Below are 57,671 nucleotides of genomic sequence, written 5' to 3'. Positions count from 1 at the left end.
ACCTTTGATTAACCAATTTCAACTTGAAAGCCTGTAATGGTTATGAGATATTTATCACAGTTAAGTGATATAAATATTGATCACTGTATTTAAAGCTCGCTTATGCGAGCTTTAATTTTTAGCCCAGTTTAAGCATTTCTCACTTAATGAGCTGGCTGCATAAAAAATAATTTGAGAATTTGGCACTCACTCAAAGGCGAATTGAAGAAAGCGAATGAAAATTCTACCTTCATCTGAATATGATCAAATTCTAAAATACAGTGTTTATTGGCTCGTCATATCCATTGTGATTGGAGTCGTCGCGGGGCTGGCATCGACCTCAATTTTTGTGGCTTTTGATATTTCAAATAAAGTCAGAAGTTTGCATCATTGGCTCATCTACTTTTTGCCTTTTGTGGGTTTTGGTATTGGTTATCTCATTAAAAAATATGGATCGCCCATTGAACGCGGAACACATTTACTCATAGATGAGATTCATCAACCTAAGTCGTTTATTCCAAAACGAATGAGCCCCATCATTTTTATTACATCAATTTTAACGCAGTTATTTGGTGGTTCCGCAGGGCGTGAGGCACCAGCGGTACAGCTTTCGGGTGCTTTAATTGACCACTTAAGCCATATTTTAAAAATCTCGGAAGACAATCGCAAAATCTGTTTAATCGCCAGTATTGGTGCTGGTTTTGCTGGCGTGTTTGGTTTGCCTATGGCTGGTGCAATTTATGGTTTAGAAATTACCGCTTTAGGTAATTTAAGATACTCAGCTATTTTTCCATGTTTTGTGTCTGCTCTGATTGCTTCGACCATTCCTGAGCTATTCGATATAGTTCATCCACATGTTTTTTACGTCATAAGTGAGTTTCCAGCTATTCATTTTGGCGTGCTCATGAGCTTGATTGCGGCAGGGTTAGTCTTTGGTTTAGCTGCGCGTTTCTTTATTGCTGCTATTCATTTCGCGAGTGATGTCTTTTATAAATACATTCGCTATTTGCCATTAAGAACCATGGTCGGTGGTATTGTCATTATGCTACTTACGCTGTTTACTGCACATCAGCAATACAACGGTTTGGGTACAGATAAAATCATTGCATCTTTTTATGTGCCGATTGAGTTTTACGACTTTTTTAACAAGACTGTTTTTACTGCCATTACTTTAGGGTCGGGTTTTAAAGGTGGCGAAATTACACCACTGTTTTATGTGGGGGCGACATTAGGTAATGCTTTAGGGGCGGTTTTAAATCTACCAATTTCATTGCTTGCAGGCTTAGGGTTAGTCAGTTTGTTTTCTGGGGCAAGTAAGGCGCCTTTAACATCTATTATTTTAGCGATTGAACTATTTGGAATGAATGTTGCCACTTACGCCATTATTACTTGTTTATTGGCAGCGTTATTTTCAGGAGATTGTGGGTTGTATCGCCGTAAAAAGTTGATGGATTGATTAAGCCTTTCTAAGGAGTTGACTAGATTAAGTTAAACCAAGAAATTTTCTATTTTCACTAGAAAGAGAACTTAAATTAATATTTAAACCACCAACTCCGTATATTCTATGGAGAACTTTCTGATGTAAATCAATCATGTGGTTTTCAAGCTCAGTATAGTTAGTAATACAATCTGAGTATGCGGCTTTATAGCCCGATATACGTGACTCAATAGCAACCCCAAGATTAGCTAGCTTAATATTACTATCCAGTAATTGTTTGATTGAGCCTAATTGTAGTAATTCAGTACGGATCATATGCAATTGTTCACTTGTCAAAATAAGCTCATAGTCAGCATTACATTTTTTCTTACTTAAACCTAATCCTAAAAACTCAACTGTTTCGTCTGGGTTGTAAATTACTGTCTTTGAATTTAATTCACTAAGTAGGGGGATATCTAAATCTAATTTTTTTAAAGATGTACGGCAAAAACTATCAATTTGTTCACATTCATGCTTACTCTTAGCAAAGAAAATTAAATCATCAGCATATCTTACAGCGCTAAAACCATTAGCTTTAATTTCACTATCAAAAGTTCCTAAAAATAAATTTGCAAAAAAAGGAGACAAAGGCATTCCTTGGCGGACACCATGTCCTCTTCTAATTCCAAGTTTTTTAATCCGTGATGCTTGAGAATTTGAAGTGATTCGTACTTCACGATTTATTATCGAAAATAATAGAGGATGTAGAGAACGATGTTTAACTAAAGATTTAATCTTTTCCTTAAGTTTTTCACGGTCTACATTATCGAAGAATGCAGTGATATCAGTTTTATAAACCCAATTATGCTTCTTGCGAAGTTCACAGGCTTTCTTCGCCGCATCTTTGACTGTTTTTTTAGTGATAAAACCATAGCTTATACCATTATCAAGTTGATTATGATAATAATTGTTCAGTACATTTAGTAAAGCTCGCTGTACTATACGGTCTTCAATAGTCGGTACACAAATTAACCTATATTTACCATTCGATTTAGGAACTAAAAACGGATGGAGATCAGTAAATCCATAAGATCTATCTAACAACTTTTTTGAAATTTTTTTTAATAGTTGTTTTTTATTATGATTAAAATCATTGAGACTCATATTATTTAAATCTAATGAGTTTTTAGATTGTTTTTTTGAATTTTTCCAAATATGGTCCCAAGCTTCTTCAAGATTAGCAAGGCTTGCAACCTGAACTAATGCAGTTTTTACTTTTTTTGTCATCGTAATTCTTGCCGCAAATGTCTAACCCTAGGTTTGCGTTAAAGAGGTGGAATCTTGACTACTCAGCCCGTCATGGGCGAATGAATAGTCCAGAGACACGCCAGTGACCCATGACCAACTAGTGACCGTGGTATCAGTATGCCGCTTGGATACGTGCAGCGCAACTCGCAAAGAGATGCAAACCGTGAACCGCGCAACCGCCGCCGAGCAAATGAGAATGAGACGCAATAACAAAGTATTTAACTCACTCAAATCCAAATCCTCCCAATAACAAATGTGTAAATGACTTAATAGGGCGCAAATACCGTATGAAAGCCAATCGAAAACACAGCCAGAGTGAGGTGACGACTTACGCGCTTCCCCATCCGTGCTCATGGGCTGCCCCACACGCTCTTTACCCGCCTTCCCGACATTACCTAGGGAAGAAGACGGGTCCAAGCTAGAAATCTCATGACTACTCAGCCCGTCATGGGCGAATGAATAGTCCAGAGACACGCCAGTGACCCATGACCAACTAGTGACCGTGGTATCACAATGCCGCTTGGATACGTGCAGCGCAACTCGCAAAGATGAAAATTAGAAGCTACGTTCTAACAATAATGAGGATAATGGTTTATTTTTCAAGAACAAAATCAAATTATTTATAAAAAATTAAATCTACTGGTTTTTTATCTAGGTATTTAGTCGATTGTCCATTTAGTTATATTTTTCTTATATCTTCGACCGCTCTACTTTAATACAATTGTCATTTCCTACGCTTGACGATAACAAAAGCGAATACTATCCTTTGCGGGCTGGCCTACATTGCCAGTTGGTTTTAGCAGACCATCAGCCAAAGTACACGAAAAAGTCTAACTTTTTTGTGGAAATCCCTGCGTGCCCCCTCTACGGCGGAACGGGAGGGGGACACCTTCGGGTGTGCTGGATTCTTTGGCTCCAGTCTGCTAACCCTCTTTCGTTTCGCCACCATTATTTAGCAGTAATGCGGTGAAACTTCTTTTATAGCCAAAGGAGTTCGTTCATGCGTACAAATTCTTCTCAATTTTTGGCCTTTGCCAAAATCTCTCTATTTATACCATTTAAATACTCTCGAAATCGGTTTAATCGACTCTAGGTTTTCTGCACCTTAAGAATCGTTTCGACCCAAAAATCATAGCAACAATAAACCCGAGATAGGCGAGCACACCTTTATTGTGCCGCTTTTGCATGCCTGTTTTTAGCACTCAATTTAAGAGTGACGGCATTTCTATCTCTTTTACATACAACAAAAAATTATTTTAAACGGTACAGATATGTCACTTTTAGTACTTTCTACACGTGCTTTAAAAGTTGTGAATAAAGCAATTGATTTATTTCACCATCACGGATTCCATTTAGTAGGTGTCGATAGAATTATCAAAGAGTCTGAAATTACAAAAATGACTTTTTATCATCACTTCCAGTCCAAAGCGCGGTTTATTGAAATCTGCTTACTCGTGCAAAAAGAACGGCTACAAGACAAAGTCATTGCAACGGTTGAATATGACCAAGACTCAAATGTGAGAGACAAACTCAAAACACTGTATGACTTACATACAGACTTAGAAGGAATGTATTACCTGCTATTGAAAACCATTTTTGAAACTAAAAATAATTACCCAAACGCTTATCAAACTGCAGTGAGATATAGAATGTGGCTAACCAATGAACTTTATAGCCAGCTTAGAACATTAAAAGCGGATGCTTCATTTCACGATGCCAAACTACTTTTACATATAATTGAAGGAACCATTATTCAAAGGCTCAGCGATAACCATATAGATGAGCGGGATAAACAATTCACATATTTTATAGCGATGTTTTCGTAGAAATCTTCAAAAAATAAAAGCCCGTAATAGGGCTTTTATTTGATAGGACGAGTTAAAACTTAAGTTTTTTAAGACCACGGCTCACGCCATTTTCTAAAGCAGCTTTAATAATCGGGCCAATAAAAGGAACGCGACCTTTAAAGCTGATGGTGTAATTCAAACGAGTTCGGTTATTTCCCAAGTCAGTAAATTGCATCACACCGCGATGCGCCTTAATTGGACTAATGCCGCTTGTGATCGCGTACTCGATCAGTTCATTTTCTTTGTAAACTAAATTTGTTTCAACAAATGAAGGTGTAAACGGAATAGACATCTTGCGGGCAGAGCCAACACCGTTACGTGCATCCTTGCCATTACTAATGCGAGTGACTTTAGCAGGGGCAAAAAGTTTGCTTAGGTTTTCGTGTTCACTCAAGACTGCAAAGACTTTGTCTATAGGTGTATCAAATTCTTGTACGATGTTGATTTTTTGAGTTTTTAACATCTTGTTCCCTCTAAAGTAAATTTGACATGAGTAATTGTCAGAATTTGGATATTAGCACGCTTTTCACTAGGGTGGAATTCTAGTTCGTCGGCGTGATTTCATCTCTATATTGCACATTTTAGGGCAGAGCGAGGGCTTCATTTATTTGTATTTGAGTAATATGCCTTACGTGAAAAATAACAATCGTTGCAAACGGTAAAGAAAGCCTCCTCATAATCAAATGACATGAAAGGAAATAGAGGAATAACAATATGCGTGCTCTTACTTACCACGGTGCCGAAGACGTTCGAGTTGAAACGGTTGCAGACCCTATTATTCAAGAACCGGATGACATTATTTTACGTGTAACCGCCACAGCGATATGTGGCTCTGACTTGCATTTATATCGAGGCAAAATCCCAAAGACTGAACATGGCGATATCTTTGGGCATGAATTTATGGGTATTGTTGAAGAAGTAGGCCCCGCAGTCACTCACGTGAAAAAAGGCGACCGTGTCATTGTGCCTTTTGTGATTGCTTGTGGTGAATGTTTCTTTTGCCAACTTGACCTGACCGCTGCCTGTGAAACCACCAATACAGGGCGTGGTGCAATTATTAATAAAAAGCAAATTCCACCTGGTGCAGCTTTATTTGGTTATAGCCATTTATATGGCGGAGTACCGGGCGGCCAAGCAGAATATGTTCGTGTCCCAAAAGCCAACAAAGGACCTTTTAAAGTGCCTGGTTCATTGTCAGATGAAAAAGTACTTTTCTTGACCGATATTTTACCTACCGCTTGGCAGGCGGTGACCAACGCTCAAGTGACTCGTGGCTCAACCGTTGCAATTTATGGTGCAGGGCCAGTCGGACTATTAAGCGCCGCTTGTGCCAAGATGCTTGGCGCTGAAAAGATATTTATGGTCGATCACAATGAATATCGATTGACCTATGCGGCGGCAACCTACGGTGCCATTCCAGTTAATTTTGATGAAGTCGATGCGGCCGAATTTATTATTCAAAATACCGACAATTATCGTGGCGTCGATGCGGTGATTGATGCCATTGGTTTCGAGGCAAAAGGCAGTGTCATTGAAACAGTGCTCACCAATTTAAAGCTTGAAGGTTCAAGTGGCGCAGCGCTTCGTCAATGTATAGCCGCGGTTCGTCGTGGTGGTGTGGTGAGTGTACCGGGGGTATATGCAGGCCCAATTCATGGCTTCTTATTTGGCGATGCTTTTGATAAAGGCTTAACTTTTAAAATGGGCCAAACCCATGTGCATCAATATTTACCGCTTTTACTAGAATTTATTGAGCGTGGTGACTTGTCACCTGAAACGATTATTACCCACCGAATGAAATTAGAAGATGCCGCAGAGGGTTATCGCATTTTTAATGAAAGAGAACAGGACTGTCGCAAGGTAATTCTACTTCCTTAATACGCTCTCTTATAATTCATTCTTAAGCCTCTTCGTGCAAGGGGCTTTTTTATTTTGAAATGCACAATTTTAAGTGCAGGTTTTTATTTTTGAACTTAAATCGCACCTAAACAGCCCAAGATTAGTATTACTTTTAATCAAAACCGTAATACTAAGCTGGCATGTCCTTTGCATAGTCATAACTAATTAAAAGTGATCTAGGGTTCCGATACTTTACGTATGACTGGACCGAGAGTTCACGGTTCCTAGCGAACTACACGGAGGGATAAAAGCCCGGGAGGAAGTCTAAAACTATCCGACAGGAGTAGCTATGAACACTGCAAGTTATCATAACAATCAGGCGATTTGGACCGAACTTTTACCCGGAGGACATCACTGGTCGGGTCGTATTCAAAAAGGAACTATTCTTAGATTTACATCGCTTGGCGCTCAGGCAAATGTTTCTTTGTTTTGTGTAAATGCTGCCGATGTGCTTGAACGATTCAATATGCCCGACAGTTTAAAAGGGCAACACACTGCCTATTTAAAAGCTTCCAACGTATTGTACTCAGACCTTGGCCGAGTCATGGCTTCCATTGTTCATGATGATCATGGCTGGAATGATGCACTTTGTGGCCCAAGTCGACCTGAACAAATTGAAAAGCAATTTGGAACGCGCACATTTCAAGATGCCCGCAATGATATGTACCAAAACGGCTTAGACAGCTTACTCATTGAAATGTGTAAATACGGGCTTGCCAGCCAAGACCTGAGTGCCGCGGTTAACCTATTTTCTAAAGTTGTGCCTGATGAAAACGGCGCCTTGTCATATGTCAGTTCTGACAATACTGATCAAAGCATTGAACTGCGTTTTGAAATGGACTGCCTGCTATTTTTATCTGCTGCACCGCATGGTTTAGACACCAGCCCAATCTATCAACCTGCTGATATTCAACTCAGTTTATTTAAAGCCAATTCACTAACAGACAGCGATATTTGTCGTGATGCATGTTCGCAAAATCAGCGTGCCTTTCAAAACACAGCCCGCTACTACGCGCTTAGCAATATTTAAATCAGGAGAAGCATCATGACAGTTTTACAATCATTTGAAAAAGCAGTTTTAAATGAAGTTTGTCCTGCGGGTGAAGCGTGGATGTGCGAGGTTAAAAAAGGCCAATATTTTCGAATTATTGATCTGGAGGGTAACCAAGCGGTCGATACTTTGTTTATGAGCGCCGAAAACCCAACTGAGCGTTATAGCGCAATGGATACTTTGGCCATCAATCAACAGATTTATTTAGAAAAAGGCACCAAGCTCTATAGTAACTTTGGCCGTCCAATTGCCGTCATTCATGATGATAACTGTGGTCGCCATGACACCATTGGCGGGGCTTGTTCTTGTGAAAGTAATACGGTTCGTTATGCACATGAAACGTACCCAATGCATAGTTGCCGTAACAACTTTATGTATGCCTTGGCAAAACACCCGATTGCAAAAAAGCATGGCTTAAATGTCCGTCACATCGGCCCAAACATTAACTTTTTTATGAATGTGCCTGTGACACCAGACGGACAGCTTAAATTTGATGATGGAATTTCAGGGCCGGGGAAATATGTAGAAGTTCGGGCAGAAATGGATCTGATTGTTTTAATTTCCAACTGTCCACAGCTCAATAACCCATGTAACGCCTATAACCCAACCAAAATTCAACTGGTTGTCCGTGAAGCGGAAGGGGTGTAAGCATGTTTAAAAAAGTTCTAATTGCCAACCGCGGTGCAATTGCCTGTCGTGTAATTCGTACCCTTAAAAAACTCGGGATCGCTTCGGTTGCAGTTTATTCCGAAGCCGACCGTGACTCGTTACATGTGACTTTGGCCGATGAAGCTTTCTTGATTGGTCCTGCACCTGCCCATCAAAGCTATTTAAATATTGAAAAAATCCTTGAAGTAGCAAAACAGTCGGGAGCAGAAGCCATTCACCCCGGTTATGGTTTTTTGTCTGAAAATGCCGAGTTTTGTGATTTATGCGAAAGCCAAGGAATTGCCTTTATTGGGCCAACTTCAAGCCAAATGCTCGATTTTGGTTTAAAACATACTGCACGTGAACTCGCTATTAAAAGCAATGTGCCTTTACTTCCGGGCAGTTCATTACTTGCTGATGAAGCTGAAGCCCTAACTGAGGCAGCCCGTATTGGTTATCCAGTCATGCTGAAAAGTACCGCGGGTGGCGGTGGTATTGGTATGCGTCTGGTCTGGAATGAAACTGAATTAAAAGATGCCTACCAAACCGTATCTTATTTGGCGCAGGTGAATTTTAAAGATGCAGGTTTGTATTTAGAGAAATTTGTACAACACGCACGCCATATCGAAGTACAAATTTTTGGTGATGGGCAAGGACAAGTTTTAGCGTTGGGTGAGCGTGATTGTTCGGTGCAACGTCGTAATCAAAAGGTGATTGAAGAAACACCTGCGCCACACTTAAATGAACAGCAACGCGACTATCTTCAAAAAGTTGCAATTCAACTCATGCAGTCGGTGAACTACCGTTCGGCAGGCACAGTTGAGTTTGTCATGGATACCGAAACTCAAGAATTTTATTTCTTAGAGGTCAATACACGTTTGCAAGTCGAGCACGGCGTGACTGAGCAAGTGTTTGGTGTCGACTTAGTTGAGTGGATGGTTACTTTGGCAAGCGGTGACTGGTCAGCACCGACTGAAAAGTTAGAGCCAACAGGACATTCCATTCAGGTTCGTCTTTATGCCGAAGACCCAATTAAACAGTTCCAGCCGAGTGCAGGCTTACTCACACATGTTAAATTTGACCCGCAAGCACGAGTCGAAACATGGGTAGAAACAGGTTCAACGGTGTCATCTTTTTATGACCCAATGATTGCCAAAATCATTGTGACTGCTGCAACACGGGACCAAGCCATACAGGCAATGAGTTTTAGTCTTGCCAACACACAAGTGGCAGGGATTGAAACCAATCTTGAATATTTACAAAACATTATTGCTTGTGATGTGTTTGCTTTAGGTACTCAAACCACTCGATTTTTAAATACGTTTGAATGGAAAACTCAAAAAATTGAGGTGTTGCAAGCTGGTATTCAAACTGCCATTCAAGATGTAACAGGTCGGTTAGGTTATTGGGATGTTGGTGTACCACCATCAGGTGCCATAGACCCACTCAGTTTAACTGTGGCAAACCAGCTTTTGGCCAATGAACCAAATACCGCAGGGCTTGAATGTACCTTGCAAGGGCCAACTTTAAAGTTTCACTGCGATAGCCAAATTGTCATTACGGGCGGTGATATGCCTTCAAAACTTGATGGCGAACTTGTGCCGATGTGGCAAACCGTCAATGTAAAAAAAGGCCAAGTTTTAAAATGTGGACTTATCCGTTCAGGTTGCCGTAGCTATATAGGTGTGAAAGGTGGTTTTGATGTTCCTGACTATTTAGGGTCACAGGCAACTTTCACTTTAGGGCAGTTTGGTGGGCATGCAGGCCGTAATTTATTAGTTGGTGATATGCTGCCGATTACTGAATATTCCGCTCAATCGACCACGGCTTTAGCTCAAGCACAAATTCCAAGCTTTACCCAAAACTGGGAAATTGCTGTCATGTATGGGCCACATGGCGCGCCAGATTTTTTCACCAAACAAGATATTGATACCTTCTTTGCCAATGAGTTTGAAATTCACTATAACTCAAGCCGTACAGGCATTCGTTTAATTGGGCCAAAACCTGAGTGGGCACGTGAAGACGGTGGTGAGGCAGGCTTACATCCTTCCAATATTCACGACAATGCTTATGCCATTGGTGCAATTGATTTTACGGGCGATATGCCAATTATTTTGGGGCCGGATGGTCCAAGCTTAGGTGGCTTTGTTTGCCCTGCGGTAGTGATTCATTCTGAGCTTTGGAAAATCGGGCAGCTGAAAGCCGGCGATAATGTCAAATTTGTGCCTGTGAGTTACGCGCAAGCAAAAGCACTCGACCAAAAATATCATCAAAGCTTAACCACGGCTGATACGACTCAGATCGATTTTAATCCAATCATTCAAGCAGAACCCGACACTTTAAAAGATGCCGTTTTAGCCACTTTAGACAGTGAAGATGATTTACCAAGCGTGACCTATCGACCAGCAGGAAATAGCTATTTACTGGTGGAATATGGCGAGTTAGTACTCGATTTAAATTTACGCTTCCGTATTCATGCGCTTATGCAATGGGTCAAAGATCAAAACATTCAGGGCATTATCGACTTAACACCGGGTATCCGTTCACTGCAAATTCATTTTGATTCAATTCAACTCGATCAACTGGAGCTTTTAGAGAAACTTCAACAAGCAGAAGCCGAGTTACCTGATATTCAAAATATGCAGGTGCCTTCACGGACGGTCTATTTGCCTTTGGCTTGGGAAGATTCACAAACCCAACTTGCAACTGAGCGCTACACACAAATTGTTCGACCAGATGCGCCATGGTGCCCAGATAACGTCGAGTTTATTCGCCGTATTAACGGCTTAGCTTCCAAGCAAGCAGTTAAAGATGTGGTTTATAGCGCAAACTATTTGGTGATGGGTTTAGGTGATGTGTATTTAGGTGCACCCGTTGCCACACCACTGGACCCACGCCAACGTTTAGTCACCACAAAATATAACCCTGCGCGAACTTGGACACCTGAAAATGCGGTCGGCATTGGCGGTGCTTATATGTGTGTATACGGCATGGAAGGGCCGGGTGGCTACCAGTTTGTTGGTCGTACCACTCAAATGTGGAGTCGTTACCGTAAAAATGCCGACTTCGAAGAAGGTAAACCGTGGTTATTACGCTTTTTTGACCAAGTGAAGTTTTATGAAGTTTCTGAGGCTGAACTTTTACAAATGCGTGAAGACTTTAAGGCGGGCCGACTAAAACTTCGCATTGAAGAGGGCGTGCTCAACCTAAAAGAATACAACGAGTTTTTAAAGACGCATCAAGACAGCATTCAAGCCTTTAAAGATATGCAACAAGCTAACTTTGAGGCTGAGCGCCGCCGTTGGCACGAAGCGGGCTTGCAAGAATATATTTCTGAAAGTCTAGATGCTGTTGATGAAGGTGAAACCGTGATGATCCCTGAAGGGGGCTGTGCAGTCGAATCACACATGCCGGGCTCAATATGGAAAATCGAATGTGCATCGGGAGATATAGTTGAAGAAGGTGCGACCCTTGCAGTAATTGAGGCAATGAAAATTGAAATTCCAATTATTGCGCCTGAACGCATGAAGGTAGAAACCATTACCATTGAAAAAGGTCAAACCGTAAAAACAGGACAAGTATTATTTACCTTGGCACCTGTGGCCTAAATTAAAAAGAGAGCATCGATATTGATGCTCTCTTTTTCTTATGCTTCGGTCAAATGCTTTAATACTTCAAGACCATGTTCAACCGCTTTTAACTTAATTTCAGACTCTGAATGACCTGATAACGGAGAAACTTCGTAAAGCAAGAATGTGCTGCTTAACTGCATTTGCGTATATTGAATTGAATATTGAACCGCTTTTAAAAAGCTATCAATTAAGTTTTCTCGTTCATTTACCATATCTGCTTCTTTTTGCCCGACTGTCATACTAATAATGACTTTTTTATCTTTTAATTTGTCGCCTTGAGAGCCATAAGCAAACTGATAAGTAAAAACTTCATCAAACCATAACTTCAAAATTGCCGGCATATTAAACCAGAACATTGGATATTGCAGAATGATCGTGTCGTGGCGTAACAACGCTTCTTGTTCAGCGCTGACGTCAATTTTATAGTCTGGATAAAGCTGAAAAATATCTCGGACTTCAAGGTCCGGATAGGTTTTTATAAGTTCATTCACTATCGTTTTATTTGCAATTGATTGAGTGTAGTAGGGATGGGCCAAAATAAGTAAAGCCATAATAATGCCTTGTAGCTATAAAAATCATAGTCACTATAATTTTTATAGTTTGGGTGTACAATAACTATCAAAGTTGATAGGTGGCGTTAAAAATGGCAAATACTGAAAATAAATGTGAAATCAGCATGAATGGAATAACGTATCCATGTCATATCAGTATGGCTATGGATTTGGTGGGTGGAAAATGGAAAGGCGTTATTTTGTATTACTTAAAAGATGGGCCAAAACGTTTTAATGAAATCAATCAATTAATGCCCACTATTACAGAAATGACCTTAAGCCTTCAACTTAAGCAATTAGAGCAAAGTGGCTTAATATCTCGAACCGTTTATGGTGAAAAAGCACCGATTAAAGTGGTCTATGAAATGACGGAATTAGGCCAGTCTTTTAAACCTGTTCTAGAGTCTTTATCGCTATGGGCACATACGATGATTAATCAGGCATAAGAATAAAAATATTAAATTATTGAATAGATTAGACTATTTTAGTGATATTTAATATTATTCTTCATGAATAAAAAAAGGAAATTATTATGAAGAGAATATTATTACTATCACTTATTTTTTTTCATTTACTTACTCCGGCTTACGCTCAAGAAGTAAAATATAAAAATATTGTAGTTAATTTAAAAGATCACTGGGATATTAGCAAAGGTCAAAATGGAGAACTTATTGCAATAAAACAGGAGAGTAAACAGGCAATTATAATTTCAATATATTATCCCAAAGGTATAGAAGAAGGTATGCAATATCTGGTTGCTTCTTTACAAATTCCGAAACAAGGACTAGTAAAAATGAAAGGGGTAAGATTGGTTAATGAGGATATTAATATTCCATTGAGTAGTGGTATGAATTATCAAGCTAATGTTTTTACAACCAACTTTAATAAACGTTTTCTTATCAGTGCTTCATCAGGTACTAATGCTGGAGTTGTCTTAGTGACATATGAGGGAGAAGGTAACGATACAAATAAAGCAATTAATGATTTTAAAACTCTAATAAATAATATAAAGATAGAGGCACCTAAAGATGGATTCCTTTTTAATCAGAATGATTTATTGAAACATAACTAAGGATTAAAAGAGATAGCCCCATCCCTGTGCATGGGGCTTTTTTTTGCCCAAAAAACACTCATAAATTCCTACCAAGCCTATCAAAACCACGCTTTAAAACTGGCACATTTTCTGCATCTCTTATTAGTAATACAAAAACTGAATTTGGTAATACCAAGCTAGAGGTGCGATATGAACGATGTAAAACCTGTGGTTCAACCAAAGCCAACTTTAAAAGCCTTTTTAGTCGAATTGCTTAGTGTACGTGCAGGCGTATATATCAAGCAAAACAATCAGCTGCCTAAAACAAAAGGATAAGACTGTGGCAAAACAAAAGTTGGCTCGAATCAGTATTACCGTACCTGAAACGACCCTCAATGCTCTCGATCAAAAAATTGTCGAGCAGAACTATGAAAGCCGCTCGCAAGCGATTGTCGACATGATTAATAAACACCTGATTGCAGAGCAGGCGCAGGCTAATGAAGTCATGGTGGGCACATTAACGCTACTTTATGACGCGAGCCAAATGACCTTGCGTAATCAATTGGTCGATTTACAACAACAGTTTTTAGCGCAGGTGATTAGTTCACTTCATATTCAACTTGACCAACAAAAGATATTGCAAGTCATGTTAATGCAGGGCGCGAGTTCTGAGCTTAGACAAATTAGCCAGCAATTTATTGTGCTGAAAGGGGTGATTAAAGGGCATTTAGAACTGATGGATGCCGTGATGCCGCCGATACAGCAAAATGATTAAATGAGGAGTAGCGTGTTGAAAAATTTATGGACTATTCAAGACTGGAAAACAGCATATCAAAATGGGCAAATCCATCTTGAAGATCTGATTAGTTACGTTGCAGAAATTAAAAATGATGATCATGCATGGATTGAAATTGCATCGAACGAGCAGATTCAGGCTCAAATTGATGTTTTAAAAGATCAGAATATTGCTGACTTACCTCTATACGGTGTGCCGTTTGCAGTCAAAGACAATATTGATGTCGCTGGCTTTCATACCACTGCTGCTTGTAAAGAAGTTCAATATTTAGCCACACAAGATGCTGCTGTAGTTGCCAAGCTGAAAAAAGCTGGGGCGATTGTCGTCGGTAAAACCAACCTCGATCAGTTTGCGACTGGGTTGGTTGGCGTTCGCTCTCCATACGGTGCAGTAAAAAATAGTTTTAACCCTGAATATATTAGTGGTGGTTCAAGCTCAGGTTCTTCGGTGGTGGTTGCCAACGGTATTGTACCTTTTAGTTTAGGGACAGACACGGCAGGGTCAGGGCGTGTTCCTGCGGGTCATAACAATATTGTGGGCCTTAAGCCGACAAAGGGCTGGTTTTCTACCACAGGTTTAATTCCTGCCTGTCGAACTATTGATGTCATTTCTATTTTTGCGCCGCATATTGATGATGCTTGGACAGTTGCCAGTTTAATGCAGGGTTACGATGAAACAGATGAATATTCACGAGTACATCCAGCCAATGTACCGACTCAATTTTCTAAAAGAAAAATTGCCATTCCAGCTCAGCTTGAGTTTTATGGAGATCTGGAATCTGAAAAAGCCTTTTTAGTTGCAGTCGAGCGCTTAAAAAAACTAGGCTATGACGTTGATAGTATTGATTTCAGTGCGTTTAATGAGCTTGCTGCTGCACTGTATAACGATGCTTGGGTAGCGGAAAGAACAGTCGCCGTTGAACGCATGACAACACGTGAAAAGGCTCATCCAGTCATTGCTCAAATTATTGCACAGGCAGATAAATTCAAGGCAACAGATGCACTTCAAGCAGAATATAACCGCGCCGTTCTGGCTCGAAAAATTAATTTGGCTTTACAACCTTTTGATGCCTTGATGGTTCCGACGGCGCCAACCATTTACACCATTGCCGAAGTTGAAGCCGACCCGTTGACTAAAAATGCGCACATGGGGGCCTATACCAACTTTGTAAATTTTACTGATCTTTCGGCTTTAGCCTTACCCAATGTACTCCGTGAAGACGGCCTACCAAACGGGGTAACCTTTATTGCACCAGCTTGGCACGATCAGGCACTCGCTAATTTTGCGCAGCTTTGGCAAATCGAAACATCTCTGAGCTTGGGTAAATCAACTCAACACTATCAAAAAAGTATAAACATCCACTCGAATCATTCAGTGCAGCTTGCTGTAGTGGGAGCACACTTAACAGGCATGCCACTTAATTTTCAGCTCACTAGCCGCAATGCTACTTTGCTTAAGAAAACTCAGACTGCAGACACTTATAAACTCTTTGCCTTAAAAAATACTACGCCACCAAAGCCGGGGCTGCAATGTGATGCAGCAGGGACATCAATTGAAGTCGAAGTGTGGGATGTTCCTTTAGCAAATTTTGGAGCCATTGTAGCTGAAGTGCCCGCACCACTTGGCATTGGGAACCTCAAATTAAAAGATGGCATATGGGTCAAAGGCTTTATTTGTGAAGCGTATGCCATTCAAGATGCAACCGATATTAGCCATTTTGGAGGCTGGCGAGCCTATATACAGTCACTCAATCAAACCGCTCAAAGTGTTGTTAGTAAAAATGTTGGGGAAGTTTCTATATGATTAAAAAAGCGTTGTTATCCGTATCTATTTTATCGGCAGTTGTATTGGGTGGATGTGACAATACGGCTAAAGTGCCCGAGGCTAAACAAGATGCTCAGGCAGCCGCAAATACAAAACCAATTACCATCGGCTATAGTGATTGGCCGGGCTGGGTGGCTTGGCAAGTGGCTATTGAAAAAGGCTGGTTAAAAGAAGCAGGGTTAAATGTAGAGTTTAAATGGTTTGATTATTCCGCGTCGCTTTCGGCTTTTTCGGCAAATCAGCTCGACGCTGTGTTGGTCACCAATGGCGATAACTTGGTAACAGCTTCGGGTGGTACGCAAGGCATGATGATCATGGCAACGGATTATTCCGCGGGCAATGATGTCATTATTGCAAAAGAGGGCATTAATACCATTCAAGACTTAAAAGGAAAATCGATCGGTGTCGAAAAAGGCTTGGTTGACCATCTTTTATTAGCAACAGCTTTAACCGACCATAACATTAAAGCGAATGAGGTGAAGCTGGTAAATTCAGCAACGAACCAATTACCTCAAGTATTTAATAGCCCTGATATTTCCGCAATTGCTGTTTGGCAGCCTGTTGCAGGTCAGGCATTAAAAGCAGTGGCTGGTTCAAAAATTATTTATACCTCTAAAGATAAGCCGGGTTTAATTTATGATACCTTGACCGTCAACATGAGTCATTTAACGGCTCATCAAGAAGAATGGAAAAAAATCATTCAGGTGTGGGACAAAACAGTTAAATATATTAATAACCCTGCAACCCATGCCGATGCAGTTAAAATCATGGCAAATCGTTCAGGGGTCGACCCAAAACAATATGAGTTGATGGTCAGCGGTACGCATTTATTAGATATCAATGCCAATAAAAAAGTATTTGCTAAATCTCAAGGTTTTGACTCGATTTATGGCTCGACCTATCACGTCAATAAATTTAATGTCGAAAATGGGATTTATAAAACCGAACAAAATGTAGATGGGCTGATTTATCCGACACTCATAGAACAACTTAAATGAGCCAAATAAATAAAAAGCCCAAGTTCAACTTGGGCTTTTTAATGTCTTTCTTATTTTTCTGTACTGACCTGAGTCATACGTGGAATTTTTGGTAAGTCTTGTAAAGCTGGGTCAAGCTCATCTTCTTCGGCGTGAACTAAATAATCTACCCGTGTCCGAAGTTGTTTGAACTCAGGTGTACTCATTAAGTCGAGTGAGCGTGGACGCGGTAAATTAACTTCAATAATTTCCTTAATTTCACCTGGGTTGGCTTTGAGTGCCACAATTCGGTCTGCCAGTAAAATGGCTTCGTCCATATCATGGGTCACAAAAATAATCGTGATATCAATGTTTTGCCATAAATCCATCAAGTGCTTTTGCATTTTTTGACGGGTGTGTGGATCGAGTGCACCAAAAGGTTCGTCCATGAGCAAAATTTTAGGTTGATTAACCAAAGCTCTAGCAATCGCAACGCGCTGTTTCATGCCACCAGAAAGTTGGTGTGGATACTGATTTTCATATTTTTCTAAACCAATAATATTAATCCATTCACGTGCTTGAGCTTCGGCTGTCATTTGACTAGCGCCGCGCATTTGCGGACCAAACATCACGTTTTCTTTTACAGTTTTCCATGGAAAAAGGGTATAGCCCTGAAACACCATGCCGCGTTCAGGACATGGGCCTGTAATGCATTCGCCGTCTACTAAAACTTCTCCGCTATGGTACGGGTCTAAACCTGCAATAACACGGCTCAGTGTTGATTTGCCGCAGCCAGAGGGGCCAATCACACAAATAAATTCTCTTTTATGAATTTTTAAATCGAGCTTATTTAAAACAGTGCGTTCGCTTTGACCATGCTTAAACACTTGGCTCAGTTGTTTAGCTTCTAAAATCACAGGACGTTCATAAATTTTTTGAAAGTATTCATGCGCGTTAAATGTTGAATCGTTCATTATTTTGCTCCTACTTTCCAAGTGAACATCCGCTCACCTAACTTCATTAATAGCCAATCACAGACCAGACCAATCACCCCAATAATCAAAATAGCTGCATAGACATTGTCAAAGTTTTGATAGCGTGCCTGTTGGGTAATAAACCACGTAATACCTGAAGTCGTACCAATCAACTCTGAAACAATTAAATAGGTCCAAGCCCAGCCCAGTAACACACGTAAGTCACGGTAAATATCAGGTAAGGCAGCAGGAATCACCACATGAAATAAACTTTTGAGCTTATTGGTGCCAAGCGTATAGCCAGCTTCAATTAAGCTTCGATCTACCATTCGGGTGGTATTGGCAATAATTAGAATTTGTTGAAATAGCGTACCAATCACAATAATGGCAATTTTAGGTGCGTCATTAATCCCTAAAATTGCTACAGCAAGTGCGCCAAAGGCGGGAGCTGGTAAGTAACGAAAAAACTCAACAAAAGGTTCTGTTAACAGGGATATTCGCTTAGAAAAACCACACAAAATACCCAGTGGAATCCCAATCAGGGAAGAGATAAAAAAGGCTGAAAATACCAGTTTAATACTGTGCCATAAACTTTGGTGAAACCACGGCGAATCAGGTTGTTCTGGTGGCGAGGTAAAGGCGGTGACCAAAGCCTTAGCGACTTCATGGGGAGCTGGTAAATAAATCGGATTGACCAAAATACCTTGTGGTGGTGCAGAATTTCGATTGACTGCATTTTGTGCTTCGAGATAGAACACATTTTTATCAATGCGACTTCCTACTTGTAAGTAAGAAACACTTCCCGAACTCGTGATTTGTACTTGAGGATGCCAAACAAAAGGTAAGTAACTGATTGCGCACCAAAGACATATTGGAATAACGAAAGAACAAATACTGAGAATCAGCTTGTTCTTTCGCGTAAATTCCTTTGCAACATAACCCATATCGAGAGTTCCCCATTTTGATCAGTATTACGATTTTCATAAAACGTAATATTGTTAAGCAAAATAGGTGCCATCTTTAAGGTGCTTTAGATGAGTTAAGAAGATGAGGGAATTAAAGTTTCATGCAAATAAACCCAATAACACTTTTCACCTTCTACTTTAATGCAGGCCGTCGAAGTGCGTAATGTTTCGGTTTCATCAGTATGCTGATGTTCCTGATATTGCACCCAACAATAATTTTCAAATTCGTATAAAGCTGTACTCTTAATAATGTCAATTTTTAATGAAGGTTTGTTCCCGATATTTTGACTGAATAAGTTTTTAACTTCGGCTAAGCGAATGCTGTGACCTTGAACCGTTACCATCTTAAAATTTTGATCAAAGCTATTTAAAAGCGGACTCAGACTTTGCTCTGCATTTTTTCCTGTAAATAAATTTTCTATTAAAACATGTAGGTCAATGACACTTTGAATGGCTTGATCCATTTGTTTAGACATGGGTTTTCTCCTTTAAAACGGGAATGAGTGAAAGTAAACAGAGTAAAGCTGCAATTAAAAAAGTATGTTGATAGCGAAGTAGATCGCTTGAGCCAGACATCAAGTTATATATCGAAATGAGAACGACAGTACCGACACTAAATGAAACTTGTCGATTAATATTCCAGAGCACACTTCCTTGTAATAAATCTTGGCCTGAAAAATCAATCAGTGAGCTAATTTGGGCAATATTGGCACTTAGACCGCCACCCATACCCATTAATAAATAAGCAATCACTAAAAAGCTCAAAGGGCTAGTGTTTGAAATACAAAACAAAAGAAATATGCCAAGGCTATGTAGGGTTATTCCAATAATAAGAAGAGACTTTTTTCCTAACCGTTGATAGAGCAGGCCACCACTAATCATGGCTGCAAGTGCCCCAGTTGCATAGAGCAACATGAATAAACCAGTTTGTTTTGCATTAAAGCCAAAGTTAAGTTGTAAATTAAAAATATTGAGTAAATTTACGCCTGTAAAAATACCTGGAACGGCATAATAGACAATAAATGCATGACGTAAATTTTTATTTTTTAATAACTCAAGATTAAGAACAGGACGGGAAATTTTCTTCGCATGTCGAATATAAAAAATAAGCATTCCGATCGAAAGTAGAAAACTCGTTAGAGCGAATGAGGCGTTATGGTAATCACTATAGAATGAAAAGGAGAGTAACAAACATAACAGGCTCATATTAAAAAAACCTAAGCCTTTTATGTCTGGTTTTTCACTCGACATATTCTCTGTTTTTTTAACCCATAACCATGCCAGAGCTGCCGCCAGTAAAGAAAAAGGAAGGTTAGATAAGAATACCCATCGCCAGCTAAATGAATCAATAATTACGCCACCAATGGCAGGTGAAAAAGCTGGCGCAATCAAAGCAATTGCCATAATCATGGTAGAAATGCGTTGGCGTTCTTGGTTCGGGAATAAAGCATATACGAGTGCTTGCCCGACTGGAATTAATAAGCCTCCAGCTACGCCTTGAATAAATCGCCAAAAAATTAAGCTATAAATCGATTCGCTAAAGCCAATAAAGCAGATGCTTATCGAAAATAACAGCATTGAATAACACAATAACTTTTGGTTCCCAAGTTTGGTGGCTAACCATAAACTCATGGGCATAATTAAAATGAGGCCGAGAATATAAGCATTTGTTACCCAAGCGACCATGGATTGGCTAACTGAAAATGACGATGCAATATTAGGTAATGCAATTGCAGACATAAAAATGTTGATGCAATCAATAAAGAACCCAAGTAAAAACACTGTCGCTATTTTATATCGATAAGACATACCTACCTCCGTGCAGGCAGGGTAAGATCCAGCTCTTTTATTGTCGATGCAAGCGAAGTAAAATCATTGTTTGATAATTTTAAACAATTGGCTTAATTGTGCAAAAAAACCTCAAGCAAATTACCAGTTTTTTACAAGTCGTTGATTCCGGCTCTTTTACCAAGGCGGCTGAAATTTTAGGCTTAAGCCGATCAATGGTGAGTATTGATATAAAACAATTAGAAAAGCAGCTCAATACAAGCCTATTAATTCGCAACACCCGTAATATTGCATTAACTGAAATTGGTCAGCATTTTTATGAGGATTTTAAGCAAATCCAACTTCAGATTGATGAGGCATTTGAACGAAGCCAACACTTAGGTACAAGCATTACAGGCACTTTACGGTTTTCATCTACTAATGAATTTGGCCAACGTTTCATTTTGCCTTTACTTCCTGAGTTTTGTCGGCTTTACCCAGATTTACGTTTACAGTATTCGTTTAATTCATCGCTTGATGATTTAGTGACTGAAAAATTAGATCTGGTTATTCGGCTAGGAAATTTAAAAAATTCATCTCTAAAAACTCGAAAAATCGGAGAATATCCAATTTATCTTGTGGCTACTCCACAGTTTATAAAAGACCATCCTATAGAAAATATATCTGATTTAGCGGATGTTCCTTGGATTGGCCACACTTTATTAAATTGGCAAGATTCACAATATATTTTGCAAAACAGTTTAGGGGAGCAATATTCATTACCTTTTATTCGAAGTCAGTATGAATCAAACTCGGTAACAGCTATTCATCAAATGGCTCTTTCATCTTTAGGTGTGGCAATTTGTCCTGCATGGTTAGTTGATGAAGATATTCAAAACAATCGCCTAATTCGGTTATTTCCAGATTTTTCGTTACCGTTACAAAGTATTCAGTTACTTTATCCTCACGCCTCTAGTTTGCCTGCCAAAACACGTGCCTTGATAGACTTTTTGGTGGCTCATCTTTCGTTTAAGTAAACTAAAATATGTAAGCTGCAGAAGATAAGTTATTTTAAATAAATAGACAATTCTGTCTTTTTTTATAAAATGTTTTCCATCGAAATGAAGCAATACTTAAAAGCTATTTCTTGTACCACTAGAATGTGCTTGTACTGACGTGGTATCCAAAAAGTTGTGCGGCATTCGACTAAAAAGATGCTTTAAATAAAGCAACGCAACGCTGACTTGATAATCAGTAAAAGAGTCTGAACGAAATGGAGGTTGAATAGACTTAAAAGTGTGAGAAGCATTCAAGAGTTTATTTTGAGATTTTTAACATATATTAATGCTTATTTAAAAATAAATCTCATAACGCGACTATCCTTAAGATTCAGTATCATTTACCAAGCATATTTTGACTAAAAATAAGTTGATCAGGATTGGAAAATCCAGAATAAATTAAGTTTTCATAAATATAGATTAATTTTATAAATTAAAATTTTAGACTATATAAAGTGCAAAATTTATCTTTAGTTAGAATAAATTTTTCTATCTCAATTTTGATATCAATAATAAAAAATGCATCAGAAAATTCTTTTATGTGATAGTGGGTTATGGTTTTTTTATTTTATAAAATAAGTAGACAGATTAGTCTTGACAACTTTAATTGTTTTATGTAATGGGCGGTGCTTTGTGACTCGATCTGATTTGTTACTAACCAAACAGAATTAACTTTAATGTCATTTAAGATTAAATATTTTTAAGAAAATGTTTCATATACAATAAGAAGCTAATAATTCAATAAATTTTAAATAATTTTTATATTGTAAAAAAATGATAAATATCAATTATTTATTTTTATTTACAAAAATAAACAATATTATTTTTTTGTTAGAAAAACTTTATTAAGCTATATTTTATAAGCATCTTAACTATTTGCTTTTAGTTTAAGTCGATATGATTTTTATATAAAATATGTTTGTTTATATGATAAACTGCGATCAAATTTTTTGAATATAAGGTTTAAACTTGATTTTTTAATATTTATAAAATGTTAATTTTTCAATAAAACCTTGATTAAATAAGAAGATAGAGGAATGAAAGTTGTGTTAAAGCAAAGTGTTTTGATACTTTTTTTAATTGGTAACTATGTTGGTTTATCTTGTGCACAAGCTGCAGAATTAGAGCCTATAAAACTAAAGAAAAGTTGTATTAAGAAAAATCCTATAATCGAGGGTCAAACTGATCCAGAGTTGTTAAGTCTTTTTAAACAAGTGTGTGATACAGATAATTCTACTCAAAAGAATGATTTATTAGCTAAAGCAGCTATGCGGTTTTATCAGACCAACCAACCAGTTAAAGCATTAAATTTAGCTAGTCAATTGCAGAGCCAAAACGTTCGTGGTTCATTATTAACAGATGTAATGTTTTTATCTGGTGTAAGTGTTGCAAATAACTCTTTGCAACAAATGCGTGGACAGGAAATGCGTTATTTAACAAATGACGTGACATATCCTCCAGCAAAGCAGTTAATTGAAAATATTCATACGGCAATGCCAGCACCTGATCCGTCAAGTTTTAAAAGTAGTTCGGAAGGTAGTTCGGCTGATAATGAAAAAAGAAGTTATAGAAAACAAAATGTAGTGCGTAATCGAGTTTCTAGTTCTCGATCAACAACTAAACATACAGTAACGCCAGTAAAAACACCTGCTGTTAAACCAAAAACTGCGCCTGCTGCGAGTGTTAGTAAATCAAAAAGTTCGCCTTTTGACCCTTTAACTAAATAATCTGGGATAGAACCTTATGGCTAAAAGAGAAAGCGTACAAAAGAAGCTTCAACGAATTCGACCTCCTCGTGTTCAGCTTACTTACGATGTTGAAATTGGTGATGCAAAAGAAGCGAAAGAACTCCCGTTTGTTGTTGGTGTGATGGGTGACTTTTCCGCAGCATCTGAGCTTGAACGTACAAAGTTAAAAGATAAAAAATTTATTAATGTAGATTTAGACAATATCGATGAAGTAATGGAGTCGTTGTCTCCAAGAGCTGCTTTTCAGGTAGATAATACGCTAACTGAAGAGGGTGGGCGAATGGCAGTTGATTTAACATTTAAGTCAATGGAAGATTTTCGTCCAGAAAATGTTGTTCAACAAGTTGATCCATTAAAGAAACTCGTTGAAGCGCGTGAACGTTTAACTGATTTAAGAAACAAAATTTCTAACAGTGAACGTTTAGAAGATTTGCTTGATGAAGTTCTTAAAAATACTGATCAAATTCGTAAATTAAGTGCGGAGGCTGATCATGAATAATACTCAATCAGCAGCGATGCCACTTGTTGAAAATGAAGAAGTTAATCTTTTAGATTCAATTGTTGAGCAAAGTCGTATTGCACGAAATGACGAAGAGCATACGCGTGCTAAAAGTCTAATTGGTGAACTTGCTAAAGAAGTAATGGCTGGAACCATTACTGTTTCTGAAAATATGACTTTATCAATTGATAAGCGTATTGCAGAAATCGATGCACTGATTTCAAGTCAGTTAAGTCAGATTATGCACAATGAACAATTTCAAAAAATTGAGTCAACGTGGCGTGGTCTTTATTACTTTTGCCAAGAAACTCCTTCAAATCCGCTCATTAAAATTCGTATGTTAAATACGACAAAGAAAGAGTTGGTAAAAGATTTTCAGGGTGCTACAGACTTTGATCAAAGCACTTTATTTAAGAAAATTTATGAAGAAGAGTATGGCTCTTTTGGTGGCGCACCATACTCAGCATTAATTGGTGATTTTGAGTTTGACCGTACACCATCTGATATGTATTTGCTTGAACAAATTTCTCATGTTGCAGCAGCAGCGCATGCGCCATTTGTTTCAGCGGCTAGCCCAAGTATTTTAGGCCTTGAGTCATTTACAGATATTGATCGTCCTAGAGATGTTTCAAAAATCTTTGAAACGGCTGAATATGTACAATGGCGTTCATTCCGTGACAGTGAAGATTCACGTTATGTTGCATTGACGTTACCGCATGTTTTAGGTCGTCTCCCATATCATCCAAAAGAAGGTACTGCGACAGAAGGCTTTAACTTTATTGAAGATGTTTCTGGTGAAAACCACAATGAATATTTGTGGATGAACGCAGCTTATGCTTTTGGTACTCGTTTAACAAATGCATTTGATATGCATGGTTGGTGTGCTGCTATTCGTGGTGTTGAAGGTGGTGGTTTGGTCGAAGGTTTACCAGTCCATACATTTAAAACACAAGATGGTGAAGTCGTATTTAAATGTCCAACTGAAATTGCAATCACAGATCGCCGTGAGAAAGAGCTAAGTGATCTAGGCTTTATTCCGTTAGTACATTGTAAAAATACAGATTACGCAGCTTTCTTTGGTGCGCAATCAACTCAAAAACCTAAAAAATATGACAATGATACTGCCAATGCAAACTCGGCTTTATCAAGTCAAATTCAGTACATCATGGCTGTTTCACGTATTGCACATTACTTAAAAGCAATGATGCGAGATAAAGTGGGTAGTTTTGCTTCTGCTGGCAATGTTGAAGCATTTTTAAATGAGTGGTTGTCACAGTATGTATTACTTGATGACGGTGCTTCTCAAGAAGCAAAAGCTCAATACCCATTACGTGAAGCGTCTGTAAAAGTTGTAGAAGATCCTGCTCAACCAGGTCACTACAAATCTGTGGTTTTCTTGCGACCACATTTCCAGCTGGATGAGTTGTCGGTTTCTTTACGACTTGTCACTGAGTTACCTCAGTCCTCAAATTAATCAAGGTCAGCTAAAGAATAACTTTAAATTAAAAATAGGAAAGTTCTAAATGAAAGATATATACGTTGAGTTTCGCGGTAAATACAAAGTTGATGGAGAATCTCGTGATTCTGAGCACAAAGGTTGGTTAGAAGTTAACTCTTGGTCTCATAACATTCGTCAACCTAAATCTGCTACTTCAAGTAGCGTAGGTGGCCACACTGCTGAACGTGTTGAACATTCTGACATGGTTTTCGTGAAAGACTTAGATGCTACTAGCCCGAAACTATGGGAAGCATGTTCAGCTGGTTATACATTTGATGAAGTACAAATCGACTTTTATCGTGCAAATGGCGATAAACGTATCAAGTACTTACAAATCAAATTGAAGCACGTTCTAGTTTCTAGTGTGACTCCAACTGTTAACGAAGAAGGCGTTCCTACAGAAGCATTTGGCTTGAAATATGCTGCTGTTGAATGGACTTATAACCAACAAGATATTAACGGTACTGCTAAAGGTGCTGTTACTAAGAAATGGTCACTTTCTAATAATACAGCTTCTTACGCAGCTTAATTATTTAAGTGAATATTTGGTGGAGGCTGACACAAAATAATTTACAGGCTCCAAAGTTAGCCTCTGCTGTCTCTAAATATGCTTTGTTGTGAACTCGAATGAACTTAGATCGGCTTTATCCATACGGATTTCGTTCAACTTTATTTGATCGCTTAATTCCAGAAAGTGAAGATTATGCAAAAGGTCTTTCTATTCAGCAATTAAGAGAATCAGTCGCAAACGATTTAGAAGACTTGCTCAATAGTCGGGTAGCAAAGTTAGATCATGTGGTTGATGACTATCCGCTTGTAAAAAAATCGATACTTCAGTTCGGGATTATTGATTTTGTTGGGCTTTCTACAGCCAATCCTCTGGATCGGGATAAAATCTGTCAATCCATTGAGCAATCAATAGCAGCTCATGAACCTCGGCTAAGACAAATACGGGTAGAGATGTTGTTAGGTGGACATAATATGGGCGCCTTATGTTTAAGTATTCAGGCTTATCTAAATATTCACCCTCTATATGAACCTGTTGTATTTGATGCATTGTTAAAACCAACAACGCAGCAGTATGTAATTTCAGCGAGAACTTAAGCGTAGTGGGTGTGTTGTGATAGAAGAGCTTTTACCGTTTTATGAAAAACAATTACAAGAATTTGGTCAGCAATCTCGAGAATTTGCCCAAAAATATCCAAAAATTGCTCAGCGCTTATCTTTAAATCAAGAGCAAATTGATGACCCGCATATTGAACGTCTGATACAGGCTTTTTCGCTGATTGCCGCTCGAATCGATAAAAAACTTACAGACAGTTATGATGTTTTTACTCGTTCTTTATTTGAGGTGATGTTTCCTCAATACTTGCGTCATTTTCCTGCTTGTTCAGTTGTTAGCTTTGAAGATATTAATAAAATTAAACAGCTTACAGAGCCTCATCTTGTACCTGACCATACCGTTTTGAAATCTCGTAGTTTCAAGGGAGTACAGTGTGAGTTTAATACAACTCAAGATGTTAAATTACTACCTATTCATTTAAGTGGTTTAGATTTTAAAACTACACCTAGTGCACATATGCATTTAAACCAAAATGCGACGTTGAACCTTAAATTTGAAATTTTCAATAGTGCTCATGCATGCTTAATTCATGAGAAGCTTCCTATTTATTTGGATGCTATCTCCAATTTTCCTTTACAAGTACTTGATAGTATTTTCAAAAAAGGGACCAGTTTTGCGGTTAAACATGGTCAAACGATTGTCGAGTTGGGTAAGAATCCATTCGAGTTAATAGGTTTTTCTGAACAAGAAAGTTTATTACCTCTCGATCAACATACGCATCATGCTTATCGCTTGTTGATGGAATATTTTTGTTTCCCAGAAAAGTTTAGCTATCTTAAACTCAATTTAGATTTTTTAAAGACTGTACCTCAGCAAGTATCTGAATTTGAGCTTTTAATTCATTTTAAATTAAATTTAAACGATCAAGCCGTTGTTAGAAACTATTCTGAATTAAATATTGCAAACTTTAAATTGTTTACTACCCCAGTAATCAACCTGTTTGAAAAATATGCGGAACCTCAAAAAATAGTTCATAAGCAACTCGAATATTCACTCGTTACAGACGCTCACCATCCTGAATTTTATCAAGTATATTCAATACTTGAGATGAATATGGTGCGTGAAAAAACAAATCAGGAAGAAAGCTATGTTCCTGTTTTACCATTTTTTGCGATGAGCCATTATCACAATGATACAGCTCGCTTTTTTTATTCAGTGAATTATCAAAAGTTACAGTCTAATTTTGTTGAAATGGGCTATTCCATTATTTCTAAAAATCTAAATCCATTTTCAACACGTTCAGATTTTATTAGCACCAAATTATTATGTTCAAACCGTGACTTGCCTCATGAAGCACTGGGACAGTCTAATAACGTATTAAATTTAAATGATAGTAGCTTGGCTAGACGTGCCATTGTTTTAAAACGGCCAACAAAGCCTTATAAGTTTGAACAAGGCCAAAGTGAGCAATGGCGTGTGATTTCGCATCTTTCATTAAATAGCTTAGCGCTTATGAAAGGGGATGCTGTTTCTCATGTTAAAGAGCTGTTGGCTTTATATAACTTACCGCAGTCAAAAGAAAATTATTTAATTATTGAGTCAGTTAAAAAATTAGAATTTTCACTTACCCATAAACTTGTAGATGGCAAACCATTTCCAATGTTTGTGAGAGGGGTAAAAGCTGAATTACAAATTGATTCATCAGTGTTTAGAGGGCATAGCTTATATATTTTTAGTCAACTATTAAGTCGTGTTTTTAATTTAAAGGTTCAAATTAATAGTTTTGTTGATTTGGTGGTTTAGGATTATTCATCTCAGCAGGAGTTATACCAATGCAGTCAGAACGTTGGTGGCAAGACTCTTCTATAACGGCTGAGTTATTTCAACGCCCTAAATCTTTTGAATTTATTCAAGCAACAAGGTTGTTGCGTCATAGCCCAGCTAATGATGCTTCTTCGTCGTGGACTGATCATTTTAAGTTTGAGACCTCATTTAACTTAAACTTTCCGGCCACTGAGATTGAAAGTTTAGAATTAGTAGAAGAGCGTGTTCATTTAACAAACTTGATCGTTGGTCTTACTGGTATACAAGGTGCGTTACCTTATACATATACAAATAAAATTAAGCAGGCTCCACGGCAGCAACGTGCTGAAACTAAAGAGTTTTTGAGTTTATTTAATCATAAGTTAACGAGTCAGTATGTAGAGTCAAGTATCACTTATCACTTGCCTGTGCGATATGAAATAGAAAATAAAAATGATTATTTAGATATTCTGCATGCTTTAACTGGTTATGTTAGATCACAACATCAACAACAAGATTTAGATGAATATTTTGCCGAATTTTCAGGCTTAATGCAGGGGCAAAATAATACTGTTCATGCTTTGAAGACTATGTTGAGTTGTATATTTAAGCATGAAATTACAATTAAAGAGTTCATGCAAGAATCATTTAAGTTGGCAAGTGATCAGTTAACAACTTTGGGCGGAAGCCAACCTAGCTTACTTGGTATAAATACGTTTTGTGGAGAAACGATTCAACAAATTGATGGAAAAATTGAGATTCAGATTGGTCCGCTTAAGCGTCAGCAATATTTAAAGTTTTTACCTCATCAAGAGCTTAGTTTAAAGCTCAAAAAAATTGTAGAAACATGGTGCAGTCCGACTCTATCAATCGATTTAAGATTGATACTGGATGAGTCGGAAATACAACCTGTTCGCCTAACTCAAAGCCAAGAAAGTGGCTTAGGGCAAGGTGCTTTTTTAATATCTCGCAAGCCTAGCACACATAGCCATGAAACATGTTATAGCCTTATTGGAGAGCAAATATGATTAAAAAAATATTACTCTCATTCATCGCTATTTTTACAATTGTTAGTGGATTGATTATTTTCTACTGGCGTGATGTTCAATATAACCCTGATAAAGGAGATTTTTTCCTTTATTTTCTTTTGTTACCGGCAATCATTACACTGGCGATTTTATCGCCTTGGCTGACTTATAGTGCTTATAAAAGCTATAAAGAAAAGAAAGAGAATGCTGAAAATCAAAGTCAAGATGATGATAGCCAAAAACAAACGACTACACCTGATCAGCCTTTAGAACAGCTAGATTTTCATATTTACTCTGCTTTCGCTATACATGCTTTAGGTGAGAATGAAACGATTATTGAAGAAATACAAGATTTCAAAAGCCCAGAACTTGATGATCAGTTGTTAAATTCTTATGGATTGCCTCTTCTATCTTATCGAATTAAAGATTTAGCTGAGTCGAGTGAAGAGGATTTTCAATACGCAGCTTCACCAAGACAAGTTCGTATTATGTCTTTAATAAGACAGCAACTAGAACAAAATATAGAGAATTTGTATCGCTTGGCTGAACATTTAAAGCGCTCAATTTTATTTTATGAATCTCATCAGATCCGTGAATATCACATGCATCCTGCATGGGTTGACCCAAATTCTGAATATGAAGATACAGAAACACCTGTAGTTGAAGTACATCGTTTAAATCGACTGAATTTACACATTCTTCTTCCAGAGGATTTATTGCATATATGGAATGATGAGCAAAGTAATGATTTGATTTTAGAATTCTTTACTGAAGTTGGCATTATTTCCCAAAAAGTTCATATCGAATATCACTTTTTGGGAGAGCGGGTGGCTTATCAAGAATTTATTCATTTATTAAAACGTATTCAAAAGAAAGAGCATGAAGTTTTTCTCGTGCTTGCTGTTGATTCAGAAATAGATCAAGACCTGATTGATGAAAAGTCTTGGATGGTTAAGGACTATATTCCAGCGGAGTTCGCGGCAAGCTGCCTTATTGCAGATCCCTCTTTAAAAATTGAAGAACTTGAACCCGCTAAAAATTTAAAAGTAGTAATTGGTCAAGAAAAAACAGCAAAAGTTCTTAATACTTTGAACTTAAATGAATTACCTCAGTACGCAGGGGAAGAGCCATATGTACTTATTCTTTCAGATCAGACAGATATAAAAGCAGCGAAGCATTTGCAGCAGCAATTTACACAAACTTCTGTTGAACCACATCACTTTATTTATGTGAAATCTTCATTGGGGCATACCCAGCATTTAGTTGATATTTATGGCTTTATGCTCAGTATGCATTTTCCTGAACATATCGTTCCTTTTGTCTCTGGAGAAAATACGGTGTCAGCACATACCTTTGTGCAGAGTGTCACTGAAAATTCAGAAGATGATGCGATGGTGTTGAATAGCTAATTTAAACTTTGAACTTAGAACGAGAATAGAATGCATACAATTTTAGGCTACTTGTGGCAGTACATCACGAATCCTAAAGCAATTATCGCCTTGTCATTGTTCGTGGCATTGATGTCTTCCTATACTTCAATTCCTCGCCATATATTTTGGGCTTTAGCATCTGCATATGCTTTAGGGCTCATTGTTTATGGAATTTATTGGCTAATTCAGCGCAAGAAGCATGCGGTTCAAGGTGAAGAGCTTGCTGAAGCAATTGAAAAAGATACTCAAGCAGAGTACGGCAAAAATAAAGATAAAGAAGAACTGCAACTTATCAGCCAACAAATGAAAGAATCTATTCAATTGATTCGTAAGTCAAAGTTAGGCGATAAGAAGGGTAATGCAGCATTATATGAATTGCCATGGTATATGGTTATTGGTAACCCAGCCGCTGGTAAAAGTTCTGCGATCTATAATTCTGGTTTAAAGTTCCCTTTTGAAGAAACCCATCAAAAAATGGTTTCGGCTGGTTTAAGTGGTACCCGTAATTGTGACTGGTTCTTTTCTACAGAGGGTATTTTATTAGATACGGCTGGTCGTTATTCGGTATATAGCGAAGATCATTCAGAGTGGTTAGGTTTTTTAAATATATTAAAGAAAAACCGTTCTAAAGCTCCAGTAAATGGCTTAATTCTTATTGTAAGTATTGCTGAACTGGTGAGCCAAAGCCCTGAACACTCATTGAAGCTCGCTAAAAATTTACGTGCTCGTATTCAAGATTTAACTGAGCGTTTAGAAGTTGTAGTGCCTGTTTATTTAGTCTTTTCAAAAATGGATTTGATTGCGGGTTTTACCGAATTTTTCGAATTCTATGAAGTCCAAGAATATAATCAGGCATGGGGTGCAACATTACCGTACGAGCAAAACTCTTCTCATAATGCGGTAGATCTTTTTGAGAAACATTACACTATTCTTTACGATGGTTTAAAAGGGGTGAGCTCGACTCATCTTAGCCGTCGACACTCTCAAAATATCTCACCGAGTGTGATGACTTTCCCATTAGAATTTAAAACATTAAAGCCTGCGTTAAAAACCTTTATTGCAACACTGTTTGAAGATAATCCTTACCAGTTCCAGCCAGTTTTCCGTGGTTTCTATTTCACAAGTGCCTTACAAGAAGGTGTAATAGAAAGTCCAATGACTGAGCAAATTGCACAAGAATTTCAGCTTTCTCAAATTGCTCAAAATGAAGTAAGAGATCAATTAAAAACAACACCTAACCATGGTTATTTCTTAAAAGGCTTATTTTCCGAAGTCATTTTAAAAGATAAAGATTTAGTTAAACAGCATGTTAATACAAGCAGAAAACGTCAACGCTACATTGCATTTATCGGTGCTTTAGCGGGTGTTTCAATTATTCTGGGTGTATGGGTTTGGTCGTATCGCAATAACCAACAGCTTATTTCTGAAGTTCAAGCTGATTTAAATAAAGTAGTTCAATTAGAGAAGGGTTCAAGCCAACAATTATCAACTCAATTGGAAGCCCTACTTATTTTACAAAGACGTCTACAACAATTAGATGAGTTTGATGAAAATAGACCTCTAAAATTTAGCTTTGGTTTATATCAAGGCAATGAGTTACGTGAAAAATTAAAAGCTGAATACTTAAAAGGCGTTAAACAAATTGTTTTAACACCTACTCAGCAAAATATTGCTCAGTATTTGCAACGTGTAAAAAATAACGAAGCGACTTTAAAAGCTAATCATACCAATGTAGAGATTAAGCAAACTGCTCAAACTCAGCAATATCTAGAGCCTTCAGATACCAATCCTCAAGATGCTTATAATGCATTAAAAGCATATTTAATGATGAGTAATCCACAGTATATGGATGCAAGTCATTTAAGTGATCAGGTAACGCGTTTCTGGCGTTCTTGGCTTGATGCCAATAAAGGGCAAATGCCACGTGCAGATATGATTCAGGAAGCTGAACAGATCTTGTCGTATGCAATGACATTAGCAAATGACAAACAATTCCCGATTTTGGATGCTGACTCTCAATTAGTTGATCAGACACGTCAAGTATTACTCTCTGTGATTAGAGGTATGCCAGCACGTGATCGTGTTTATAACGAAATTAAAATGCGTGCTGCTGTTCGCTTCCCAGCTTTGACAGTAAGTCAAATTGTTGGTGAGGCAAATAAAAATGTTGTATTGGGCAGCTATGCATTACCAGGTGTATTTACTCAAAAAGCTTGGAATGACTATGTAGAAAAAGCCATTGAGGAAGCAGCAGATAAGCCTACAGATAGTAAAGACTGGGTGCTTAATAGTCGTCAATCTGATGACTTAACTTTCTCGGGTAGCCCAGAGCAAATTAGAAAGCAGCTGACAGCACTTTATAAGCAAGAATATATTGCGGAATGGAGAAAATTCTTAAGTGGTATTCACTATGCAAAAGCAAATCAATTTGCTCAGCAAGTCAAAAATATTGATGTATTAGGTGAGCCACAAAATTCGCCAATTCGCACTCTTATTGAACGTGTAGCTATTGAAACAAATTGGGACAATCCAGTTGTTCAAGCGGAGTTAGCTGCTCCTCAAAAAGGATTTGTTGCATGGTTTAAACGTAAAGTCTTAAACCGTGATGATAAACAATTAGCAAATCAAGCAGTTGCTAATGCTCAAGGTGCTATTTCTCAAGAATATCAAATGTTCTATCAGTTGGTTCGTAAGCGTGATGATCAACAAGGTAAATCTTTACTTGATGAATATATGACGAATCTTGCTTTGGTACGTAGTAAGTTTAATGAACTTAAAAATGCGGGTGAGGTTGGACCAAGTGCAATGACATTGGTTAAGCAAACCCTAAATGAGCAGACATCGGTATTTAATCAGACTCAAAAAATTGTAGATGAAAAAATGGCGGTTGGTTTCAGTGAAATTGATCAGCAACTTTTACAAAAATTAGTGGTGAGTCCTCTTACACAAGCCTTTGAAAGTTTAATTACGCCTACACAAGATGAAATTAATAAACTTTGGGTTATGCAAGCGTACCAGCCATTTACTACAAATCTTGCTAAGAAATATCCATTTAACTCATCCGCTTCTTTACAAGCAACAAGTAGTGAAATTGGTCAAATTCTTGGTGAAAACGGTAGCATTTCCCGTTTTGTTAAAGAGAGCTTAGACCCATTTGTTATTCGTCGCGGCTATACCTTAACTTCAAAAACATGGAAAGATTTGGGTATTAGTTTAAACCCGCAATTTGTGATGAATTTCCAGCGCTATGTTGCACCTACAAATGGTATGGCAACTGGGGAATTAAATAGTCAAGCACCAGCGGCTCCAGCAACGAATCAGTCTAACTTCCAGTTCTACCCAATTCAAAACCCGCAATTGCTTTCATATACCGTTGATATTGATGGTCAGCGTATGACTTATGAAAATGGTGTACAGCAATGGGTTAACTTTATTTGGCCAAATCAAGGCAGTATTCCTGGTGCGCGTATTACGGCTGTAGATTTACAAGGTCAAACGCATACGATTTTTGATGAACCAGGTGAATATGGTATTAACCGCTTAATTGATAGTGCACAGCGTAAAGAGCAGAACGGTGGGTTCGAAATGCTTTGGCGCAGTAAGACGGATCCATCATTGTTTGTGAAAATGAACTTCCGTCTTATTAGTAGTAACTCAGGCAGTATTGGTTCAAGTCGCGGTTACTCTGGTATGCAATTGGTTGACAAAGTTACTGCTGATAAAGCTGCCCGTGTTGTATCGGCGCAGCAAGCACCAGCTCAGGCAGCTGCTCCTGCGAAACCTGCAAATCCAGTTGCTGCATTAACACAACCTGCTGCAACTCAACCAGCTGCGGGAGTTAAGCCATGACAGGGAAAATAACCTCAACATTAAAGGAGGAGGTCTAATGCATACATTAAAAACAACTCCTCTGTATTATGGGAAAAGTCCGGCACGCGGTGATTTCTTAAAAACAAAGGGTCAATATGCCTTAATACAGGTGCTTGACCAGTGGATTACAGAAGCGCTGGAATATGCAATGCAATCGACTACGTTCAAAGAGGCATATGGTACGTTGCCTCCATTGGACTTCTTCATTGCAAATCCACAAGAGAATATGTTTTTAGCTGCAAATTTACTGGCGAGCGAAGACAGTTCAGGTCGAGCTTTTCCAATGGTACTCAGTCATTTACTTGAGATTGATTTACCTTACGAAAATTTATTATATGCACCTTATAGTTATAAGCATGTTTTAGTCGATTTATTTCAAAATAATCGTGCTTTAAGAGGTATTAAAGATTCTGACTTATTATTTGGTAAGCTCAATCATTTACCAAATCAAATTCAAGTTTTATCTGAACGTGAATGTGTCGGTTTTTATGAAAACCATACAATGCATTCATTTGCTCAGTTAATGAAGCTGAATATTTATGAATTAGCTCAAAGTATGATTGGGCTAGGATTATTACTGCAGCCAATTTTACAAAATGGAACCAGTCGCTTAAATAAAGTGCTGATTTTGCCGATTAACAATCCTGCTTATTGTTATGAAATAGCCGCATTCTGGGTCAGTATCATTTGTCGTTTTTTAAGACAACATAATACTGAAGTCTTGATTGGATTGTTACATCGAGAGCAGCCAGTATTATTCTTTGGTTTTCAGGGTGCGGATATTTTAGCTCTTAGCGATATTTTTACTCAGAATATGGATAGTAAACATTGGGTTTCTTTAATAGAAGCTCAATGGATTGATACTTATTTGGAACAAAATGCTGGTTTAGCTACGCTAGAACAATCTTTATGCCAACGCCAATTAAGTTTAAATCAAGGTTTAAAACTATTTAGACAGACTTTTTTGGGTGAATAACAATGAATCAAAAATATCAAATTAAACTTTCACAATTAATAAAAGGCTGTTTTATTTATGCGATTGCAAATTATGCTTTAGCACAGCCAATTGTTGTTGAAGGTGTCGTGCCAAATGAAGCGAGTAAACAGGCCATTTTAATGAAAATGCAGTCTGTTTATGGTGCAGACCAAGTGGTAGATAAAATACAAGTTCGACCAGTAGCAGCTCCAAATGGCTGGAGTGATTCTGTAACAAGAGTGATTACACCAGATCTTAAAAAAGTTTCTCAGGGTAAATTAAGCGTTAACGGCACGCGATTTGAACTGACTGGAAAAATGCTAAATCCTACAGAAATACAACCAACTATTCAGATATTTCAAGGTTTAGTACAGCCACCATATCAATTATTTTCACAGCTTTCTGTAAATCAGGCAGAGCAGAAAGTCATTGATGATGCTTTAAAAAATCGAATTATTGAATTTGAATCTGGTAGTGCCGTGCTCACAGATGCTGGCCAAAAGATTCTTGATGAAATGGCGGTTGCTTTAAATAAAGTTGGTGGTAAAAAAGTCAAAATTGTAGGACATACCGATAGTTCTGGAGATGCGACTAAAAACTTAAAACTCAGTCAAGACCGTGCATTAGCAGTTAAAAACTATTTAGTGAGTAAAAACATTCCTGCCGATCATTTATCTGCAGAAGGATTGGGTTCTTCTAAACCTGTAGCGGATAATACCTCTCCAGAAGGAAGAAAGAAAAACCGTCGAATTGAGTTCACCGTTTTATAAACATAAGGAGAAGAATATGGCTAGCCCTTATATTACGATTGGTTGCCCAACCACAGGTGGAGGGCAAGTCATTTCTGGTAATAGTGCATTTTTAATAGATGGAATTGCAATTGCGTGCGTAGGTGATAAAGCAACTTGTCCGGTGCATAAAATGGTTTCTACGATTGTTTCTGGAGATCCAAATATGCAGGTCATGGGAAAATCAGCAGCAAGAGTAAATGATTCATTATCTTGTGGTTGTAAATTATTACCGAAACAAAGTTTGGTTAATCAAGGATAGCAGAGGATATATCTTTTCACTTAAACTTTTAACTTGAAAAGATATATGTACTAATTAAATGTTCTTAATGATATTAGATTTTTTATATAGAGATAAGAAATCGAACAAATCATATTAATGATTATGATGCTAGGTTGTTTGTCGGATAAAGCTAAATTTTGGTAATATACGGGCATTATGATTTTAAGTATTAAATTATTTAAAAATATTGAGAGTAATGATGAGTAGTTTAAAAATTTTAATTACAAAACTTTCTACAGTTGCGCGCACTGCTTTAGAAAAATCAGCTAATGCTTGTGTTCTTCAGCAAAACTACGAAATTGAAATTGAACATTTATTTTTAGAGCTACTTAATCAGCCTTTAGAAAACGATTTAAAAATTTTATTAAAAAAATATAAAATCTCAGCTGATGCTTTGGCAGATGATTTAAAAGAGACAATCTCTCAATTACCAAAAGGGAATACACGTACTCCAATTTTTGCCAAATCAATTGTGCGTTTATTTGAGCAAGCTTGGTTACTGGCTTCAGCAGAACAAAACCCTGTCATTCGTAGTGGTCATTTATTGGTTGCATTATTAACTGCACCAGATTTATATCAAATCGCAACAAGAGCTTCGAGTTTATTTGATCTTTTACCTATAGATTCAATGAAACATAAGTTTCTTGAGATTTGTGAAAAAAGCGTAGAACAACAAGAAGAATCTAAAACCTCTTCACAAGAAGAAGATGAGCTAGAACAAGTTGCTACTCCAACTGTAAAAACTCAAAAAACACCAGCTTTAGATCAATATACGATTAATTTAACTGAAAAAGCGAAGAATGGTGGAATTGATCCAGTTATTGGGCGTGAATTTGAAATTCGTTTAATGCTCGATATTTTAATGCGCAGACGCCAAAACAACCCGATCTTAACTGGCGAACCTGGTGTAGGTAAAACAGCTGTAGTTGAAGGGTTAGCTTTAAAAATTGCTCAAGGTTTAGTGCCAGAAGCTTTAAAAAATGTACATTTGCATGTTTTAGATATGGGCCTTTTACAAGCAGGTGCAAGTGTTAAAGGTGAATTTGAAAACCGTTTAAAACAAGTGATTCAAGAAGTTCAGGCTTCGGCTCACCCTATTATTTTATTTATTGATGAAGCACATACGCTTATTGGTGCAGGTGGCCAAGCAGGGCAAAATGATGCTGCTAACCTTTTAAAACCTGCTCTTGCACGTGGTGAGCTACGAACGATTGCTGCAACAACATGGGCTGAATATAAACAGTATTTTGAAAAAGATGCTGCCTTAAGCCGCCGTTTTCAGGTCGTAAAGGTTGAAGAGCCGACCGAAGAAGTTGCTGTTGATATGCTTCGTGCAATGATTCCAGTAATGCAGAATCACTTTAATTTACAAATTGATGATGAAGCAATTATCACAGCTGTACATGCTTCTCATCGCTATATCAGTGGTCGTCAACTCCCGGATAAAGCAGTGAGTGTTCTAGATACGGCGGCAGCACGTGTAGCGTTGACCCAAAATGCACAGCCAGTCAAACTTGATCAATTGAAGGCACAAGAACATAACTTAAAGCTTGAACAGCAAATTTTGGAAAATGAACATCGTCAGATTCCAATACATCATGAACGATTAGAGAACCTGAAAAATCATTTAGAGTCTTTACAAAATGAGATTCAAGAGACTCAGGAACAATGGCAAAAAGAATTAGAGCTAGTTCGTAAAATTCAGGAATTAGAAGCGCAGAGTCATTCTAATGAGTCTGAAGCCTACGATCAGATTAATTTAATGCGCAAAGACCTTGCTGATCTTCAAGGTCAACAGCCATTAGTTTTTGAGCGCGTAAATTCTCAAATTATTAATGAAATTATTTCTGATTGGACCGGTATTCCTGTTGGGAAAATGGTAAATGATGAAATTAAGCAAATTTTAACGCTTGAAGATAAATTGGGCGAGCGTGTAATGGGCCAAGATTATGCACTTACACAATTGGTTCAGGGTATTAAAACATCAAAGGCTAAATTAGAAGATCCAAATAAACCTCAAGGTGTATTCCTTTTAGTTGGCCCTAGCGGGGTGGGTAAGACTGAAACCGCAATTACCTTAGCAAATGAGCTATATGGCGGTGAGCAGCATTTAATCACGATTAATATGTCTGAATATCAAGAAGCGCATACGGTATCTTCGCTTAAAGGTGCACCTCCAGGATATGTGGGCTATGGTCAAGGCGGTGTGCTAACTGAAGCAGTACGCCGTAATCCATATAGTGTTGTACTACTCGACGAAATTGAAAAAGCACATAGTGATGTACAAGAACTGTTCTATCAAGTATTTGATAAAGGTACTTTAGAAGATGGTGAAGGTCGCGTTATTGATTTTAAAAACACGACCATTTTATTAACTTCAAATGCAGGTTCAAGTGCAATTATGCAGGCGTGTTTAAATCAGCCTGTTGAAGAATGGCCTACAGCAGAAGAATTAATCGAACACTTAAAACCAAGTTTATATAAACAATTTAAACCAGCCTTTTTAGGGCGTATGAGAGTTGTGCCATATTTCCCGTTGCATGACGATTTGTTGGTTCGAATTATTAAACACAAATTAGGCAAAATTACCGCCCGAATTGAAAAACAATATGGAACAGAAGTCCAATATTCAGATGACCTGGTCGAGTTGCTACTCAGCCGTTGTACTGAAGTGGATAGTGGCGCCCGTAATGTCGATAACATCTTAAATTCGACAGTTTTACCTGCTTTGGCAACTGAAATTTTGGTAGCGCTAGCAGATCAAAAATTGCCGAAAGTAATCATGATTGATGCGAAAGATGATGAAATCCAATATTTATTAGATCCAGTAGCAAAGCCTGCTAAAAAACGGACTAGTAAAAAGTTGAAATCAGAAGTTTAAAATTAATAGAGCCAAAATTAGATGAGTATTGACATTTCTGAACTACTTAAACCCATTAATGACAGCTTAGTTTGTGGAGAGGATTATTCATTTTCTAATGAATTTCACGAAATAAAGAAAGCAAGGACAGAGGACGATCTACTATTAGATCAGGGGGATTGGGTTGCTGAGCGGAAACAGGCAGACTGGGATTTTGTTGCAAAGAGCGTAAGCACTTTGCTTACAGAAAAAACCAAAGATATCCGTCTATTAACATGGTTAATAGAAGCCTGGACTCATCTACACGGCTTTGAAGGTATGGTAAAGGGTTTAACGTTAACCCATACCATGCTGAACCAGTACTGGCAGGATATTCATCCGATTATTGAAGATGATGATTTGGACCAACGTATTGGTTTATTACAAGGTTTAATTAATCAGTTGCCTGGTTTGTTGAAGAAAGTCTCTTTAACTAACACAGTGCCTTATTACAATTTGCTTGATTACGATAATTTTCTATATCACGAGAACATTCGTCGTAAGCAAACTGAAGATTACGACAGCCAATCAGGCCCATCTGAATTGGAACAATTTGATCAAGCGATCTTTAATACATCTAAAACCTTTCAATATTCAAATTATCAAGAATTTACTTCAGTTTTAACTGAATGGAATGTCTTAAAGCAGACGCTTGATCATTTAATGGGATTGGATGCACCAAGTTTTGCTTCAATTGATTCTGCATTTGAAACAATTCACAGCACTTTACGCAAGATTTATAAAGCAGAGGCTTTTGGTGCTGGGCTTACCCAAACCCAAGAACAGGCTGCTGTTATCACGACTCCTTCTATGGAAAATCAAGTGCCTGTACAAATCGTATCGGAGCAGCCTATGTTTCAGCCCCAAGCACAAACTCACTTGGCTAACCGTGAGCAAGCAATGAAAGTGCTACAAGAAATAGCCGATTATTTTCAGGCCAATGAGCCACATAGCCCTGTGAGTTATATGCTTCAAAAGACCATTAAATGGAGTCAAATGCCATTACATGAATGGTTGGCACAAGTCATTAAAGATGAAAATCCATTACAAATGGTTCAGGAAATGTTAGGTGTACAGCCTAAAAATGAATATGAATAAAGATTGGTAAAGACATATGTTTAAAGCTGAAAAAGTCCTGTGGGGCGAAGGTTTATTTTTAAGACCTCAACATTTCCAAATTCAAGATACGTATCATGAACAACGCTTAAATCACACCGTTCGCGCTGTTGTACCATTTTCATATGGTGTTCAAAAACTCAGTTTTGATGAAGCACAGCTTAGTACACATATTCTTGCGCTTGAGTCAGTAGAAATGATTTGGCAAGACGGTGAAATATACCAAGCACCGGCTTATGACTTATTACCTGAACCAATTTTGCTTGATGAGCTTAATTTACGTGGTGAGATGGTCATTTATTTGGCATTACCACTACTACAAGCCAATAAACAAAATTTAATCGATCAAAACCAGTCACAGAAGGGACGTTATCAATCGCATCTTGTAGAGACTCACGATCTTTTCACAAATGCGACAGAAGCAGATATCAGCTTGTTACGTCGTCGAGCTGTGTTTAAATTATTAGATGCAAACAGCAATCCTGATCATAATCTGGATGGTTTCCTCTATTTGCCAATAGGTAAAATTAAACGTCAGAGTTCAGGTGCTTTTGAAATTGATCGCAAATTTATTCCACCTATTTTGCATGTCGATGCATCTGAGACATTAGTTTCGAATTTAAAAAGAACATTGAATGTTATTAAGGCAAAAATTAAAACCATTCAAACCAACAACCGTGAAAATGAACAGAAATTAATTGAATTCCGTTCAGGTGATATTGTTTCGTTTTGGTTGGTCAATGCTTTAAATACTGCACATGCTGGTCTGAACCATTTCTTACAATATCCGCAAATTCATCCAGAACGATTGTTTTTTGAATTATTGCGTTTAGCAGGCTCATTATTAACTTTTTCGACAGCTTATGAAGTCGATCAGTTACCTGCATATAAACATCACAATTTACAAGAAAGCTTTACTCAGCTCGACACCATTTTGCGTGATTTATTAGACACCATTATTTCTAGTCGTTACATCAGTATTGCACTTAAAGAAATTCGACCTTCATATTGGGTGGGAAGTCTTGAGACAGATAAGATTACTCGTGACACTAGACTTTATATAGCCGTATCAAGTAGTGCAATGCAGACTCACGAGTTGATTCAGATTGTACCTCTACGATTTAAAATCGGTAGTACGCTGGATGTTGAGCAGCGTGTGGTTGCAGCATTGCCGGCTATTCCATTACACCACTTAATTCAAGTTCCAACGGCTATTCCGGTACGTTCTGGCGTGAGTTATTTCGAAATCGAACCGCATCATGAACTCTATCAGCGTATGTTAGATTCAGAGACGATTTGTATTTACGTTCCTGCGGGCTTCCAAGATATCAGTATTGAGCTGATTGCGGTCATGAACGCTTAAAGATAAAGGAGAGAAAAATGTCACAATCTACAGGTGCTCCTTCTTTATTTGATGACGGGCAAATCGGGACTGGAGGAAACAACAATAGTCAGTCCCAAGCAAAACTGCAGGCAATTAATCTGATTGATTTATTGCATGATGGTTTTTATTTAATCTTCTTGATTCGAAATCAGTATGTGCCAGCCGACCCACAACGGTTTCGTGAAAAGATTTTAGATTTGCTTAATCGTTTTGAACAACAAGCTAAAAAGTTGCAGTTTTCAGCAGATGATATTCATGATGCTAAATATGCATTTTGTGCATTGATTGATGAAACAATCGTGACCCAACAAGACCCAAGCTATTTTAATTTGCAAAATGCTTGGTTGATTAGTCCGTTGCAATTGAGCTTATTTGGTTCTCAATTGGCGGGTTATCAGTTCTTCGAAATATTAGAACTATTGCGAAGCCGTGGAAAAGACCGTTTAGCCGCTCTTGAAGTATTTCATTACTGTTTATTATTAGGTTTTCAGGGTAAATATCGAATTGAGTCTATTGAAAGCTTAAATCATTTGGTTGCACGAGTAGGCGACGAAATTGATTATTTAAAAGGTAAAAAAGTTGCTTTTTCGCCCTTCTCGGCAATTCCCGATCAAATACGAAATATTATTCATCGCGAATTACCTTTTTTCTGGATTTTGATTTTCTTGTTGATTTTTGCATTGCTTACCTTCGCGGGTCTAAGATTTATGCTCAATAATCAAAATGATAAAGCATTATCTAGCTATCAAAATGTGATTTCTGCCCCACAAGAGCAGGCACATATTACAATTTATTTACCTTGATGATGGAACGAAATGGCTCAGGAAAAACCAACTTCTATTCGAGTTTTGCAATCGAATAAAAAAAAGTCGAGATCACCAGTAATTTATATCATCATTGGTATTATTGCAGGGGTGTTTGTAAGCATCTCACTGTTCCTGTTCTTGTCTCAACCGTATTCGTCAGAACCTACAATTGTTGAGAATAAATCAACTCAAGATCAAGAACGTGATCCAGTATTAATGACGAACTCTTCTACACATGAGCAAGCTACAAATGGTCAGCAAGAACAAACTGATCCAATGAGCCATGATGGTTTTGAACAACCTAAAGAAAATGAACTGAGTAGTATTTTTAAACCAGCTCCTCATAAAAATGTGGCTCCAACAACACAGCAACGTGTTTCACCTTTTGATGCACAGTTAACAGGTGAACGGGTAGCACCTAAGCAACAAGTTGTGGCTAAACCAACTCAACCCATACAGCCAGCTCAGCAAAAATCTATCGCTCAACCTAAGGTAGTTCAAGCTAAACCTGCTGAAGCTAAGCAAGCTCCAGCTGAGCCAGAAGCTGAGGTGGAATCACCAAAAGCATCGGTTGATATCAAAGTGACTCGCAGTCCATTTGCGGTGAATTAGTAAATTCATGATGATTTTTCTAATTTTCTTTTGTTTTGCCTGCCTTGCTATAGGGCTGGCATTTTTAATGTCTTACGAACTCAGAAGTAAGGGTAGAACATTTATTCTATCTTTATTACCTCAAGGGCGCCGACAACTGAATCAAGTACGGCAATTTGCCCAAACCATGAATCAGGCAGCTGCACCTGAAAAATTACAATCTCATTGGCATTTGCAGCAATGATGGATTGTAATTGCAGGATTTTTCTTATTTGCCAGTATTTTAGTTTTTGCTTTTACTCGCCCAATTAGCTCAACTCGGATTGAAGCCGAATATTTGAAAAAAACTGATCCGCAAATTTATACGTTATTAAATGGAGAAATCTTATCACCACCGCCTGAAGTCGATGAAGGTCTGATTGAAGCGGCAATTGTTGAAGCGACGCAATTAGAACAACAATATGCTTCTCAAGACAGTGGTGCAATTAATTCTTCACCTATTGATAAAGCAAGTTTTGATGGTCGTGCAATTTTAGATACCAACATGGTCAATCGTAAGTGGGACAAAATGAACCCACGCTATAAGCAGCGATTACTCATGGTCTTTAAAATTATGAAAGAGCAATATGGTTATGAACTTGTTTTGCTTGAAGGTTATCGCAGCCCAGGCCGCCAAAATATGTTGGCAGGCAACCCGAATACCACCAAGGCAAAAGGGTATCAGAGTTACCATCAATTTGGTTTAGCGGCAGATGTAGCATTTAAACGAAATGGTAAAGTTGTTATTTCTGAACGTGATCCATGGGCTATGCAAGGGTATCGACTGTATGGGCAAGTTGCAGAGTCAGTTGGACTGACATGGGGTGGTCGCTGGAAATCTATACAAGACTATGGTCATACGGAGTATAGAATGCCTGGTTTGAGGAAAACTCAGGAAATGGCGGAAAAATTAATTGCTGAAAGCTTAAATGAAATAAGTTAAAAGCTTAAGAGCGTGATTCGAAACGATCGTGCAATAAAGTAGTCATCTTATCAGCAAGCTGGGAAATCAACCCAGCTTTTTCCCATGTGTAAATTGAAACTACCATAGGTGAAGCATCGCCTAATGACCTATATTTACGTACACCACGACCTATAGTGGTACTTACAGGGAGTAAAGATATTCCTAAACCCGTTTCAACACTCACTAAAACACTTTCTAAACTACTGCCTGTAAAAGCAATATACCAACGTCTTCGTTCACGTTCTAAGGTTTCAAACATTTCGTCTCGATAAAGTCCTCCTTGGGGGAAAGTCACTAAACGAATTGGATCGGACATTGGTGTGGTGGTATTTTCACTTTCAAACCACGCCATTTCTTCTGGAAAAGATGCATAACAATCAGCACTAGCGGCTGGTTCTTTTACAATAATAATATCCAGCTCACCATTTCGATAACGCTCTGTTAGGTTATGGCTTAGGCCAGAAGTAACATCTAAACGAATAGACCGATGGGCTTGTGCGAACATGCCGAAAATTTCTGCCATAGCGGTACTCATCATATCTTCTGGTAAGCCAATCCGAATAGGAATACTACCTGCTGGATCTTTTAGAACGGCTTCGGCTTCTTGTTGAAGTGTCAAAATCCTTTGAGCATAACCAATTAAATATTCACCTGAGGCAGTCAATTGTAAAGGTCGTGATGTGCGATCAATAAGTGAATGACCAACAGATTCTTCAAGACGTGCCAACTGCTGACTAATCGTTGATTGTGTCAGGTGTAACTTATCAGCAGCGGCGGTAAAACTGCCACTTTCGAAAATAGTCACGAATGCACGAAGAAGACGAGGGTCAAACATAAGAATTATCACCAACTAGGCAAAGAGCGGAACGCTTAAGTATTTATAATCTTAATACAATCGATTAAATAATTTAATTTCCAAATACTTTTAAGCACGCTTATTCTAGTTCCAAATTGTTCTACTCTTAAAGTTTACTTAGATCTTTTTATACTTAAGTTTCTTATATGAATCAATCTGCTCGTTGCTACAGCATGCTTGTTCAAGCGAATACCGTGAAATTGAAAAGTTACTTCTTTTAGCAGGTGCAAAGTAGTTGAGGATAACGGATGAAAGAAAATCAAATGTTTTTACGCCAAGCCATTGAACTTGCTTATCACAATATTGAAAAGGGGGGTAGACCATTTGGCGCAGTGATTGTAAAAGATGGTCAAGTGATTGCCACGGGTGTAAATCAAATTTTGACGACTAATGATCCAACGGCTCACGCTGAATTACTTGCAATTCGTGCAGCTAGTCAAGTTTTAGGATCTGCGAACTTAGAAGGCTGCTCGGTGTATGCAAGTGGACATCCATGCCCAATGTGTATGGCTGCAATGCGTTTAGCAGGTATCAAAGCAGTTCACTATGCATATTCTAATGAAGACGGAACACCCTTTGGTTTATCTACAGCTGAAATATATGCTGATCTTGCAAAACCATTTGCTGAGCAGACTATGAAAATTGAATATGTACCTGTTCGATTTGAAGGCCGTACTGACCTATATGCACTTTGGCAAAATTATCAAACCAATAAGTCAGGCCCAGAGTAATGAAGCAGTCTGGAGCTTCCTTGGCTAGGCCGATGCTCATCGTAACAGTTGCTTTGGTTGGACTTAATTTAAGACCTTTTATGACGAGTATTGGTCCATTAGTCTCCAATATTCGGGCAGGAACTGGATTAAGTCTACAAGGAATAGCTTTACTCACTTTATTACCGATGATGTTGATGGGCGTTATTGCCTTTGTTGGTCCAATTGTACAGAGCGTGGTTGGGGAACGTAGCGTTGTTTTGGGCTCCTTACTGACTATTTTTATTGGATGCGTACTAAGATTTTTATTTCCTACTGCTGAGGGTTTAATTACCAGTGCAGTCGTGATTGGTTTAGGCGTCGCGCTGATACAAGCAGCTTTTCCTGGCATTATCAAAAGAGAGTTCAGCCAATATATTGGTCCGATGATGGGCCTTTATTCAGCCATGCTTATGGGCGGCGGCGCATTAGGCGCATGGTTAGCGCCTGTGCTCTCCAATATAACGGGTTTATGGTCTGTTGGACTGGCTTTCTTTGCTATACCAGCTGTATTGGCATTAATCTCAACATTTATTTTTTTACCTTCTATCGTAAGTTCGAATACACCTCCAGCCCCTGTAAAGATGTTGCTTAAGAAACCAAGAACATGGTTATTAATGCTGTGCTTTGGGCTCGTTAATGGTGGCTATTCCTCGGTTGTTGCTTGGTTAGCACCTTCATTTCAAGATCATGGTTGGAGTAGTGGACAAAGTGGAAAATTGCTCGCTTTACTTGCTTTAAGCCAAGCAGCATCAGCATTAATTTTGCCTATTTTAGCTAGACAATATAAAGATCGCCGTCCATGGCTATGGTTTACTCTATTCATGCAATTTGCTGGGTTTTCTGGACTTGCATTTATGCCCGAGTTTGCAGCTATTTTATGGGCAATTTGTTTAGGCATTGGCTTGGGAGGCTGTTTTGCTCTAACACTTATTGTTGCACTTGACCATTTTAAAGAACCTAGCAATGCAGGAGCTTTATCTGCACTGATGCAAGGTGGAGGTTTTTTACTTGCGGCAATACCACCTTGGGTTTTAGCAGCATTGCATGACTTTACAGGCGCTTATAAAGCGGGATGGATTTTTCATTTATGTTGTGTGCTGCTCGTGATGGCTTTAGTGGTAAGGCTGGCACCTGAAAGTTATAGCAAAATTCACCTATAAAATATGGTGTGATTAGAGAATATTACATACCTAAAGAAATGCTATTTGGCTACAAATAAGGTTAAAGAAGAGTGTTAGGATAATACTGAAATTTTTAGATTTTAAATGAATACAACAATATTTGGTTTTTATGACATCTTCATTGAAAAAAATTGCCTTACTCAAACAAGGCTTAGGAAAAAATAGTCTATTTGAGACAGGCATAGCTGGAACTTTACAGGCGATTGAGCATTTAGGATATGTGCAGATTGATACCATCTCTGTCGTTGAACGTGCTCATCACCATATATTGTGGAGCCGCGTGCCTGAGTATGATTTAAGCCATTTAAACAGTTTGGTTCGTGAGCGTCAGATTTTTGAATATTGGTATCATGCGGCGTCTTATCTTCCTATGAAAGATTATCGATATGCTTTGCCTGCCATGATGTCGGTTAAGAATGGAGAAAGTCGTTATTTCAATAGAGGTGATCAACACCTGATGAATGAAATATTGGCGCGTGTTCGTGCCGAAGGTAAAATTCGACTACGTGATATTGACAAGAAAAATAAAAAGAGTTTAGGGAATTGGTGGGATACAGGTCCGGGTCGCCGTGCTTTTCAGCAGTTATATATGCAGGGCGATCTGATGATCTGTGAGCGTAACGGCATGGAAAAAGTCTATGATTTGAGTGAACGCTGCTTGCCTGAAAATATTGATTTAAGAATGCCTTCACTTTACGAATATGCGCAGTATTTATTTAATAATACGCTTCGAGCACATGGGGCATTTACATGGAAACAATTAGTTCATTTAAAGAAAAATGATTTAAAAGAGGCTATGCGTATTGTGCTCAAAGAGCAGGTTGATGCTGGTGTTGTATCAGCGGTTAAACTTGCTGACGGTCAAACCCTATATGTAGATGCAGCTGCAATAGAACAAAAAGTGGAGACTGATTTTGGTTTAAAAATACTTTCACCTTTTGATAACTCGCTTATTCATCGTGACCGCTTAACTTGTTTATTTGAGTTTGATTATCGGATCGAATGTTATGTACCAGTAGCCAAACGGGTATTTGGATATTTCTGTTTACCTATTCTTTACCAAGATGAGTTGGTCGGCCGAATCGACTGTAAAGCACATCGGAGTGTGAAAGAGTTAGAGGTAATTAGCTTACATTTAGAAAAAACAGTAAAAGATAAAGAGCATTTCTTTTTCGAGTTAGATCAAGAACTCAAACGCTTCGCAGCATTTAACCAATGTTTAACTGTGAATGACAAAGTAAGTCAGCTTATTCGCAGCAATAAGTAAATAAACACTATTTGGGATTTAAAAATAAAACACCAAAAGAATTATAGCTTTTGGTGTTTTTACTTTTTTAGGTTAAAGACATACGGTATTCAATAACACCGGGTTTTTGTGCAATCCAGTCATATAGTTTTTGAGCTGTATGATTGGTTTCTTGGGTATGCCAGTATAAACGGTCGCAGTTTTGTTCAATGGCTTGCTTCTGAACATATTCGATAAGTTGTTTACCAATATGTTGCCCACGGGCTTCAGGTGAAACATAGAGGTCTTCTAAATAGCAGTAATTATTCTCTGCCCATGTTGAGCGATGAATAACATAATGCACAATTCCTAAAACATGTTCGTCCTGTTTGGCAACGGCACAATACACAGGTTCTTTTTCATTAAAAAAACGATCCCAAGTTATTTTTGTGACCTGAAGAGGCAAACTAACTTGGTAAAAATTTTGATAGGCAAGCCAATATTTTTCCCACTGTGAATAGTCTTGTTGCTGAACAGGGACAATTTGAATATCTTGATTTTGCATAAAAAACACACTCTATTTTTAAAGTAATAAAAATTGACAACTGAAGTGTAGTTTTGAAAGTGGTATTTTTATAAGGTACACTTTTGATATTTTTTACAGTACCAGTTTTGTTATGGCTGCTTCAATTTCTGCGCCTTTTCCACATTTAATTTTGCCAAAGGGCCAGATTAAAGACGGACTATATTCAGCTCTACGTGATGCTATTTTAGATGGAAGGCTCACTGCCGGAACAAAATTACCCTCAAGTCGTGCTTTAGCAGACATGATGTCGATTTCACGAAATTCTGTATTAGCTGCACTTGAACGGTTACTCGATGAAGGATATTTATTTACTAAACCGAGTTCAGGGACTTACGTTGTCGAGGTTGTACCAGATCAACTCATACATATCCAAGAAATTTCAAAAAAAACGACAACAAGTAAGCCTCATACCTTAAATATTAATCCGAATATAGAAGCGTTATTGGCTTCATGGCGAGAGCAGTCGTCGTCAAGTCAAAAGAAAAAAATGTTCCATGTGGGAGTGGGCTGTGTTGACTTGTTTCCGCATCAGCTTTGGGGGAAGCTATTAACTCAAGCTTGGCGACAATCTTATTATCAATTGGGTCAATTTCATGACCCTCATGGTTATTTACCACTGCGTCAGGCGATTTGCGAATATGTGCGCTCAACCCGTGGGCTGAATTGTAATGAACAGCAAATTATAATTGTAAATGGAACACAGCAGGCCATTCATTTGACTGCCTATGCCTTACTTCAAACAAATGATGAGGTGTGCCTAGATGAGCCGGGTTATGATGCAGCCTTTAATATTTTTCGAAGTTTTGGGGCTAAGGTCAATTTAATCGAGAGTGATGAAGAGGGGATGCAAGTCTCTGACATTACAGATCATTATTTAAAAAGCAAACTTGTTTACACTGCGCCATCGCATCAGTTTCCTTTAGGTGGAACTTTAAGTTTGACTCGCCGTTTTGCATTATTAGATTGGGCGAATAAAGCAGAAAAATGGATTTTTGAAGATGACTATAATAGTGAATTCCGCTATGGCACTCACCCCATCCAAGCCCTACAAGGCTTAGATCAGCAGCAACGTGTTGTTTACTCTGGTACTTTTACCAAGATGATGTTTCCTGAGTTTCGCTTAGGTTTCATGGTCGTACCTGAGGCATTAATTGAAACCTTTAGTGCTGCTAAATATTATACTGACGTGCGAAGTTCATATTTAGAACAAGTTGCTTTAGCGCTATTTATACAACAAGGTCACTATGCTAGGCATGTGCGAAAAGTTCGAAAAGCGTGCTATGAACGCCAGCAGACACTAATTAAAGCAATTAATGAGTATCTTCCACACATACTTGATGTTCAGCCCACAGACTCAGGCATTCATCTTATATGCTGGTTAAAAGGCGCATGGACTGAGCAAGAATTTATTACTCATTGTTCGACTTTAGGTTTGGCGGTTCAGCCTCTATCTCGATATTGTCAACGAACACCGAAAAAGGCTGCTGTTTTATTAGGCTATGCTGCGCATCAACCTGAGGAAATTATAGAAAATATTAAGAAATTGGCTTTAACTTTAGACAAATAAAATAGCGAGTTTTTTAAACTATATATGAAAGATTGGTTAATTTTACTTTTTAATAAATAAAGTAAATTATTCAGTAAAATTTAATAATTTTATGAAATTTAACTAAATAGCGAAAATATTTTAAATTTAAAATAATATTAATCTTATTTTAAGCTAGCTTTATTATTCTAAAAACATCAAAGCTCATCTAAGTACACCTTTTAGCCACATTCTCCAGATGTGGCTCTTTTTATGGAAAATTTAAAAAGTTAACAAAATAAATAAACTAATAAGATTAAATATATAGAATAGTTTTAATCTTCTTCCATAGCATTACTATAAAACTTAACGCCTAATTTAATACGATCTCGGCCATTACTCATACGCCAGCGATTTGTATCGCGTAAAGAATATACACAACCACAATATTCTTGTTGGTAGAACTCTTCACGTTTGCTAATTTCGATCATGCGACTAGAGCCACCATTCTTTCGCCAGTTATAGTCCCAGTATTGAATTTCCGGATAGTGAGAAGCAGCACGAATCCCACAATCATTGATTTGCGTCATATTTTTCCATCTTGAAATCCCTAATGAGCTACTGATTAAGCTAAACCCATGTTCATAAGCATATAAAGCAGTACGTTCAAAACGCATATCAAAACACATGGTACATCGGATACCGCGTTCAGGTTCATTTTCCATACCTTTGGCACGCGCAAACCAGTTGTCTGTATCATAATCTGCATCAATAAATGGAATATTATGTTTTTCTGCAAATCTAATATTTTCTTCTTTACGAATAAGATATTCTTTTATTGGATGAATATTCGGATTGTAAAAGAATATAGAAAAATTTATTTCGGATTCAATTAATGCTTCCATTACTTCACCTGAGCAAGGCGCACAGCATGAATGAAGTAATAGTTTATTATGTCCTAATGGGAGCTCGATTTTTTGACGTTGAATGGTCATAATTTAAAAATTAACTTATGTTTCTATATATTTTAAGTTTTTTAAAATCATATTGTAATGATTTTTTTTCAATTTAAGATGAAAATTTTTATTTTTTATTTTGTAATATTAATTTGGATTAAATAAAATTCAACGCTATTAATATAATAAATATATTATATTAACCTAATATCAATGAGGTGATTTTTAATTTTATAGCAAGAAAAATTATGGGTCACTAGAAATGATGATAATTCTACATTGCTGTAACTATTTGTCTTTTAGGTATTTATTTTTCATATTTTGATTGGAAATTAGTGTGATGGGTGTCACAAATAAGTATTATTTTTTAAAATTCAATTATTTTTTAGATTTATGTTTTTAATAATTTTATAATATAACAGCTATTATGTTTTTCTAATTTGAGTATGTGATATTTTAAGATATGGACGATTGGCAATGTAAGTATTGTAATGGTTACATTATGGTTAATCATTCAAAGATAGGAGTAGGAGAAAAAGTTTACTTTTTGGTATATAAATTCGATGCAAAAAATGAAAGAAAAAAATTATATAAAAAAGGAATAGTGATTGCTCGTTGCGATAATATTTTACATATCGAATCAAGAAAAAAGACATATAAAATTGAAGAAGCTAAAGTCTATCCATTAGGTGCTCCTATGCCATTTGTTTACAACATGTTTTGGATATGTGGCTGTGAAAGAAGGCAATAGCATTTTATAAGGTCTAATAAAATTTAACTTCAAAACATTGTCTGTTTTTTATGAATTATTGAGTGCTAAATACTTTTACTAAATTTTAGTTGTTATAAACAATCCCATAAATGAATGATTAAAATTTATATTTCTCATTTGACAAAGTTTTCTCATGCTTTTATAAAACCTCAACTAAACTTGAGATTAATAAAAATGACTGAAACGAATCAGAGCCGTTTGTTGACTGTAGGTGAAGTTGCAAAGCGTAGTGGCGTTGCCGTTTCAACACTTCATTTTTATGAATCAAAAGGTTTAATTAAAAGTATTAGGACCAATGGAAATCAACGCCGTTTTACTTTAGTAGTTTTGCGTTACATAGCGATCATTAAAATTGCGCAAACTGTGGGTATTCCACTAGAGGAAATTAAACAAGCTTTAAGCTAGTACCCAATGGGATCTAAATTAACTGCACAGCAATGGAAAGAGTTATCTCTTGACTGGCGGAAAAATTTGGATGATCGTATTCAAAAGCTTACGCGGCTGCGAGATGAGATGGATTGGTGTATTGGCTGTGGATGCTTGTCATTAGAACAATGTCCTTTAAGAAACCCAGATGATGTATTGGGACAAGAAGGCGTTGGAGCACGTATTTTAGAAAGGTCGTAGCTCATACATCTGTTGCTTGATCTTATTCATCATAATTTACCGCTTGGAATAATTCATTATTTTGTAAGTTACTCTCTATGAAGGTTTTTTATTGTAAACAAGTCATATAAAACATGAGTTTTTTTGATATCTTTAGCTTTTTTAGTAAGAAGTAAAATTTATGAAAAAAACAATCTTTCTTGGATTAGCGCTTGTTTCGTTAACGGCTTGCTCAGCAGTACAACATAAAGAGTCAACTCCACCAAAAATTGGTTCACCAAACCCAGCAAGTAAATATTGTGTTGATCAAGGTGGAAAATTAGAAATTAGAAATGAAGCAAATGGTCAGGTTGGTTACTGTCATTTGCCAAATGGTCAAGTGGTCGAAGAGTGGAAATTATTCCGCGACAACCAAGCTAACTGTGTAGCTGAAGAAGCTCAAAAATTAGTAGGTCAGTCTGGCTTAACTGATGACCAAATCAAACAAACAACCAAGTCAGAAATTGTACGTAGAGTCGCTCCAGGTCAGCCAATGACAATGGATTATCGTACAAACCGTGTCACTGTTACCATTGATCCATCAACTAAAAAAATTACCAACGCGAACTGTGGTTAATTTTTAAATTAAAATTTGAACCAAGATCTAATGAACAAGCCTGTCAAAAGATGGGCTTTTATTATTTTTCAGCTATTCAAAAAAAAGCCCCTAGCGGACTAGAGGCAGAAAAACTTCAGATGCAAGAACAGGTGAATTATGCATCTGAGTTAAGTAGGTTGTATCAAACCATGTAAAGCACTTTACCAGTAAAAATGAGTAAAAATAGGGGCGTGCGACTAATGGCTAATATATGCTGTTTGTTATTTATACAAATTGATGTATTAAATTAATTTAAGAATCGTTTTAAACATCTACTAAAAAAAGAAGTCTTAAAATTTATGACTATGGACTCATGAGCTTAGGGTTCTTGTTCAACCGTTGTCTTTTTGTGCGACTACCCAAGAGTTATTCGTGATTTGTATTTGGCTTAATGATAATTTTAGAGCTATCCGCAAGGACACAATAATGACGAACATACGAATAATAATGAATCTAAGGTAGGACCCAGTGTTTATTAGTGTATTTGATCTTTTTAAAATTGGCATCGGCCCATCTAGCTCCCATACAGTTGGACCCATGCGAGCGGCATACAGTTTTGTAGATGATTTATTTAAACAAAACAATTTACAAGCAACGGTTAGAGTTCAGGTGAAGTTATACGGTTCGCTTGCAGCAACGGGTGTTGGTCATGCAACAGACAAGGCTGTTCTGTTAGGTTTAATGGGCTTTGACCCTGAACATATCGATACTCAATTGAGCACAAGCTTGATTGAAGATGTTATTGAAAATAAAGCCATCCAGCTTAATCAACAAAAGAGTATTTGTTTTGACTATAAGCATGATGTGCTTTTTTTAGATGAATCTTTGCCTTATCACCCCAATGCAATGGAACTGATTGCCTATAATGAAGCCGAAGAAACTTTGTACGCAGAAACTTATTATTCGGTTGGTGGTGGTTTTATTGTTAGTCAAAGGCAATTAACACAAACCCAGACTGAAACCAATGACGTTAAGGTTCCATATCCATTTCACAGTGCGGCTGAACTTTTAAGCTTATGTAAAACTCATCATTTATCAGTGAGTGAGTTAATGCTTGAAAATGAAAAAAGCTGGCGTAGTGAAGCTGAGATTCGTAGCAAGATTATGGAAATCTGGAAAGTGATGCAGCAGTGCATTCACAACGGATTAATTAATGAAGGCATATTACCGGGCGGATTAAACGTAAAACGTCGGGCTAAAAAAATTCACGATAAGTTATTAAATAAGAAAAACTCAAACCTGATTGTGACGACTTTCCATGCGATGGAATGGGTCAATTTATTTGCCTTAGCGGTAAATGAAGAAAATGCTGCTGGCGGTCGCGTGGTGACGGCACCTACAAATGGAGCAGCAGGGATTATTCCGGCGGTCTTATATTACTACGTGACTTTTTCTAAAGACTTTTCTGAAGATAAAGTGGTTCGCTTTTTTCTAAGTGCGGCAGCCGTCGGCATTTTATGTAAACTCAATGCTTCTATTTCTGGTGCAGAAGTAGGGTGTCAGGGAGAAGTTGGCTCAGCATGTGCGATGGCTTCGGCGGGTTTAGCCGAGATTTTAGGAGCATCTCCTGAGCAAGTGGAGCATGCGGCTGAAATTGGGCTTGAACATAACTTGGGTTTAACGTGTGACCCGATTGGTGGTTTGGTTCAGGTACCTTGTATTGAACGAAATGCGATTGCGGCTGTAAAAGCGATTAATGCAGCACAAATGGCACTTCATGATGAAGGTGAGCATTTTGTGACTTTAGATAAAGTTATTCAGACCATGAAGGAAACAGGCAAAGATATGTCTGAGAAATATAAAGAAACTTCAAAAGGTGGCCTCGCTGTTAACGCGATTGAGTGTTAAAAAAATGAGATGGGGACGAGGTGGCCCCATCTCATTTTAAACATTAAGCCTCGCGAGCAACTAAAGTTAAAATGTCGTAAGTTGCGACAAGTTCACCGCGTTGGTTTTTGACTTTAATATCCCATACCACAACCCCATGTGCAGGCTGAGATGGGTCTTTTTGTGGTTTAGGTGTTTTCTGTTTACATGTGAGTTCAACCTGTATTGAGTCTCCAATTTTAACCGGTTCAACAAAGCGTAAGTTGTCCATACCGTAGTTGGCAATCACAGGGCCTTGTGCTGCATCTACAAATAGACCTGCTGCGGCAGACACAATGAAATATCCATGTGCAACACGCTCACCAAAGAAAGACTCGGCAGCTGCAATTTTGTCGGTATGAGCATAGAAATAGTCACCGCTTAAACCAGCAAAGTTAACAATATCTGCTTCGCTTACGGTGCGACGCGCCGTTAATAAACGTTCACCAATGACCAGTTCATCAAATGACTTTTTAAATGGATGTACACGGTCTTCATTAACTTTTGAGCCAGCAGTCCATGAGTGAGTAATTTGCGTCAGGCTATTTGGAGAACCTTGAATTGCAGTACGCTGCATGTAGTGTTTAACGGCGCGAATACCACCTAACTCTTCACCGCCACCTGCACGGCCAGGTCCGCCGTGTACTAAATGTGGAAGTGGTGAACCATGTCCGGTACTTTCTTTTGCTGACTCTGCATCGAGTACATGCACACGGCCATGCCAAGGCGCAATTTTTTGAATAATTTGCTCAATATTTTCATCGTTATTTTTAACGACTGAAGCCACTAAGCTACCTTCGCCACGTGACACGAGGTCAGCCAACTCTTCAATGTTGTTGTATGGCATGAGTGTACATACTGGACCGAAAGCTTCTGTCGTATGAACATGTGCCGCTTGCAAAGGTTGTTCGCATAACAATAAAGTTGGAGCGAAAAAAGCACCTTTTTCAGGATGATCTGCATTAAATGTAAAGCTAGTGCTGTCACCAAAAACAATTTTTGCATCTTTGCTGAGTTCAGCAACTTTTTCTGCAACGTCATGTTTTTGTTTAATACTCGCTAAAGCGCCCATGGTGGTTTCTTCTTTTTGCGGGTCACCCACCACAACTTTAGCAAGTTTGGCAGTTAGCTTTTCTTGCACAGTCGCTAACAAGTTTTCAGGAACGAAAGCGCGACGAATGGCAGTACATTTTTGGCCTGCTTTTGTGGTCATTTCACGGAAGACTTCACGCACAAATAAATCAATCGTTTCTTCATTTGCATCAGGGCTTAAAATTGCACTGTTTACCGAGTCAGCTTCCATGCTAAATGGAATTGAATATTTATTGAGGTGAGGGTGGTTACGCAGTTTTTGGCCGGTGAAGGCAGAACCCGTAAACGTAACACAATCTTGTGGCCCTAAATGCTCTAACAGGTCATAAGTCTGTCCGCAAATTAGTTGTAGTGAGCCTTTTGGTAAGACATGTGCTTCTTCAATGGCTTTTACAACAGCTTGAGTTAATTGAGAGCCATCGGTTGCAGGTTTCACAATACATGGCACGCCTGCAAGAAGAGTTGGTGCAATCTTTTCAAGCATTCCCCAAATCGGGAAGTTAAAAGCATTAATGTGAACGGCAACACCTGCTTTAGGACTTAAAATGTGTTTAGCACCAAAAGTTCCATTTTTAGAGAGTTGAATCCAGCTATCTTCAGTAATAATTTTTTCATCATTGAGTTCACGACGAACCAGACTTGAATAAGCAAATAAGGTCTGGATTCCACCTTCAATATCAATCCATGCATCTTTACGAGTTGCACCTGTTGCATAAGCAAGCTTGTAGAACTCTTCCTTACGCTCAAGTAAATGTTGGGCAATTTGTTTTAACGCATTTGCACGTTGGTGGAATGTCCAGTTAGCCAGTTCTGAACCATTTTGTTTGGCATATTGAACAACACGTTTCATATCAATGCCATGACTACTTACGGCATAAATCGATTCACCTGTAATGGCATGGTAAACAGGGCGTAGCTCTTCGTCAGACGAATGCCATGTTCCATAGACATAAGAAGCAAGATGAGGCAGTTGATGCTCAGACTGCTGAAAATCTGTGTCAGTTGAGATTCCTTCTAGGTGTGCTTGTTCAAGCATGACCAAACTCCTTTTTTATTTGATACGTCAATTATAAAAATTGCAAAAATATGATTCATAATTTCAGATTAATTTGTTTAAAAGTCAACTT

General features: G+C 37.8%; 47 protein-coding genes, 3 pseudogenes and 1 riboswitch. Of the genes and pseudogenes, 39 read left to right on the top strand and 11 right to left on the bottom strand.

Going from position 1 to position 57,671, the window contains the following annotated elements:
• Positions 1-214 precede the first annotated feature (214 nt).
• Entirely contained in the window at positions 215-1,435 is a 1,221-nt protein-coding gene (locus F985_RS15560; protein ID WP_004702515.1) for a chloride channel protein, read from the top strand.
• A 27-nt stretch (positions 1,436-1,462) separates the two neighbouring features.
• Here the strand turns inward: F985_RS15560 and F985_RS15555 are convergent, their stop codons facing one another.
• Positions 1,463-2,683 carry a reverse transcriptase/maturase family protein gene (locus F985_RS15555; RefSeq protein ID WP_004702512.1) on the bottom strand — a complete coding sequence of 407 codons (1,221 nt, stop codon included), beginning with the start codon at positions 2,681-2,683 and terminating at the stop codon, positions 1,463-1,465.
• 1,292 nt (positions 2,684-3,975) lie between these two features.
• On the opposite strand from F985_RS15555, the gene F985_RS15550 reads away from it, so the two are divergent.
• A complete protein-coding gene (locus F985_RS15550; protein ID WP_004702510.1) occupies positions 3,976-4,530 on the top strand; it encodes a TetR/AcrR family transcriptional regulator in 555 nt (184 codons plus the stop codon).
• Positions 4,531-4,582: 52 nt separating this feature from the next.
• Here the strand turns inward: F985_RS15550 and F985_RS15545 are convergent, their stop codons facing one another.
• On the bottom strand, positions 4,583-5,014 hold the full coding sequence (locus F985_RS15545; RefSeq protein ID WP_004702509.1) for an SRPBCC family protein: 432 nt from the start codon (positions 5,012-5,014) through the stop codon (positions 4,583-4,585).
• Between the two features lie 251 nt (positions 5,015-5,265).
• On the opposite strand from F985_RS15545, the gene F985_RS15540 reads away from it, so the two are divergent.
• The 4 genes from F985_RS15540 to uca all read left to right on the top strand — a co-directional run bounded on the left by F985_RS15540 (position 5,266) and on the right by uca (position 11,757).
• Positions 5,266-6,429 (top strand): zinc-dependent alcohol dehydrogenase, encoded by a 1,164-nt coding sequence (locus F985_RS15540; protein ID WP_004702506.1) that lies wholly within the window; start codon positions 5,266-5,268, stop codon positions 6,427-6,429.
• A gap of 186 nt (positions 6,430-6,615) precedes the next feature.
• Positions 6,616-6,711, top strand: a riboswitch (guanidine-I (ykkC/yxkD leader).
• A 28-nt stretch (positions 6,712-6,739) separates the two neighbouring features.
• Positions 6,740-7,480, top strand: coding sequence for an urea amidolyase associated protein UAAP1 (locus F985_RS15535; RefSeq protein ID WP_004702505.1), 741 nt, complete (start codon positions 6,740-6,742; stop codon positions 7,478-7,480).
• Positions 7,481-7,495: 15 nt separating this feature from the next.
• Entirely contained in the window at positions 7,496-8,149 is a 654-nt protein-coding gene (locus tag F985_RS15530; RefSeq protein WP_000217380.1) for an urea amidolyase associated protein UAAP2, read from the top strand.
• Positions 8,150-8,151: 2 nt separating this feature from the next.
• Complete coding sequence (uca, locus tag F985_RS15525) at positions 8,152-11,757, top strand: urea carboxylase (protein WP_004702503.1); 3,606 nt, start codon at positions 8,152-8,154, stop codon at positions 11,755-11,757.
• Positions 11,758-11,795: 38 nt separating this feature from the next.
• On the opposite strand, the gene F985_RS15520 is transcribed toward uca, so the two are convergent.
• On the bottom strand, positions 11,796-12,332 hold the full coding sequence (locus tag F985_RS15520; RefSeq protein WP_004702501.1) for an NAD(P)H-dependent oxidoreductase: 537 nt from the start codon (positions 12,330-12,332) through the stop codon (positions 11,796-11,798).
• 92 nt (positions 12,333-12,424) lie between these two features.
• On the opposite strand from F985_RS15520, the gene F985_RS15515 reads away from it, so the two are divergent.
• From F985_RS15515 to F985_RS15490, 6 genes are all read left to right on the top strand, one after another.
• The gene (locus F985_RS15515) at positions 12,425-12,778 is read left to right on the top strand and encodes a winged helix-turn-helix transcriptional regulator (RefSeq protein ID WP_004702500.1); all 354 of its coding nucleotides are present in this window, start codon (positions 12,425-12,427) and stop codon (positions 12,776-12,778) included.
• Positions 12,779-12,864: 86 nt separating this feature from the next.
• Positions 12,865-13,404 (top strand): hypothetical protein, encoded by a 540-nt coding sequence (locus F985_RS15510; protein WP_004702497.1) that lies wholly within the window; start codon positions 12,865-12,867, stop codon positions 13,402-13,404.
• A gap of 171 nt (positions 13,405-13,575) precedes the next feature.
• A complete protein-coding gene (locus F985_RS15505) occupies positions 13,576-13,701 on the top strand; it encodes a hypothetical protein (protein WP_004702496.1) in 126 nt (41 codons plus the stop codon).
• A gap of 4 nt (positions 13,702-13,705) precedes the next feature.
• The gene (locus F985_RS15500; protein ID WP_001118705.1) at positions 13,706-14,140 is read left to right on the top strand and encodes a CopG family ribbon-helix-helix protein; all 435 of its coding nucleotides are present in this window, start codon (positions 13,706-13,708) and stop codon (positions 14,138-14,140) included.
• Positions 14,141-14,152: 12 nt separating this feature from the next.
• Entirely contained in the window at positions 14,153-15,964 is a 1,812-nt protein-coding gene (atzF, locus tag F985_RS15495; RefSeq protein ID WP_004702493.1) for an allophanate hydrolase, read from the top strand.
• Positions 15,961-16,983 carry an ABC transporter substrate-binding protein gene (locus F985_RS15490; protein WP_004702491.1) on the top strand — a complete coding sequence of 341 codons (1,023 nt, stop codon included), beginning with the start codon at positions 15,961-15,963 and terminating at the stop codon, positions 16,981-16,983. The genes atzF and F985_RS15490 overlap by 4 nt, the downstream gene beginning before the upstream one ends.
• Positions 16,984-17,033: 50 nt before the next feature.
• On the opposite strand, the gene F985_RS15485 is transcribed toward F985_RS15490, so the two are convergent.
• The 4 genes from F985_RS15485 to F985_RS15470 all read right to left on the bottom strand — a co-directional run bounded on the left by F985_RS15485 (position 17,034) and on the right by F985_RS15470 (position 20,689).
• Entirely contained in the window at positions 17,034-17,915 is an 882-nt protein-coding gene (locus F985_RS15485) for an ABC transporter ATP-binding protein (protein WP_004702483.1), read from the bottom strand.
• Positions 17,915-18,859, bottom strand: a complete 945-nt coding sequence (locus F985_RS15480) for an ABC transporter permease (protein WP_004702482.1) — start codon at positions 18,857-18,859, stop codon at positions 17,915-17,917. Before F985_RS15480 ends, F985_RS15485 begins: the two co-directional genes overlap by 1 nt.
• Positions 18,860-18,954: 95 nt before the next feature.
• Positions 18,955-19,356, bottom strand: a complete 402-nt coding sequence (locus tag F985_RS15475; protein WP_004702479.1) for a hypothetical protein — start codon at positions 19,354-19,356, stop codon at positions 18,955-18,957.
• Positions 19,349-20,689, bottom strand: a complete 1,341-nt coding sequence (locus tag F985_RS15470) for an MFS transporter (RefSeq protein WP_004702477.1) — start codon at positions 20,687-20,689, stop codon at positions 19,349-19,351. Before F985_RS15470 ends, F985_RS15475 begins: the two co-directional genes overlap by 8 nt.
• A gap of 98 nt (positions 20,690-20,787) precedes the next feature.
• On the opposite strand from F985_RS15470, the gene F985_RS15465 reads away from it, so the two are divergent.
• The 19 genes and pseudogenes from F985_RS15465 (at position 20,788) to F985_RS0104495 (ending at position 44,469) form a co-directional block, all read left to right on the top strand.
• Positions 20,788-21,684 carry a LysR family transcriptional regulator gene (locus F985_RS15465; protein ID WP_004702473.1) on the top strand — a complete coding sequence of 299 codons (897 nt, stop codon included), beginning with the start codon at positions 20,788-20,790 and terminating at the stop codon, positions 21,682-21,684.
• A gap of 1,058 nt (positions 21,685-22,742) precedes the next feature.
• Positions 22,743-23,432, top strand: coding sequence for a hypothetical protein (locus F985_RS15460; RefSeq protein WP_025469163.1), 690 nt, complete (start codon positions 22,743-22,745; stop codon positions 23,430-23,432).
• Between the two features lie 16 nt (positions 23,433-23,448).
• Positions 23,449-23,952: a type VI secretion system contractile sheath small subunit gene (tssB, locus tag F985_RS15455; RefSeq protein WP_004702470.1), complete on the top strand. Its 504-nt coding sequence runs from the start codon at positions 23,449-23,451 to the stop codon at positions 23,950-23,952.
• Positions 23,945-25,426 (top strand): type VI secretion system contractile sheath large subunit, encoded by a 1,482-nt coding sequence (tssC, locus tag F985_RS15450; RefSeq protein ID WP_004702469.1) that lies wholly within the window; start codon positions 23,945-23,947, stop codon positions 25,424-25,426. Before tssB ends, tssC begins: the two co-directional genes overlap by 8 nt.
• A gap of 49 nt (positions 25,427-25,475) precedes the next feature.
• Complete coding sequence (locus F985_RS15445; RefSeq protein WP_000653195.1) at positions 25,476-25,979, top strand: Hcp family type VI secretion system effector; 504 nt, start codon at positions 25,476-25,478, stop codon at positions 25,977-25,979.
• Positions 25,980-26,077: 98 nt separating this feature from the next.
• Complete coding sequence (gene tssE, locus F985_RS15440; protein ID WP_004702467.1) at positions 26,078-26,554, top strand: type VI secretion system baseplate subunit TssE; 477 nt, start codon at positions 26,078-26,080, stop codon at positions 26,552-26,554.
• Positions 26,555-26,570: 16 nt separating this feature from the next.
• Positions 26,571-28,382 (top strand): annotated as a pseudogene (tssF, locus tag F985_RS15435) (type VI secretion system baseplate subunit TssF).
• Positions 28,346-29,344, top strand: a complete 999-nt coding sequence (gene tssG, locus F985_RS15430; RefSeq protein ID WP_004702464.1) for a type VI secretion system baseplate subunit TssG — start codon at positions 28,346-28,348, stop codon at positions 29,342-29,344. The pseudogene tssF and the gene tssG overlap by 37 nt, the downstream one beginning before the upstream one ends.
• Positions 29,341-30,753 carry a hypothetical protein gene (locus F985_RS15425; protein WP_004702462.1) on the top strand — a complete coding sequence of 471 codons (1,413 nt, stop codon included), beginning with the start codon at positions 29,341-29,343 and terminating at the stop codon, positions 30,751-30,753. Before tssG ends, F985_RS15425 begins: the two co-directional genes overlap by 4 nt.
• A gap of 30 nt (positions 30,754-30,783) precedes the next feature.
• Entirely contained in the window at positions 30,784-34,623 is a 3,840-nt protein-coding gene (gene tssM, locus F985_RS15420; protein WP_004702460.1) for a type VI secretion system membrane subunit TssM, read from the top strand.
• A gap of 37 nt (positions 34,624-34,660) precedes the next feature.
• A complete protein-coding gene (gene tagF / locus F985_RS15415) occupies positions 34,661-35,620 on the top strand; it encodes a type VI secretion system-associated protein TagF (RefSeq protein WP_004702458.1) in 960 nt (319 codons plus the stop codon).
• Between the two features lie 2 nt (positions 35,621-35,622).
• The gene (locus F985_RS15410) at positions 35,623-36,390 is read left to right on the top strand and encodes an OmpA family protein (protein WP_004702456.1); all 768 of its coding nucleotides are present in this window, start codon (positions 35,623-35,625) and stop codon (positions 36,388-36,390) included.
• Positions 36,391-36,406: 16 nt separating this feature from the next.
• Positions 36,407-36,670 carry a PAAR domain-containing protein gene (locus tag F985_RS15405; RefSeq protein ID WP_004702454.1) on the top strand — a complete coding sequence of 88 codons (264 nt, stop codon included), beginning with the start codon at positions 36,407-36,409 and terminating at the stop codon, positions 36,668-36,670.
• A gap of 217 nt (positions 36,671-36,887) precedes the next feature.
• Positions 36,888-39,572, top strand: coding sequence for a type VI secretion system ATPase TssH (gene tssH, locus F985_RS15400; protein ID WP_081401306.1), 2,685 nt, complete (start codon positions 36,888-36,890; stop codon positions 39,570-39,572).
• A gap of 21 nt (positions 39,573-39,593) precedes the next feature.
• Complete coding sequence (gene tssA / locus F985_RS15395; RefSeq protein WP_004702452.1) at positions 39,594-40,688, top strand: type VI secretion system protein TssA; 1,095 nt, start codon at positions 39,594-39,596, stop codon at positions 40,686-40,688.
• A 16-nt stretch (positions 40,689-40,704) separates the two neighbouring features.
• On the top strand, positions 40,705-42,069 hold the full coding sequence (gene tssK / locus F985_RS15390; RefSeq protein WP_004702450.1) for a type VI secretion system baseplate subunit TssK: 1,365 nt from the start codon (positions 40,705-40,707) through the stop codon (positions 42,067-42,069).
• Positions 42,070-42,086: 17 nt separating this feature from the next.
• Positions 42,087-42,893, top strand: coding sequence for a type IVB secretion system protein IcmH/DotU (icmH, locus tag F985_RS15385; RefSeq protein WP_004702448.1), 807 nt, complete (start codon positions 42,087-42,089; stop codon positions 42,891-42,893).
• 12 nt (positions 42,894-42,905) lie between these two features.
• Positions 42,906-43,508 carry a hypothetical protein gene (locus F985_RS15380; protein WP_004702446.1) on the top strand — a complete coding sequence of 201 codons (603 nt, stop codon included), beginning with the start codon at positions 42,906-42,908 and terminating at the stop codon, positions 43,506-43,508.
• Between the two features lie 7 nt (positions 43,509-43,515).
• A pseudogene (locus F985_RS0104495) lies at positions 43,516-44,469 on the top strand (M15 family metallopeptidase).
• A gap of 4 nt (positions 44,470-44,473) precedes the next feature.
• On the opposite strand, the gene F985_RS15370 reads toward F985_RS0104495, so the two are convergent.
• Complete coding sequence (locus tag F985_RS15370) at positions 44,474-45,325, bottom strand: LysR family transcriptional regulator (RefSeq protein WP_004702440.1); 852 nt, start codon at positions 45,323-45,325, stop codon at positions 44,474-44,476.
• A gap of 269 nt (positions 45,326-45,594) precedes the next feature.
• On the opposite strand from F985_RS15370, the gene F985_RS15365 reads away from it, so the two are divergent.
• The 3 genes from F985_RS15365 to F985_RS15355 all read left to right on the top strand — a co-directional run bounded on the left by F985_RS15365 (position 45,595) and on the right by F985_RS15355 (position 48,546).
• Positions 45,595-46,077, top strand: coding sequence for a nucleoside deaminase (locus F985_RS15365; protein ID WP_004702439.1), 483 nt, complete (start codon positions 45,595-45,597; stop codon positions 46,075-46,077).
• The gene (locus tag F985_RS15360; RefSeq protein WP_004702437.1) at positions 46,077-47,258 is read left to right on the top strand and encodes a cyanate transporter; all 1,182 of its coding nucleotides are present in this window, start codon (positions 46,077-46,079) and stop codon (positions 47,256-47,258) included. Before F985_RS15365 ends, F985_RS15360 begins: the two co-directional genes overlap by 1 nt.
• 130 nt (positions 47,259-47,388) lie before the next feature.
• Positions 47,389-48,546 carry a winged helix-turn-helix domain-containing protein gene (locus tag F985_RS15355; protein ID WP_004702436.1) on the top strand — a complete coding sequence of 386 codons (1,158 nt, stop codon included), beginning with the start codon at positions 47,389-47,391 and terminating at the stop codon, positions 48,544-48,546.
• A gap of 67 nt (positions 48,547-48,613) precedes the next feature.
• On the opposite strand, the gene F985_RS15350 is transcribed toward F985_RS15355, so the two are convergent.
• Complete coding sequence (locus tag F985_RS15350) at positions 48,614-49,069, bottom strand: GNAT family N-acetyltransferase (protein ID WP_004702434.1); 456 nt, start codon at positions 49,067-49,069, stop codon at positions 48,614-48,616.
• Positions 49,070-49,181: 112 nt separating this feature from the next.
• On the opposite strand from F985_RS15350, the gene pdxR reads away from it, so the two are divergent.
• Positions 49,182-50,657, top strand: a complete 1,476-nt coding sequence (pdxR, locus tag F985_RS15345; protein ID WP_004702433.1) for a MocR-like pyridoxine biosynthesis transcription factor PdxR — start codon at positions 49,182-49,184, stop codon at positions 50,655-50,657.
• Positions 50,658-50,950: 293 nt separating this feature from the next.
• Here pdxR and F985_RS15340 read toward each other — a convergent pair whose 3' ends face one another.
• The gene (locus tag F985_RS15340) at positions 50,951-51,610 is read right to left on the bottom strand and encodes an epoxyqueuosine reductase QueH (protein ID WP_004702432.1); all 660 of its coding nucleotides are present in this window, start codon (positions 51,608-51,610) and stop codon (positions 50,951-50,953) included.
• Positions 51,611-52,034: 424 nt separating this feature from the next.
• On the opposite strand from F985_RS15340, the gene F985_RS15335 reads away from it, so the two are divergent.
• The 4 genes and pseudogenes from F985_RS15335 to F985_RS15325 all read left to right on the top strand — a co-directional run bounded on the left by F985_RS15335 (position 52,035) and on the right by F985_RS15325 (position 55,434).
• Complete coding sequence (locus F985_RS15335) at positions 52,035-52,322, top strand: hypothetical protein (protein WP_004702430.1); 288 nt, start codon at positions 52,035-52,037, stop codon at positions 52,320-52,322.
• 195 nt (positions 52,323-52,517) lie between these two features.
• Positions 52,518-52,970 (top strand): annotated as a pseudogene (soxR, locus tag F985_RS0104490) (redox-sensitive transcriptional activator SoxR).
• Positions 52,971-53,130: 160 nt separating this feature from the next.
• Positions 53,131-53,565, top strand: a complete 435-nt coding sequence (locus tag F985_RS15330; protein WP_004702427.1) for an I78 family peptidase inhibitor — start codon at positions 53,131-53,133, stop codon at positions 53,563-53,565.
• 489 nt (positions 53,566-54,054) lie between these two features.
• Positions 54,055-55,434, top strand: a complete 1,380-nt coding sequence (locus F985_RS15325) for an L-serine ammonia-lyase (RefSeq protein ID WP_004702426.1) — start codon at positions 54,055-54,057, stop codon at positions 55,432-55,434.
• Positions 55,435-55,477: 43 nt separating this feature from the next.
• Here the strand turns inward: F985_RS15325 and paaZ are convergent, their stop codons facing one another.
• Positions 55,478-57,580 (bottom strand): phenylacetic acid degradation bifunctional protein PaaZ, encoded by a 2,103-nt coding sequence (paaZ, locus tag F985_RS15320; RefSeq protein ID WP_004702423.1) that lies wholly within the window; start codon positions 57,578-57,580, stop codon positions 55,478-55,480.
• Between the last annotated feature and the right edge of the window lie 91 nt (positions 57,581-57,671).

The organism is Acinetobacter seifertii, assembly GCF_000368065.1.
GTDB classification, from domain to species: domain Bacteria; phylum Pseudomonadota; class Gammaproteobacteria; order Pseudomonadales; family Moraxellaceae; genus Acinetobacter; species Acinetobacter seifertii.
Note: the sequence above shows the minus strand (reverse complement) of the source record. Positions and strands in the feature narration are given on the sequence as shown.

What these genes read in the sequence shown, in the direction of transcription:
- tssG (WP_004702464.1), top strand. Translation starts at nt 28,346, where the DNA reads ATGCAGTCAGAACGTTGGTGGCAAGACTCTTCTATAACGGCTGAGTTA.
- F985_RS15555 (WP_004702512.1), bottom strand. Translation starts at nt 2,683, where the DNA reads ATGACAAAAAAAGTAAAAACTGCATTAGTTCAGGTTGCAAGCCTTGCT.
- F985_RS15410 (WP_004702456.1), top strand. Translation starts at nt 35,623, where the DNA reads ATGAATCAAAAATATCAAATTAAACTTTCACAATTAATAAAAGGCTGT.
- F985_RS15475 (WP_004702479.1), bottom strand. Translation starts at nt 19,356, where the DNA reads ATGTCTAAACAAATGGATCAAGCCATTCAAAGTGTCATTGACCTACAT.
- F985_RS15505 (WP_004702496.1), top strand. Translation starts at nt 13,576, where the DNA reads ATGAACGATGTAAAACCTGTGGTTCAACCAAAGCCAACTTTAAAAGCC.
- F985_RS15470 (WP_004702477.1), bottom strand. Translation starts at nt 20,689, where the DNA reads ATGTCTTATCGATATAAAATAGCGACAGTGTTTTTACTTGGGTTCTTT.
- F985_RS15340 (WP_004702432.1), bottom strand. Translation starts at nt 51,610, where the DNA reads ATGACCATTCAACGTCAAAAAATCGAGCTCCCATTAGGACATAATAAA.
- pdxR (WP_004702433.1), top strand. Translation starts at nt 49,182, where the DNA reads ATGGCTGCTTCAATTTCTGCGCCTTTTCCACATTTAATTTTGCCAAAG.
- F985_RS15380 (WP_004702446.1), top strand. Translation starts at nt 42,906, where the DNA reads ATGGCTCAGGAAAAACCAACTTCTATTCGAGTTTTGCAATCGAATAAA.
- F985_RS15510 (WP_004702497.1), top strand. Translation starts at nt 12,865, where the DNA reads ATGAAGAGAATATTATTACTATCACTTATTTTTTTTCATTTACTTACT.
- F985_RS15360 (WP_004702437.1), top strand. Translation starts at nt 46,077, where the DNA reads ATGAAGCAGTCTGGAGCTTCCTTGGCTAGGCCGATGCTCATCGTAACA.
- F985_RS15520 (WP_004702501.1), bottom strand. Translation starts at nt 12,332, where the DNA reads ATGGCTTTACTTATTTTGGCCCATCCCTACTACACTCAATCAATTGCA.
- F985_RS15490 (WP_004702491.1), top strand. Translation starts at nt 15,961, where the DNA reads ATGATTAAAAAAGCGTTGTTATCCGTATCTATTTTATCGGCAGTTGTA.
- paaZ (WP_004702423.1), bottom strand. Translation starts at nt 57,580, where the DNA reads ATGCTTGAACAAGCACACCTAGAAGGAATCTCAACTGACACAGATTTT.
- F985_RS15545 (WP_004702509.1), bottom strand. Translation starts at nt 5,014, where the DNA reads ATGTTAAAAACTCAAAAAATCAACATCGTACAAGAATTTGATACACCT.
- F985_RS15540 (WP_004702506.1), top strand. Translation starts at nt 5,266, where the DNA reads ATGCGTGCTCTTACTTACCACGGTGCCGAAGACGTTCGAGTTGAAACG.
- F985_RS15535 (WP_004702505.1), top strand. Translation starts at nt 6,740, where the DNA reads ATGAACACTGCAAGTTATCATAACAATCAGGCGATTTGGACCGAACTT.
- F985_RS15370 (WP_004702440.1), bottom strand. Translation starts at nt 45,325, where the DNA reads ATGTTTGACCCTCGTCTTCTTCGTGCATTCGTGACTATTTTCGAAAGT.
- uca (WP_004702503.1), top strand. Translation starts at nt 8,152, where the DNA reads ATGTTTAAAAAAGTTCTAATTGCCAACCGCGGTGCAATTGCCTGTCGT.
- tssH (WP_081401306.1), top strand. Translation starts at nt 36,888, where the DNA reads ATGATGAGTAGTTTAAAAATTTTAATTACAAAACTTTCTACAGTTGCG.
- F985_RS15480 (WP_004702482.1), bottom strand. Translation starts at nt 18,859, where the DNA reads ATGGGTTATGTTGCAAAGGAATTTACGCGAAAGAACAAGCTGATTCTC.
- F985_RS15485 (WP_004702483.1), bottom strand. Translation starts at nt 17,915, where the DNA reads ATGAACGATTCAACATTTAACGCGCATGAATACTTTCAAAAAATTTAT.
- F985_RS15560 (WP_004702515.1), top strand. Translation starts at nt 215, where the DNA reads ATGAAAATTCTACCTTCATCTGAATATGATCAAATTCTAAAATACAGT.
- F985_RS15530 (WP_000217380.1), top strand. Translation starts at nt 7,496, where the DNA reads ATGACAGTTTTACAATCATTTGAAAAAGCAGTTTTAAATGAAGTTTGT.
- F985_RS15405 (WP_004702454.1), top strand. Translation starts at nt 36,407, where the DNA reads ATGGCTAGCCCTTATATTACGATTGGTTGCCCAACCACAGGTGGAGGG.
- tssK (WP_004702450.1), top strand. Translation starts at nt 40,705, where the DNA reads ATGTTTAAAGCTGAAAAAGTCCTGTGGGGCGAAGGTTTATTTTTAAGA.
- tssA (WP_004702452.1), top strand. Translation starts at nt 39,594, where the DNA reads ATGAGTATTGACATTTCTGAACTACTTAAACCCATTAATGACAGCTTA.
- icmH (WP_004702448.1), top strand. Translation starts at nt 42,087, where the DNA reads ATGTCACAATCTACAGGTGCTCCTTCTTTATTTGATGACGGGCAAATC.
- F985_RS15515 (WP_004702500.1), top strand. Translation starts at nt 12,425, where the DNA reads ATGGCAAATACTGAAAATAAATGTGAAATCAGCATGAATGGAATAACG.
- tssE (WP_004702467.1), top strand. Translation starts at nt 26,078, where the DNA reads ATGAACTTAGATCGGCTTTATCCATACGGATTTCGTTCAACTTTATTT.
- F985_RS15335 (WP_004702430.1), top strand. Translation starts at nt 52,035, where the DNA reads ATGGACGATTGGCAATGTAAGTATTGTAATGGTTACATTATGGTTAAT.
- F985_RS15365 (WP_004702439.1), top strand. Translation starts at nt 45,595, where the DNA reads ATGAAAGAAAATCAAATGTTTTTACGCCAAGCCATTGAACTTGCTTAT.
- tssC (WP_004702469.1), top strand. Translation starts at nt 23,945, where the DNA reads ATGAATAATACTCAATCAGCAGCGATGCCACTTGTTGAAAATGAAGAA.
- F985_RS15350 (WP_004702434.1), bottom strand. Translation starts at nt 49,069, where the DNA reads ATGCAAAATCAAGATATTCAAATTGTCCCTGTTCAGCAACAAGACTAT.
- F985_RS15445 (WP_000653195.1), top strand. Translation starts at nt 25,476, where the DNA reads ATGAAAGATATATACGTTGAGTTTCGCGGTAAATACAAAGTTGATGGA.
- F985_RS15355 (WP_004702436.1), top strand. Translation starts at nt 47,389, where the DNA reads ATGACATCTTCATTGAAAAAAATTGCCTTACTCAAACAAGGCTTAGGA.
- tssB (WP_004702470.1), top strand. Translation starts at nt 23,449, where the DNA reads ATGGCTAAAAGAGAAAGCGTACAAAAGAAGCTTCAACGAATTCGACCT.
- F985_RS15550 (WP_004702510.1), top strand. Translation starts at nt 3,976, where the DNA reads ATGTCACTTTTAGTACTTTCTACACGTGCTTTAAAAGTTGTGAATAAA.
- F985_RS15330 (WP_004702427.1), top strand. Translation starts at nt 53,131, where the DNA reads ATGAAAAAAACAATCTTTCTTGGATTAGCGCTTGTTTCGTTAACGGCT.
- F985_RS15425 (WP_004702462.1), top strand. Translation starts at nt 29,341, where the DNA reads ATGATTAAAAAAATATTACTCTCATTCATCGCTATTTTTACAATTGTT.
- tssM (WP_004702460.1), top strand. Translation starts at nt 30,784, where the DNA reads ATGCATACAATTTTAGGCTACTTGTGGCAGTACATCACGAATCCTAAA.
- F985_RS15460 (WP_025469163.1), top strand. Translation starts at nt 22,743, where the DNA reads ATGAAAGTTGTGTTAAAGCAAAGTGTTTTGATACTTTTTTTAATTGGT.
- tagF (WP_004702458.1), top strand. Translation starts at nt 34,661, where the DNA reads ATGCATACATTAAAAACAACTCCTCTGTATTATGGGAAAAGTCCGGCA.